This is a genomic window from Roseimarinus sediminis, assembly GCF_050433125.1.
In the GTDB taxonomy this organism is placed as follows: Bacteria; Bacteroidota; Bacteroidia; order Bacteroidales; family Prolixibacteraceae; genus Roseimarinus; species Roseimarinus sediminis.
Genome location: NZ_JBNPXV010000007.1, coordinates 227249 through 284919, shown reverse-complemented (window position 1 = coordinate 284919; position 57671 = coordinate 227249). Strand labels below are relative to the sequence as shown.

Here is a 57671-nt window from a genome sequence, read left to right as displayed (position 1 = left end):
AGCTTAATCAAACACGACCAATACTAATCAGTTCTCCGTTGAACCTAAAAAGGAGTTACAATGCTGAAAACATTTAAAATAGGAGGCGTTCACCCTGCTGAAAACAAACTTTCGGCCAATCAGGCTGTTGAACAACTTCCCTTACCAAAAACCGCAATCATTATGGTCGCCCAGCATATCGGGGCACCTTCGAAAGTAATTGTTAAACGTGGCGATGAGGTTAAAGTCGGCCAGGTGATTGCCCAGAGTGCCGGCTTTGTTTCAACCAACATTCACAGTTCGGTATCGGGTAAAGTACTAAAAATTGACCGCAGCGTCGACAGTTCTGGTTATAAAAAGGATGCCATCATTATTAACGTTGAAGGCGATGAATGGGACGAAAGCATAGACCGTTCAACCGACCTGATTACATCGACCGACCTGGATGCAAAGACCATTACGGATAAAATTTTGGCCGGCGGCATTGTGGGACTCGGTGGAGCCACCTTCCCTACCCATGTAAAACTTTCACCACCTCCTGGAATGAAGGCCGAAATTCTGCTGATCAACGGAGTTGAATGTGAACCCTACCTGACAGCCGACCACCGTCTGATGCTCGAAAAAGGTGACGAACTCATGGTGGGTATTCAGTTGCTGATGAAAGCACTCAATGTGAACAAGGCAGTGATTGGGATCGAAAAAAACAAGCCCGATGCCATTGAACACCTCACTGTTCTTGCAGAAAAATACGCCGGCATCGAAGTTTGTCCGCTCAAGGTAAAATATCCCCAGGGTGGTGAAAAACAGCTGATCAAAGCGGTAACCGGACGCGAAGTCCCCTCGGGTGCACTTCCCATTGCGGTGGGTGCAGTGGTCAACAATGTAGGAACTGCTTTTGCCGTTTACGAAGCCGTGCATAAAAACAAACCCCTCGTCGAACGCATTGTTACGGTCACCGGAAAATCGCTTGCCAAACCATCCAATTTTCTGGTTCGCATGGGCACACCCGTTTCGCAATTGATAGAAGCTGCAGGCGGCCTACCCGACGACACGGCCAAAGTGATCAGCGGTGGCCCCATGATGGGAAAAGCAGTCACCAACATTGATATTCCTGTCAGCAAAGGAACCTCAGGGGTGCTCATCATCAACGAAAAAGAAGGACACCGAAAAACGGCCATGAACTGCATTCGCTGCGGACGTTGTGTATCGGTTTGCCCAATGGGACTTGAACCCTACATCCTGATGACCCTTTCGGAAAATAAAATGTGGGAGAAAAGTGAAGAACTGCAGATTATGGATTGTATCGAATGCGGTTCATGCAGCTTTACCTGCCCTGCCAGCCGGCCTCTGCTCGATCACATACGCTACGGGAAACTAAGCGTTGGAGGAATTATCAGAAACAGAAAATAAACACAAAGCCACTGGCTTTAACTATAAAAACCAACAATGAACAAGTTTTTAACCATAACTCCGTCGCCGCACATACACCAGGGTGATTCGGTAAACAAAATCATGTACAGTGTTATTTTTGCACTGGCACCTGCATTGATCTGGTCGTTTATTACTTTCGGGTTACCAGCCGTATTGGTAACACTCGTGTCGGTTGTGGCCTGTGTTATTTTTGAATGGCTGATACAAAAGTTCCTGATGAAGGGAGAAGCAACCATTGCCGATGGATCAGCCATTTTGACTGGTATTTTACTGGCAATGAACGTTCCTGCATCGTTGCCGGTCTGGATCACCATCATCGGAGCCCTGGTAGCCATTGGCGTTGGAAAAATGTCGTTTGGCGGCCTCGGACAAAATCCCTTTAACCCTGCTTTGGTAGGAAGGGTTTTCCTTTTAATATCCTTTCCAGTACAAATGACCAGCTGGCCTAATATCACAGCCGGAGTGGATGCCACTACCCAGGCTACCCCGCTGGCCCTGATCAAGGAAGGAATTAAAAACGGAACACCGCTTTCAGAACTGATGCCAACTGTTCCGGGCTATTCCGAATTACTGATGGGCAATATGAGTGGTTCACTGGGTGAAGTGTCGGCCATTTTATTGCTTCTCGGACTTGTGTACATGCTTTTCAAAAAAGTAGTGACCTGGCACATTCCCTTCACCATCATTGCAACCATCGCTGTGTTTACCGGCATACTGTGGATGAGCAATCCTGAACAATATGCCGATCCTTTGTTTCATCTGCTAACCGGAGGTGTAATGCTTGGTGCCCTGTTTATGGCCACCGACATGGTGACCTCTCCCATGACACCCAAAGGACAAATCATTTATGCAATAGGAATTGGCCTTATAACAGTGGCCATCCGTACCTGGGGAGCCTATCCCGAAGGCATTTCATTTGCCATCCTGATCATGAATGCCTTTACTCCATTAATCAACAATTACATCAAACCTAAACGTTTCGGGGAGAAAAAGTAATGGCTAAACTCACTTCATCATTCAAAAATATGGTTATCGCCCTTTTTGGGGTAACCCTGATTGCCTCGGCATCACTGGGACTGGTTAACGATGTTACCAAAGCACCCATTGCCAAAGCCGAACTGGAAAAACAAACCAAAGCCATCGCAGCTGTATTGCCCGAATTTGAGCAATTGGGCACCGCCTACAAAGTGCTGCCGGGCGACGGAAAAGACAGCATTGAAATTTTTCCTGCCTTCGACAGCAACGGTCAACTCATTGCCAGTGCTGTAAAAACCTATACTTACGACGGCTTTAGTGGCTACATCGAAGTCATGGTAGGAATCGACCACAGTGGCATGCTTTCAGGATTCAGAGTGCTGAAACATGCCGAAACCCCTGGCTTGGGATCAAAAATGGACAGCTGGTTCAGCAACGCCGAAAAACCCGGACAAAATGTAGTGGGACGTTCGTTAAACGAAGGAGCACTGAGTGTTTCAAACGACGGAGGTAGTGTCGACGCAATTACGGCTGCCACCATCACTTCGCGTGCCTTCCTGTCGGCAGTGAACAGAGCCTACGAAGCATTAAATTCCGAAAAATCAGTCCAAAACAAATTAGGAGGAGAAGCATTATGAACCAATGGAAAAACTTTACAAAAGGATTTATAAAGGAAAACCCGGTATTTGTTCTGCTGCTGGGTATGTGCCCTACACTGGGTACAACCGGTTCAGCCATTAACGGACTGGGAATGGGACTTGCTACCACTTTTGTGCTGGTCATGTCGAACATTGTCGTTTCACTTATCAAAAACCTGATACCCGATAAAGTACGTATTCCTGCTTTCATTGTGGTAATTGCCACTTTTGTAACCATTGTTCAAATGGTAATGCAGGCCTACCTCCCATCGCTGTTTGAGAGCCTTGGTATTTTTATTCCACTGATTGTAGTAAACTGCATCGTGCTGGGACGCGCCGAAGCTTTTGCATCGAAAAACTCAGTCGGTTCTTCAGCAGTCGACGGGCTTGGAATCGGGCTTGGATTCTCCTTCGCACTCACCATTCTTGGAGGGGTGCGTGAGTTACTGGGCAGCGGAAAACTATTTGATATTACCATCTATCCCGAACAATACGGCATGCTTGCTTTTATTCTGGCACCAGGTGCCTTCATTGCACTGGGCTATATCATTTCGTTGATCAATCGTCTAAACAAGAGCAAGGCCTAAGATTATAAACTGAATAAATAAGTTGTTATGGAATACATCATTATTATCATAAGCGCCATACTGGTTAACAACATTGTACTTAGCCAGTTTCTGGGAGTTTGTCCCTTTCTGGGTGTTTCTAAAAAAATTGAAACAGCAGTAGGCATGACCGGTGCTGTTACCTTCGTGATGGTACTGGCTACCATCGTTACCTTTCTGATTCAGCATTATATCTTAAATCCACTGGGCATTGGTTATCTGCAGACCATTTCATTTATTCTTGTTATTGCATCGCTGGTGCAACTGGTCGAGATTGTGCTTAAAAAAGTAAGCCCTGCACTGTACCAGGCCCTGGGAGTTTTTCTGCCGCTCATCACCACCAACTGTGCCATTTTGGGTGTGGCCATTCTGGTAATTCAAAAAGACTTTAACCTGATGGAAGGAGTCGTTTATGCGATTGCCAATGCGATCGGTTTCGGACTTGCACTGGTAATTTTTGCCGGGATGCGCGAACACCTCGATTTACAGACTGTTCCCAAAGGACTCAAAGGAGTTCCGATTGCTTTAATAACTGCCGGCATACTGGCCATGGCCTTTATGGGATTCTCTGGAATTGTATAAACCATCGCGTTAATAGCTACCTAAAAAATACTTCACGAACCGGCACACAGCCGGTTTTTTTTTGCTGGAAGTCAGGCCAATACTCCTCAAAACAATCAGCAAAGCTGATCTTCAATTTCGAATGGTATCGCAGTTTCCAGATGCAAAATCAGAAAGCAAAAAAAAACCGTCCGAGGGGATCGGACGGTGAATTGGGAGTTATAAAAAAAGGGGGTGGGAGAACTATTACAGGGGCCAAAAGTCACGATAAAAACAGGATGCACCAAAAAAATGAACAAGAACAGTCAATTCATTTAACCAAGCCCCAAAAAACGGCAACGAACTGACAAATTCAGCCGACCAGTCACACTGTTTACCACATCAAATATTTTAGTAATTTTGGCATGTAACCCAAAATTAAAACCATTGGAACTTCATACGAATATACCGAACCCGCTTCTATATGCCGCACTTTTGCTATTGGGTGCAGCAGGCCTTGTTGCCGCCATCTATTTTTTCAGAAAAAGAGACGACGAATTATTACCATGGCAAAGCTATTTACTGGGAGGCATTAAATTAAGCTACTTATTGCTCATTGGTTATTTGCTTTTTTCTCCCATGGTGACCCTGATTCAGCAAAAAATTGAAAAACCGCTACTGCTTATAGGTGTCGATAATTCAGAATCGATGATCAGCAATCAGGACATGGCCGACAGCATTGCCGTGTTTATCGAAAAACTGAAACAAAAGGGCGGAGATAAGTTTGAAGTCGAAACATTACTTTTTGGAGAAAGAATAATTAAAACTGATTCATTACAGTTCAATGGCAAGCGATCAAATTATGCCAACTTCTTCACCGACATCGAACAACGTTACTTTAACCTGAATCTGGGCGCAGTGGTCATGCTGGGGGATGGTATTTACAACGAAGGAAGAAATCCGGAACAGCTTTCAAGCAATATCGATGCCCCCGTATACACCCTTGGTATTGGAGATACACTTTCGCGTACCGACCAGGCCATAGTAGCCGTCAATCATAATCCAAATGTTTTTAAAGGCAATAATTTTCAGTTGGAAACCGAAATTTCCTTCAAAGCCTTTCCACATAAGTCGAGTCGCTTAATGATTTATCAGGCAGGCAAACTGGTTGTTTCGGAACAGATTGAAGTCTTGCAGTCCGACTATTTTTTCAGTAAAAACTATTCATTAACAGCCGACGAGGTAGGCCTGCAAAACATCAGTGTGCTGATCAGCCCCGTAACGAGTGAACTAAACAAGCTCAACAACCGCTACAATTTCACCATCGAGGTGCACGACAACCGCAAGGACGTGCTTTTTCTCTCTCAGGGCCCGCATCCCGACATTGGGGCATTCACCCAAACCCTGAACCAACAAGCGAACTTCAATATTGAATTCAGGGAAATCAGTGCTTTTACAGGCTCGGTGAACGATTATGATTTAATCGTACTCAACCAGCTCCCGTCGCTCATGACCCAACAGTCCGATATTTATACGCAGCTTACTGCCTCCGAAGTGCCTTTACTGGTTCTTACAGGCCCAAAAACATCCATCGCCGCACTCAATAACATGCAACTTGGGTTTCAAATTGAGCCTTCGGCAATCAATGAAGAAAGTGCTCCTTTTTTTAACGAGGCCTTTTCGTTGTTCAGCCTACCTGAAAACATCGGAGAAGTGGAAAATATATATCCGCCACTGCTTACCCGTTACACCAAATACAGCTTTGATGCAGCCTATTCCGTTCTGGCATATCAGCGGGTAAAGGGAATCGAAATGAATTATCCTTTAATCAGTGCCGGTGAAGTCAAAGGACGAAAAACAGCGGTAATTCTGGGTGAAGGAATATGGCGCTGGAGAATGCGTGAATACCAGTACTATGACAAGCAACAAGCCTTTAACCAACTCACTGTTAACTTATTCAATTATTTAAGTGTCGAAAACACCAAAGATCAGTTTAAAATCGATTATGAGCGGATCACTCCTGAAACTTCGCCGCTTATTATCAAGGCCCAGGTTTTCAATAAAATATTCGAGCCTGTTGAACAGGCCAACATCTCGCTGGTGCTTACCGACTCGCTGAATAATGAACTCAGTTATCTGTTCGATGCAGGGAATGCGGGCTACGAACTTAACCTGGGGCTGATGAATGCCGGAAATTATTCTTTTGAAGCAAGCACCACACTGGGCGATGAAACGTTTAAACGCAGCGGAAGTTTCAGTGTTCAGGAAGTTAACATAGAACAACAGGAATTGCAGGCTGATTTTGGCTTAATGCACCGGCTTGCAATACAAAACAATGGTCGTTTCTTCACCTTCGACCAGCAGGACCTGTTGCTCGAACAAGTGATGAACAACAGCAGCATTCAGGCGAAAACGCACAATGAAAAAAACAGCCTCGAACTCATCGGATTGAAGTGGTACCTGCTGCTTATTCTTTTACTTTTTGGATTGGAATGGTTTTTGAGAAAATACTGGGGTACATACTAAGCCATCATTTGCAACACAATTTTAGTCATCAAACATGCTTGTTGTTTTTATCAAAAGGTTGATATTTGAAACTTGTGACTTTTCATAAAAAACAAATTACTAGCTGCAAAAAATGGCTGAATAGTTTAAAAAACACAGACATCTAACGAATTGAAACTTATGAAAAAGCTGATATTTATTTTTATTTCATCCCTGTTTTTTTTAACGGCTCCTGCACAGCTGAAAAAATTTACCGTCGATGTTCCTTACGCTCCCCTTTATGAAATCAGCGATTCAATTCAAAGTATCACCATCATGAACCGAAGTATGACTTCCGGCTTTCAGGATTATGATGAAAAACAACTTCAAATTTCATTTTACAGAAAAAATTTTGAAGGCAATACGGTATTGCTTGACAGTACTGCTGCCGACACCACCATTAAAGTTATGGGTGATTTGTTGTACAATTCCTTACGCTACGATGTGGTCATTCCGGTTGAACGAAATATTTATCGCTTACTCGATTACACCGAGACACCGGCTCCGCTTGCCTGGGACTATGTGCGCTCGCTATGCGAATTGTATCAAACCGATGCCCTGCTTGTGCTCGAAAACCAGGCACTTCGGGCAGTAACCAATTACCAGTCGGGAGTCGATTACACCAACTATGGGGCACAAAAATACCACTACGCTTCGATCGACTTTTACGGTCGCTCACATTGGCGACTATACGATCCGCGCTCAGAAAAAATTGTTTCGGATGTGGTCATGAACCAGGATACCATTTTCTGGGATCATTACGATTATGATCTGACTGATCTGTTTGCCACCTTGCCCACCATCAAGCAGGCAACCATCGATGCAGCGATTAAGTCGGCGCTCGATTACAGCGAACTGATTGCCCCCCGCTGGAAATCAGAAACACGATACTACTATCTGATGAAGCAGGCGCTGATCGATCGGTCGGTTAAACTGGCAGCCGATGGAAACTGGCAGGAAGCACTCGACAACTGGTTACTCTATATCGATCAGGGCAGTAAGTCGAAACGCAGTAAGATCATGCTGAATGTTGCTCTGGCCTATGAAATGACAGGAAGGCTTGATAAAGCCATTGAAATGATTAAATTATCGCAGAAAACCTACTACCGGCAGGTAAGTAACCACTACCTGAAAACATTGCTAAAAAGGCAAATTGCCCTAAAGAATTAAAGTTTTCAGCGTTTAAGTAAGCATTTTTCTTATTTTTACAGCTCAATTTGAGGAAACGTAAAAATGATTCATCCGGTATGCATTCACGTCTGTTGCTGATATTCGTTTTTTCTTTATTATACAGTTGTTCACTGTTAAAACCTGCAGTCACTGAACCTGAAATATTGATTGATCAGGCTCAACTCAATACGGCAGTTGAGCTTTCGGTCGATGAAATCATTAAGGGTGAATGGCTTTCCGCATTCATGGTTAAAAACAATGAACGACCGGTAGTGATTTGTTCAACCATTGATCTGCCTCCGCATGTTTCATTTCCAATCGATTCTCTTTATAATATGATCGACCTGCACCTTATCAAAACAGGACAGGTACGGGTAATCAAATCAAACACAATTCAGCGCACCACAGCACCTGTTGATCTTGCCAAAGGTGAAAGCATCGATTTTGTGCTTACTGCCGCCATTGAAAAAGCGGTTCAGCAATCCTCGTCAAATCCGGTATTGGTTCTGGCGCTTTGGAATGAAAACTCCGAAACACCAATTACCACTGCTAAAAATATGATAGAATAATACACTGAATGGAAAAATTCAAACCAACCAACTACAAACTGGAATCGCTTTGTTGCGGTACCATCTTTGAGGATACCAACTGGGATTTAAACTGCCCGCACAACGAAAAGCCTGCACTTATCAGGGCCCAATACGAGAACAAGCAACTCACGATACACGAAGAGCTTCCGGGGCTCTACCAATTCGCCGAATGGCTGCCCATCGACCGTGTATTGAAAGGTTCGGGAGCACCTGTGACCTATCGCAGCGAAGGCTTAGCCAAAGTGCTGGGACTCGAAAATCTATACATTACTTTTAACGGCTACTGGCCCGAAAAAGGAGCGCATATTCAAACCGGGACCTTTAAAGAATTTGAAGCCTATTCGGTTTGTGCCCGAAAAAATTCACAACACGACAAGGTTATGGTGGTTGCATCGGCAGGTAATACTGCACGGGCATTCGCCAGAGTATGTTCCGAAAATAAAATACCGCTGCTATTGTGTATTCCCAAAGACAATCTTTCGGCGCTTTGGTTTGATAAACCACTTGATCCTTGCGTTAAGGTTGTTGCATCGGAAAGTGGTGCCGATTATTTCGATGCCATTCATCTGTCAAACATTGCTGCCGAAATGGACCAGTTTTATCCCGAAGGAGGCGCCAAAAACGTTGCACGTCGCGATGGAATGGCACTTGCAGTAGTTTCGGCAGTAACTACCATTGGACATATTCCCCATTATTATTTTCAGGCTGTAGGCAGCGGAACAGGTGCAATTGCAGCGTGGGAAGCCAATCTTCGTTTCATCGAAGACGGTCGCTTTGGTCAAAATAAAATGAAACTGATGGTTTCGCAGAATGCTCCCTTTTTACCCATCAAGGATGCATGGGATGCCCGTTCGAGAGCCATGCTGCCCCTCGACGATCAACTGGCCCGTAAACAGGTTGAAATCATTAATGCGAAGGTACTTTCCAACCGGCGCCCACCCTATTCGCTCATTGGCGGCTTGTTTGATGCGCTGATGGACAGCAACGGTGAAGTTTTGGCCGCAACAAATGAAGAAGCTGACGAAGCAGCCCGTATTTTTCTCGAGAGTGAAGGAAATGATGTTAGTCCTGCAGCTGCTGTGGCCGTAGCCTCATTAATACAACAGGTTAAGGAAGGAAATATCGATCAGAAAGCTACTGTGATGCTGAATATTACAGGTGGTGGAATCGAGAAATTTAAAAAAGAACACGAGTTGGTGTATGTACAGCCACAGATGATTTTCCCCATCGACCCCGATCCGGAGATGGTCAAAGCAAAATTGCCGGAATTGTTTCGATAGCCGGATAAAGGTTGAGACAGGAAAAAGGAAACAGGAAAAAGTCATTAAGTCAAAAATTGAGCAGTTTGGCAAGCAGCCTGAAGCCAGCGATTTCTAAGTTACACGCTTAGGAACTCAGGAACTTTAAAATTGCGACTGTCCGAACTGCGTCCCATTTTTCCATTTCTCATTTTTTCCAACTGCTTCCAATTTCCTTCAATTGCTTTCAACCGCTTCCAATTGCTTTCAATTCCTTTCAATAGCCTTCCTTTTAAGGTTAAGGTTGAGGTTGAGGTTGAGGCTGAGGTTGAGGCTGAGAATTGAAAATTGTATTCCCCTCCCTTCAATCCCTTAAGATTTCTTGCTATTTCAAAATAAATTTCTACTTTTACAAACCAAACGGTCGGTTTATGAATTCAACACGTGAACACATTCTTAAAGTTTCGCTTACTCTCTTTTTTCAAAAAAGCTATAAAGAGGTAACAATGAAAGAAATAGTAGAAAAGACAGGACTTTCAAAGGGAGCCTTCTATCATTATTTCAACAGCAAAGAAGATCTGTTCCACGAAATAGTAAACATATTCTTTAGTTTGGGAGCCATGGATTTTACTTCTTTTCCCCAAGACTCATTAAAAGGCTTTTATGAACATTACCTGGCTTTCAAAGGAGAATCGTTCAAACAGCTTGGACACTTTATGAACACCGAAAGTGATGGCAACAGTAATTTCAATCTCATGCTATTGTTGTTCGATGCTTTACAGCGCTTCCCCGAATACCTCGCCATTGAAAAAGCTCAGTACGAAAAAGAAGTGAAGGTGTGGGAGGAAGTAATCGAAACTGCCAGACAAAAAGGAGAAATTAACAGTGAAGCAGCAAACCGTCAACTCGCCGATTTGTTCCTCTACTGCACCGACGGTGTATTTGTAAGATTAGCCAATGGTACTGACTTTCCTGATTTTGAAACTGGACTGAAACAAGCTTTCGACACCATTTATGAAGGATTAAAACCTTAAAAAATTTATATACATACAAACCGGACGGTCGGTTTTAACACAAGAAATACAATGATAAGCAGCCAAAATCTTACAAAAAAATACGGTGATCTGTATGCCGCTTCGAGCATTGACCTTCACGTTAAGAAAGGTGAAATATATGGATTCCTGGGCTTAAACGGTGCCGGAAAGACAAGCGTCATCCGAATGTTGCTCGGACTGATAAAGCCCACCAGTGGAAGTGCAAGCATCGATGGCATCAAGGTCAGTCCGCAAGCTAAGCATCTGTGGGAAAAGGTTGGCTATTTGGTTGAAACCCCCTGCTCCTACTCCAACCTTACGGTACGTGAAAACCTTGAAATGGTTCGCAGGCTGCGTTTAATCAACCACAGGAATGCAGTTGACCGCATCATGGATGAATTGGAACTGAAACCTTATGAGAAGGTAAAAGCCGGCCATTTGTCATTGGGAAATGCCCAGCGTTTGGGTCTGGCACGAGCCATGATTCATCAGCCCCAAATTTTAATTCTTGATGAACCGACCAATGGATTCGATCCTGCCGGGATTTATAAAGTACGCCACATGCTCAAACAACTGGCTGACGAGCGGGGGGTAACCATCTTCATATCGAGTCACATTTTGGGGGAAATTTCCCGTTTTTGCACTCGCATTGGAATCATTCATCAGGGAAAGTTGTTAAAGGAACTTAACACCAGTGAGCTGAAGGATCTGTGTCAGCTTTACCTGGTACTAAAAACGGCTTCACTCGAAAAAGCAAGCTCGGTATTGAATATGCACGGTTTTAAGGAATTGAAACAGGAGGAGAATACACTCCGCATTTACGATCAAAAAGCCCTTGAAGCACCCGAGTTAATTGCTGACCTGCTCGTAAGGGCTGACTGTCCCCCATCGCACCTGGCGCTTGAACAGGAAGACCTTGAAGCATTTTTTCTACGAACCATTCACTCAAAAACAAAGCACAATGCAAACATTGAAAGCAGCGCTGTATGCTGAATTATTAAAGCTGAAGCGATCGTACATGCTAAGTGCAACTGCACTTTTTTTCATCTTCATTTCGGCAATGATGGGTTTGTTGGCTTTTGTAGCTTCACAACCCGAACTTGCTGCCAAATTAGGCATCGTTGGAACCAAAGCGAAGCTCTTTGGCGAAAACGATTGGAACGGCTTTTTGAGCATGTTCAACCAATTACTTGCCACTGTCGGTTTTATTGGCTTCGGCTTTGTAACATCGTGGGTTTTTGGACGGGAGTATGCTTCGCACACCATTACGAATTTGCTTTCACTGCCGGTATCAAGGCAGGCAGTGGTTCTCAGCAAATTCCTTGTTATTCTACTATGGTGCATTGGCTTAAGCCTGTTATTGCTGGCTGCAGGAATACTGGCGGGTGTGCTGATAGATTTACCCGGTTGGTCGACCACGGTATTGAATGATCATTTAATACGTTTTGTAAGAATTTCTCTTTTAACCATCCTGCTTTGTCCTCCGCTGGCCCTGGCAGCCGGTATTGGCCGTGGTTTGATTGCACCTCTCGCACTATGCATTTTCCTATTAATTATGGCACAATTCGTTGCAATTGTCGGATGGGGAAAATACTTTCCCTGGGCGGTTCCGGGACTGTTAAGTATTTCAGAAGGAACTCCGGGGATGGAAGTGCTTCCTTTGAGTTATGTTTTGGTTTTACTAACTGCCATAGCGGGTATTTTAGGAACCCAGCTCTGGTGGCGAAATGCCGACCACCATTAAAAAAAACCGAAGCTGCACAGGAGTACAACTTCGGTTGAATTATTTTCAATAAATGAATTATTCCTGTTCGCTCAGGAAACGCTCAGCATCCATGGCTGCCTTACAACCCGATCCGGCTGCTGTTACTGCCTGACGATACTGTGAATCCATCACATCGCCACAGGCAAACACCCCGGGAACATTGGTTTTCGATGTATTACCAACGGTCTGAATGTATCCCACTTCATCACGGTTAAGATAGTCTTTGAAAATATCGGAGTTGGGTGTATGTCCGATGGCCAGAAAGAATCCGTCAATTTTGATTTTGACCAGCTCCTCATTGGCTTCTCCTTTATTCTTATACAGCTCGGCGCCTTCGACCACTCCATCGCCAAAGAGACCTTTGGTTTGGTGCTTCCAAAGCACTTCGATATTGCTTGTTTTAAACACTCGCTCCTGCATTACCTTAGAGGCACGCAGTTCATCACGGCGAACAATCAGGTAGACTTTGTTGCATAAACCAGCCAGATACAAAGCCTCCTCGGCCGCTGTATCGCCTCCCCCAACAACCGCTACATCCTTTCCACGGTAGAAAAAGCCATCGCAGGTAGCACAGGCTGAAACACCGCCTCCTGCATATTTTTTCTCATCTTCGAGTCCAAGGTATTTGGCCGTAGCACCGGTGGCAATAATCAAGGTTTCGGCTTCAAGCAACTTCTTATTGTCGATGGTCACCTTAAACGGGCGTTTCGACAGATCGGCTGCGGTAGCCATGCCCCAACGCACATCGGTTCCAAAACGCTGCGCCTGTTTTTTCAGGTCTTCCATCATTACAGGCCCTGTTACCCCCTCGGGGTAACCCGGGTAATTTTCAACTTCGGTGGTAGTTGTCAACTGACCGCCTGGTTGCAGGCCTTCATACATTACGGGTGAAAGATTGGCACGGGCCGCATAAATGGCCGCCGTATATCCGGCTGGACCTGATCCTATGATTAAACACTTTACTTTTTCAGCATCTCCCTGAATCTCTTTTTTGTCCTGATTTTCAGATAAGTTTAATGATCCAAACATTGTAACTATTTTTTTAGATATTTTTCTTATTAAAATTGATTCAAAATTAATTGATATTACAACAGCACTGCGTGATTTTTGTTACAAATTGAGTATCAAAATTAACAATAATATTTAAGTCCTCCTTTCTACCACCAATAAAGAAAGATGAAATTTTTAATCACCAGGAATGCTTGCATAATTGGGGGCAGTATGTTATTTTTGCATCCGCATTGATAACGATGAGGCTTTTGTTCTCAATTAAGGTGAATGCATTTATTGAAAAGAAGTATTCTTCAATAAAGAAAATGAATCGGGATGTGGCGCAGTCTGGTAGCGTACTCGTCTGGGGGGCGAGGGGTCGCAAGTTCAAATCTTGTCATCCCGACAAAGCAATAACCTTTCATGCATAGCATGGGAGGTTTTTTGTTTTACAGAGCTTATGCGAAGCATAAAAGCGAAGTAAAACCAAAAAACCGCTAAGCGAGCGAAGCGAGTAAGGTTATTGCTTTGAATCCCTCCCCTTTTAGATTCATAGCAAGATAAATCTTGTCATCCCGACAAAGCAATAACCTTTCATGCATAGCATGGGAGGTTTTTTGTTTTACAGAGCTTATGGATCAAGCCAATTTTCTGGGGATTTACGATTTTCAAGCATAAATTTTAGCTAATCTATAAAGAAAGAAGGGGATGTTTCTTACCCCTCTGAACTGAGATCTAAATGCTTTAATTTTAGCATTAAAAGATTCTGCCGATGCATTTGTGATTCGGTTTATAAAGTAATTGAGTATGGTTGTGTAATTAAGACCAGCTATTTTAAGCATCGCACAATGTGCTCGTGCATCGATGCTTTGCAATTTCAATGGAAAAAGTATCTGCCATAAGAAAAAAACGGGCTGCCTTAACGACAGCCCGTTTTTTCTTATTGGCTATTGCTTTATTACAACAAAAAGCTTAACAGGATACCAGCACCTACTGCCGAACCAATTACACCCGACACGTTGGGTGCCATGGCATGCATCAGCAGGTGATTGTTTGGATCATTCTTCTGACCTTCGACCTGTACCACCCGGGCACTGTCGGGAACAGCCGATACACCTGCTGCTCCAATCATTGGGTTGATTTTATTATCCCCCCGCAGGAACAGGTTCATGATACGGGCAAAAATCAATCCGCCGGCAGTAGCTACCATAAACGACAATGCTCCCAGACCGAATATCTTCAGCGAATCGACAGTAAGGAACACATCGGCCTGTGTTGATGCACCTACGGTTACCCCCAGCAGGATGGTAACGATATTGATTAAGGCATTGCGAGCCGTATCGGCCAAACGTTCGGTTACACCCGATTCTTTCAAAATATTTCCGAAGAAAAGCATTCCCAGCAATGGCAAGGCTGTTGGAGCAATAAACAAGGTCAACAACAGTCCGATAATCGGGAACAGTATTTTCTCCACTTTTGAGACCGCGCGCGGAGGTTTCATCCTGATCTTACGTTCCTTTTTGGGAATAATCAGTCGAATAATCGGAGGCTGAATTACCGGTACCAGGGCCATGTACGAGTAGGCTGCAATGGCAATGGCCCCCATAAGGTGTGGCGCCAGCATGGCTGAAAGGAAAATGGCCGTAGGACCATCGGCTCCGCCAATAATACCAATTGCACCAGCTTCGGCCGGAGAAAATCCCAGTGCTGAAGCCCCCAGGAAGGTGGCAAAAATTCCCAACTGTGCAGCAGCACCCAGTAACATTAGTTTTGGATTCGAAATCAACGACGAGAAGTCGGTCATTGCCCCGATCCCCAAAAAGATTAAGGGTGGATAAATACCCTGCTTCACCCCAAAATAGAGGTAACTCATTACCGAACCATCTTCGTAAATACCCACATTGTATCCCGGCACAAAAGGAATGTTACCTAAAAGAATACCGGTTCCTATGGGAATCAAAAGCAATGGTTCGTAATCGTATTTGATGGCCAAAAAGATAAAAAACAGGCCAACAACGATCATCACCAGATTTGAAATATGGAAATTTGCAAAACCTGTAAAACTCCAGAACGATTTCAATCCGTTAAGCGCTCCGCCCTCGGCACCCGTTGAGGCAACAGCCCCGGGCGCTTCGGCAGCCCATGCATCTACCCAGCCAAAAACAGCCTGGAGCGTCAGCAAAAGAACTACAGCGGCCAGCGCAACAATACTTTTTCTATACTTGTTTTCCATACTGTTTACATTTCAATCAGCAAATCGCCCTGCAAAACGGCATCGCCTACTTTTACTTTAATTGAACTTACCACTCCGTCTTTTTCGGCCAAAATATTGTTCTCCATTTTCATGGCCTCCATGATCAAGAGGTTATCCCCTTTTTTAATCGTGTCGCCTTCTTTAACCAATATTTTGAAAATGTTGCCCGGCAGCGGTGCTTCCACTTTGATGTTGCCACCGGCCGACTTTGCAATGGTACCTTCACCAGGCTTGTTAGCCACCGGCTTACGTACCAAACGCGGCGTTTTTACCTGTTTTACTTCGTGATGAATCTCGACATTGTATTCTGTGCCGTTCACTTCAATTTGAGCAATCTTATCTTCGAAGTCTTTGATCTTAACTTCGTATTCATTGCCCTTTATGGTAAATTTAAATTTCTTCATCTCAGCTAGTTAATTGTGAAAATTTCTTACTCCATAAATTTTTGAACTCCACGGTGAATAACGTCTTTCGATACGTTTAATGGTAATGACGTTACTTTCTTCATCGTGCTGTTCTTCAAAGTACATATGAAGGGCCATGGCAATAGCAGCTGTTTCGTCGCCGCTGATGTATTTTTCACCGCTGGCTTCAGTCTGTATTTTTTGCGACTTATCCGCTTTATCACGCTTGAAATTCATTTTCAACAACTTGGGCACATTGTTAAAAACAAAGATCAAAAGGACCAGGGCAAAAAATACGACGCTCCATCCCACAAGGGTAATGATCCAGGTTTGTGCGCTAACTTCTAATATAATCATAGTACATCTTTCTATAATGGTATATTACTGTGCTTTTTCATCGGGTTGGTCAAACGTTTGGTTTGCAAGCTTTGCAGCGCCCTGATGATACGGAAACGCGTATTGCGTGGTTCAATTACATCGTCGATGTAACCATAAGAAGCTGCCTGATACGGATTGGCAAAAGCTTCTTCGTATTCATCTGTTTTTTTCAGGATGTACTCCAGGCGTTCTTCTTCATTTTCAATTTTCGCTACATTGCGTCCTTCCAACACCTCGATGGCACCTTTGGCACCCATTACTGCAATTTGTGCATTGGGCCAGGCATAGTTAAAATCGCCTCTCAACTGCTTACAGCTCATTACGTCGTGTGCTCCGCCATACGATTTTCGTAAGGTAACCGTAACTTTGGGAACAGTAGCTTCGCCATAGGCAAACATCAGTTTTGCACCTTCGTTAATGATTCCTGCATATTCCTGTCCTGAACCAGGGAGGAAGCCGGGCACATCAACCAGTGTAAGCACGGGAATATTGAATGCATCGCAGAAACGAACAAAGCGAGCAGCTTTTTTCGATGCGGCACAATCGAGCACTCCGGCGAGGTAGTTGGGCTGGTTGGCAATTACACCAACACTCATGCCATCCATACGGCAGAATCCAACAACAATGTTTTTGGCGTAATTGCGATGTACTTCAAGAAATTCACTGTCGTCTACAATCAGGTGAATTACATCCTTCACATCGTAAGGAAGGTTGGGATTATCGGGAACCAGTTCATTCAACGAATCTTCCATCCGATCGATGGGATCGTCGGTTTTTAACAGTGGCGGTTCTTCCATATTGTTTTGAGGCAGATAACTCAAAAGTTTGCGAATCAGCAAGATTCCCTCTTCTTCATTTTCCACCTTAAAATGAGCCACACCCGATTTGGATGCATGCACATTGGCACCGCCAAGATCTTCGACCGATATGTTTTCGCCGGTAACGGTTTTTACCACTTTAGGACCGGTAACAAACATGTAGGAAGTATTTTCGGTCATCATCACAAAATCGGTGAGTGCTGGTGAATATACAGCACCGCCGGCACAGGGACCAAAAATGGCTGATATTTGCGGAATGACTCCTGAGGCGAGAATGTTACGTTCAAAAATTTCGGCGTATCCGGCCAGTGAGGTAACCCCTTCCTGAATACGGGCACCCCCCGAGTCGTTCACTCCAATAACGGGAGCTCCTACCTTCATGGCCATGTCCATCACCTTACAGATTTTTTGAGCCATGGTTTCCGAAAGAGAACCACCCCAAACGGTAAAGTCCTGTGCAAAAACGTACACGATGCGTCCATCGATTGTTCCGTGGCCTGTCACCACACCATCGCCCTTGTATTTGGTTTTTTCGAGTCCGAAGTTGCTACAACGGTGGGTTACAAACATGTCGAGTTCTTCGAAACTACCATCATCCAATAAGGTATCGATCCTTTCGCGGGCCGTTAATTTACCCTGAGCGTGTTGTTTTTCGATCCGATCCTGGCCACCCCCTAAACGGGCCTCGTTGCGCAGTTCGATCAGCTTTTTAATTTTACTTTGATTGTCCATTGTTGATTATTGGTCTAGTTAGTTTTTTACTCTTCTCCACAAAATTCGGTCAATACACCCAGGGTCGATTTGGGATGCAAAAAGGCAATATTCAGGCCTTCGGCTCCTTTGCGTTTTTGCTTATCGATGAGCTGGATGCCTCCGGCTTCTGCTTCGGCCAGCGACTGGTCGACATTATCGACAGCAAAAGCCAGGTGGTGTACTCCGGGACCTTTTTTCTCAATAAATTTACCAATTGGTCCTTCAGGATCGGTAGATTCAAGTAGTTCGATTTTAGTGTCACCCACCTTGAAAAAGGCGGTTTTCACTTTTTGATCAACAACTTCTTCAACAGCGTAACATTTCAATCCAAGTTTACCTTCATAATAGGCGATGGCCTCGTCGAGATTACGTACTGCAATTCCAATGTGTTCGATATGTGAAATATTCATCTAAATAAGTTTTAAATAATTATGATGCGGTACACAATCGGAAGGAGGGAACCATCAAATAACCAGGCTCCTGCAAGGTTCCCGGTTGTGTATCTTTGATTTTCAAAAAGCAATGATCAAATGTAAGCGATCAAAATCAGTAAAAGACTGAATTTTAACAGTCGGTTGAAAAAAAGGCAGGGATCGCCCTGCCTTTTCTTAACTATTTATGAGCGGACGAAACGGTAATGAGAACCGAAGCGTTCGAATGCTGCTTTATCAAGCGTTTCTTTATGATCGGGGTGGGCAATTGAAATGAGCAAACGGGCTCTCTCCTGCAAAGTTTTACCGTACAGATTCACTGCACCAAACTCAGTTACTACCCAGTGTATGTTGGCGCGTGTACTCACCACCCCTGAACCTTCGATAAGGGTTGGAGAGATTTTCGACATGCCTTTATTCGTCACCGATGGCAAAGCAATAATGGGTTTACCGCCTTTTGAATGACCGGCACCACGTATGAAATCGATCTGACCGCCTACACCTGAATAATGGCGTATTCCGATTGAATCGGCACAAACCTGGCCGGTAAGATCAATGGCAAGGGCAGAATTAATGGCAGTCACCTTGGTATTTTTGCGTATCATGTGCACATTATTGGTGTGTGCAACATCCATCATAGCAACCATCGGGTTGTCGTCGATGAAGTCGTAAAGTTTTTGAGAACCCATAAGGAAAGAAGCTACCATTTTTCCCTGGTCGATCTTCTTTTTCCGTCCGGTTACCACTCCTTTTTCAACCAAAGGCAAGATACCATCGGCAAACATTTCGGTGTGAACACCGAGGTCCTTGTGATTACCCAACTGCGCCAAAACTGCATTGGGGATTCCGCCAATACCCATCTGCAGGCAGGCACCATCTTCGACCAAAGCAGCTACATTGGTACCAATCGCAACATCGGTTTCCGACAGTTCGCCCATATCGTGGGTGTAAAGCGGTGTGTCGTCTTCCACAAAAAAGTCGATCATGTCGGTCGAAATGATGGCATCGCCCCATGCACGAGGCACATTCGGGTTCACTGCGGCAATCACCACATCGGCATTTTGAACTGCCGCAAGGGTTGAATCGACCGATGTTCCCAAAGAAACGAAACCGTGCTTATCGGGAACCGAACACATGATCATGGCCACATTCACTTTCAGATAACCTTCTCTGATCAGCTTCTGCGTTTCACTTAAAAAAACCGGAATATAATCGGCATATCCTGCCTGGGTTTGCTTTCGCAGGTTACCCCCTACAAAAAATTGTTCCGAATGAAAAGTACCTTCAAATTCGGGATTGGCAAAATCGACCTGGCCTTCGATGTGAATGTGCTGAATGGTTACATTCTTAAATTCCCCTCTCCGACCCCGCTCAACCATCGGCTTAATGAGTGCGTGGGGCGTAACGGCCACACCGCTTAGATGCACTCTGTCGCCCGACTTGATCACTTTAACTGCTTCTTCGGGGGAAACAAAATTGATTGCTTTCATAAGTAACTGGTTTCTCTATTTGGTATAACAGCCCGCAAAAATACGATTCGGGGAATGGTGGCAAAATGTAATTTCAAATTATTAGCGCAAATATTCGAACCTTCAAATTAACTTAACAAATGCAGGTTTTTACATATCTTCATTTGACTGGAAATTAATTCTTTATCTGGTTTAAATAAGGACAAGGAAAGGTGCTATTTCTCAGTTGAGAAACCATCAAAGCGCCTGCTGGTTTTTATCAAGCTGATGACAGCAATGATGGCAAAAAGCAGCATTTTTCTGGTCGATGTCTTCAACATAAGTACTCGAACGCATCACACAGTCGGGTGTCAAACAATGAAGCAAACCATAGGCATGACCCAGTTCATGAAGTATTTCCTTTTTAAAGCGTTCAACAGCCAGTTTTTGATTGGGCGGCATACCGTAACGATCGTTTTTTAAGCGGTAGATTGAAGCAATAGCTACGGCTCCGTTTAATCTGGCCTGTCCAAAAATATAGGTAAGAATTGGTATGAAAAGGTCCACATTGAAAAGGCCAATCGTTTTTTCATCCTCAGGTGAGATTAGCGTTTCAATTTTTTTCAGCAGTAAATCGCCATTGTACTGACGTCGGGATGGCTCATAATAGGCTATCAGATCGATGTATCCGTCTCTGATGGTCACACGCCGGTTAAGCTCATGAGCAACAATACGGGCCAATTCATCGAGTAATGATTTTTCAAAATTGCCCAATGAATAGAGGGTGATATTTTGCTTCTGATCCAAAGGCAGCTTCCTTATTTTTGAGTATTTTTCAAAGCGTATTTCTTGATTTTATTGTAGAGTGTCACCCTGTCAATTTTTAATGCTTTGGCTGCTCTTGAAATGTTCCAGTGATATTTATCGAGGATCTGGGCCACATGTTTTTTCTCATTATCATCGAGGCTTTCAACATGCGTACCCGGTACTTCACGCCCCAGTGGCAGGTCTTTCACCCTGATTTCGCTGCCATTTCCAACCACAATGGCGCGTTCAATCATATTTTCAAGTTCACGCACATTGCCCGGGAATTCAAATTGTTCGAGCCTTTGCAAGGCTGCTTTATCAATGCTTACCAGGTCGCGGCTCATCGATGTGCAGTACTTTTTTATAAAATGATCCACCAGAAGCGGAATGTCTTCCGTCCGTTCGCGCAGAGGAGGAATGCAAATATTCACAACATTCAGGCGGTAATAAAGATCTTCACGGAAAATTCCCATCTCAACCATTTTTTTCAAATCGCGGTTGGTAGCACAAATCACCCTGAAATCGGATTCGATCTCTTTGTTGCCACCCACTCTCATAAACTTCTTACTTTCGAGCACCCGCAATAACTCAATTTGCATTTTTATGGGAATGGTACCAATTTCGTCCAGGAAGATGGTTCCGTTATCGGCCATTTCAAAACGTCCCTTTCGATTGTACATGGCACCGGTAAATGCCCCCTTTTCATGACCAAATAATTCACTCTCGAGCAGCGATTCCGACAAGGCACCGCAATGAACACTCACCAGCGGAAAATATTTTCGGGCCGAGTTAAAATGTATGGCCCTTGCAATGAGCTCCTTCCCTGTCCCGCTTTCACCAGTAAGAATGACCGATGAATTCGACTGAGCCACCTGTTCTACTTCTTTTAATACTTTTTGCATGGCCTCGCTGTTGCCAATCAGGTCTTCGACATTTTCGAGGCTTACCACCCTTTCTTTCAACGAGGCATTTTCTTCACTCAGCATAATTTGTCGTGATGCATTGTGAATCAGGTGCGATAATTCGTCAGGATCGAAAGGTTTGGTAACATAATCGTAGGCTCCATCTTTCAATGCCTGTACTGCTGTATTTACCGTGGCAAATGCAGTCATCATAATTACAATGGTCGCTTCATTGAGTGTTTTTATTCGCCGCAGCATCTCCAGTCCGTCCATTCCCGGCATTTTGATATCGGCCAGCACAATGTCATACAACTTCGATTCCAGCATGGACAAGGCGGTTTTGGCATCTTCGGCACAGGCTACTTCGTAGCCATCTTCGATGAACCAGTTTAACAATGAGTCGCGTACCGACTCCTCGTCATCGACGATCAGTATTGAAATTTTTTGGGCCATATTATGTCGTTTTTAATCCAGCTAAAGGCAGCGAGATGCTCATGGTGGTACCCTGCCCAACTTTTGAGTTGACTTCTATTTTACCGTTGTGATTCTGTATGATACCGTGTACAATTGCCAAGCCCAGACCGATGCCACTGGTTTGGTGTTTGGTTGAGAAAAAAGGTTCGAAAATATGGGGAAGATCATTTTCATCAATTCCGCTTCCTGTATCGCTCAATGAAACAAGCAAGGAGTTGGAATCGGGGTTACTTGTACTCAGCATCATCTCACCATTGTTACCAATGGCTTCGATGGCATTGACCAGCAGGGCCACAAAGGCTTGTTTGATTTGCCCCTGATTGCAGGAAATCAAATCATTCCCGGCTTTAAAATCGCTTACAAAGGCAATGTTGGCTATTTTTACTGAGTGAGCCACAATCTTATAGGTTTCCTTCAAAATTATGTGGATATGATCTTCTTCAAAACTATCCTGTTCTTTGCGTGAAAAATCAAGGAGGCCTTTTACAATATCACCACATCGTTTGGTTTCGTTTTCAATGAACTTCAGATTTCGCAGTATGGACTCCCGTTTTGGATGTGGCACCTCACTATTTACGAATTGTTTGGAAATAAGTTTGGCGTATACCAGGATCCCTGAAAGCGGGTTGTTCAGCTCATGAGCTACCGAAGCCGATAATTTACCCAGCGAAGCAATCCTTTCGATATGTATCAGTTCGTTTTGTGCTGCACTCAATTCTTCTGATTTTTTCTGCACCTTGTACTCCAGCTGCTGCGACCAGTTTTCCAATTCGATATTGGCAGCCTGCAATTTATCGAGCATGTTATTAAAAGCCGAAGAAACCATTTGAATATCTGACAGCTCATTATTCTTAATCTTCATTCGCTGGGTATGATCACCATTGGCCACCGCCACGCTGGCATCGATCAGTTTACTAAGTGGTTGCTGAATGTTTCGACGGGTAAAATAGATCAGTAAACCTGTTAACAAGCCCGTAATTAAAATGGCCAGTATAAAAAACTCAGACGATGATCGACTGACTGCATTGTCGAGATCATCGAGCGGAGCCTTGATAATGAGTGCACCCAGCACTTTTTCGTCGGCACTGTGATAATGACAACTGCTTGTATAACACGATGGCTGGTTGAATACAGGAGAATGAATCAACAACTGCCGATGATCGGTATCACTCAAATTCATATCGCATCCACTTTTCATGTCAATAATGCGGTACGATTTTTCGACACCAGGAAACATTTCGGCCAGGTTAGCATGACAGCTGATACAGTCGGGATCGCTGTGTCCGGCATTTTCGGGCGAAAAAGATGTATAAACCAGCTGGTTGTTATGATCATAAAGATTCACCTCGTCGATTCCTGACATGGTATTGATAATATCGAGTGTATTTTGCAATTCACTCTTATCATTTTCGAGCATGGAGTGATACAATGCTCCTTCAACAATCGAACCTACATTGTTTCCATTTTGCCTTATCACCGTTCGAAGGTATTCACCATACACCGAACGAAAAATAGCACCAAATGAAAGAAACATAATAACCGACATGGCAGCTATAATGAAAACAACCCGGCCGTACACCGACGACCGGATTTTTATGTACCTGTTTAAAGCAGGTAGAATGATTTTTCGTTTGATGCGTTGTATCATAAATTCAACTTAGGCACAATTTATATTGTTCAAATTTTGCAAAAAAAGCCGACATCTGCCTTACTTTTATTCAAAACAAACTAAACTGTTTCAAAGAATCAATAAAAATAGTGCGTTAGCTGGTCTTTGCCTGCTGTTACACTTCATTCATAAATTGCTTCTGAAACTCATTCCAGGTTGGTTCAGGCAAAGCATCGAGGGCCTGAGCAATCACTTCTCCCCCATCCTGCATTACCATCTGAAACTCGGGATCGGCAAACTGCTTTGAAGAAGTGATCATGAAGGTTCTGATTCTTTCCAACTCGCTGCTTACCCACTTTACTGCCTTTGATCCAAATATAAGCTGCTGTGTTTCAGCCTGCCAGTCAGATGGCTCAAGCTCTGTCAACCAGCCTTTTCCATAAGGATCGCTTTGCAACACCTGCGTTTCCTTTTCGATTTCAAGATTGTTCTGCTTAACAATACCGGAAACTGGTGCCAAAATATTAAGTTTTCTTTTCCCGTTGACAATGGTTGCCATCAGGTCGCCACGCGATAGGTTATCACCGGCAGCAGCACTGAAAATGACTTCTGTTTGGCCGGTTAAATTCATCAGCAGATGGTTGATACCAATACGTGCATTTCCTGTTTTTTCAAGAAAGGCCCAGGTGTGATTTCGGCCAAAAAAGAGTCCTTTTGGTAAATGTGATAAAATGGTATCACCCAAAAAACTTTCGGCTGCTACAAGTTGCTCTCTTATTGCTACTTTCCGGTTCAGAAGTATTCCAAACGGAATGAGCAGGAGGAAAAAAAAGATGGTAATGATGTATTCGATCCCCTTGGTTTCGAATAAATTATGATAATAGAACTGATCCATAATTATTTGTTTTATTGTTTTATTTACTGGTTTTTTGATTTACGCAGAACTGGCATTCGGCGTACGATCCAGCGGAATACCCAAATTTCGATAAAGATGATGGTGAGCGTAACTACTATTTCCTGCCAGGTAGGCACATAACGAACTGCTGCATCCCACTTGTAAGCAATCATTGACACATTGAGTCTGTTCATCAATATTCCCAACAAGGTAAGTATGGCTGCAATTTTAACCAGCAGGGTACTTTGCCTGCGATAGCTGACAAAAAACAGCACCATAGGAAATACCACAAAACCAGCAACTTCGAGAAGAAACCACAGACCATAGCCCGTATTTAAATAAACCCAGTTTTGTTGATGAACAAATACAATGATGGTCATGAACAGGTATACAAACATAGTGCCTGCCGCAATGCGAGCCAGTCCCAGCAATATTTCCCGATAAGCGTGATGATCGCTGACTTCCAGCTGATCGGAGAACACACGATGGCTGATCGATCCCTCAAAGATAATCAGAGAAAAGCCTGCAAAAACGCTTGAAACCACAAACATAATCGGCAGATAAGGATTATACCACAAAGGATGGATTTTTTCGCTGGCCATTAAAAACAAGGCGCCAATACCGCTTTGGTGAAGTACCGAAAGTGTTATTCCAAAAATAACAGCCCCCAGTGTCAATGAAGACAATACTTTTCTTAGTTTTTTGGCATTGAGCCATTCGGCAATGGCCGGTGAAAATTCAAGAAACAGTGCCAACATATAAAGTAGAAAATGCCAGCCAACAAGAAAGAGGACTGAACTTACACCATAATTATTTCCAATGATCACATTGATAATATTCAATGGACGTCCCAGGTCGAGCAACAAGGCACCTGAATAAAACAAATATGCCAGAAAACCGTTGAGCACGGTTACTCTTACAATGGGTTTGTATTTTTTTAGATTCAGAATATGAACCATAAAAACCAGCACATAGGCTCCTCCGGCAAAGGCCACACCGGTAACCACATCAAAGGCGATCCACAAGCCCCATGGAACATCCTGGCTTAGATTGGTCACCGAACCAATACCCTGTGTAAACCTTATATAAATAACATACAGGCCCAAAAGGATGATCGGTACACTGATGATGTTAAAGGGAGTGAATATTTTTCCCTTAGGCTTGAGCTCATTCAGGAAAAATTTCCATCGTCCGACAGGTTTTTCCTCTTGAATTACAGTATCATGGGTAGTTAAATTGATCATGGTTTATTCCTCCTTGTTTTGGTTTTTTATTTTGGTAGCTCCGTGTAAACCCAGCAAAAGCGCAGGCAACATGATATCAACAGGAGCAATCGACGAGATAAAGCCTTTGGTCAGGGCGGGATATGAACTTTGCCTTATGTTGACAGGCAGACCCAGTTCTTCGAATGGCACAGGAGAAAGATACAGCCAGCCGGTACCTCCTGCTTCGTCTTCTCCGTAGATATGATTCACATACAGATCGGGATTTTCAGCAATACGGCGATGTGCTTCAGCCAAAAGTTCTCTTCGTGTTCCATATTGAAGCGCTTCGTTTGGACAGTTAAATACACAGTTGGGCAATTCGCCTTCCTGAGTAAGTTCAAAACACATGTTGCACTTTTCAATTTTTGGATTGGTGCTGTGGTATTCAAATTTAGGCATATCGAAAGGACAGGAAACCATACAGTAACGACATCCCATGCACTTATCCTCACGCCAAATTACTGGTCCTTCAATGGTTTTATGCATGGCTTCGGTCAGGCAGGCAGCGCCGCAGGCGGGGTCGTTACAGTTCATACATTGTGTTTTCATGTAAACGGTTCCCTTCGATGTTTCGAATGCATTGACCACCGTTCGCTGTGCTTCATTCGTTTTGCGCACGGTTCCAACTTCGGCATAATCTTCGGGATAAGGCAGTCCGTGCGCATCGGCACAATCAATTTCACAGCCGCAACACCCCTTGCATCGTGCTGCATCGTATAAAATTCCATGAAACTCCTTATCGGGCAAAGTGCGTTTATTTTCAGCTTTTAGCTGACTGCCGGTTGCAAGTGCCACACCGGTAACGCCCAGCATTTTAAAAAAACTTCTGCGTTTGATATCCATAACTTCAGGTTTAAATGGTAATTCGGTTTTAGTTACTTAGCACAATTGATTGAGAAATTGTTCCTGAAAATCTTCCCACACATCGGGCCCCATTTCTCCAAGAGCTCCTTCAACAATTGCCCCACCATCCTGAAGTACTACATAAGCAGGATGCTGATTTCCACGTGCCATGGCTGCAGCCAGCAAATCTTTTAAACGGATCATTTCCTGCTCAATCCACGATTTGTAACGCTCAGCCAATGAAAGTACTCCCAGCTCGCTCAACCAGTTTGCCGGTTCAATCAGATAAATCCAGCCTTCTTCATATGGTGAACGGGTCAAGGCTTCTGCGTCACTAAGCAAACTAACATTTACACCTCTGATAGTCCCTGATACCGGAGCATTAACAGTTAACTTTTTGCCGTCGCGAATGAGTGTGAAGATTGGCTCTCCGCGCCTGATTTGTTCACCTTCATCCTTCATCATAATACGTGTAAACGAACCAGTCACATGGCCCAGAAAATCATCAATTCCCATTCGAACTTCTCCATTCCGTTCCATAAACACCCAGGTATGCGTTTTATCGAAATAGATTCCTTTGGGTACATTCATGGAGCCTGCCTGAATAAGCTCGTTTTCATAAAGTTGATTCGAGTTTTCGCGACTGCTTATTTTTCTCCGACGGCGTAGCAACAATTCAAAAGTCAGAATGGCAACAATACCTCCCGCAATAACTATCAGCCACCATGGGAAAGCGCTTCTTTGATCATTTTGAATTCCGACTGAAGTCAGGGGTGCCAATGCATTCAATTTAGATGGCATTTCGGCATAGGCCAGCTCATTGATGCCTGCATCCAACATCGCAGCTTGCCCTTCGGTTAGCATCCATTTGATTAAGGCAAGCCGGCCTTCATCAACTGGTTTTGAATTAGCAGCCACATAGATGTTTCTTACCAAACCGTGTTGATACTTTCCAATCCATACGCCGCGAATAAAATCGTTGTAGCTGCTGTAAATATTTTCAATTTTCTCAAGTTGTCCATTGTTGTTGGCATCGATGGGCAAGAAGGCAATGCCAGCGGGAAGTTCATGTTGGTCAGCAATAAGATCAGCCAGCTTGCAAAAAACAATCGCTGCTTTCTCCTGCTCCAGTTTGCTTTTAAGTTCCTCAATGCTTTCTACTGTGTTCATTGACAAATGATTCTCAGTCATCCAGTCATGCTCCCCTAATACCTGCATTGTTTCCTCTTGCAGATACACCACGACCGATTTTTTACTTTCATTGCCGAGTAAAGTACCCCAAACCTGCTTTTCAGGATCATTGGCAAGATCAGACAGCCTATTTGCCGGAATTCCGTTTTTTCTAATGCTTTCAAAATACGGATTGCCGGTACTAATTACAGGAACAATGATATCACGACCAATGACCATTTTCCATTCGTGTGAATAACTTCCAGACTGACTATCTGCCATCAGATATACAGCATTCTCCAGATTATCTTCAGAAACATTGGTCGATAATTCAGCACTAAATTCTGAAGATGATTGATTAAAACGATTCAGCACTGCTTGTGCGAAGGATTGCATTTCCGGTGGACTTACCAATATCACTGGTTTCGAAACACTGGCATCCACCTCAGGGCTTTCACTGCTGTACAGTTGCATACAGAGCGTTAGCATCACGGTTAAAAGTACTTTTGTTTTCATTATTTTTGTTTTTTAGGTGTTTTAAATCTTTAAAATTATTTACGCTTGAAACACGGGCATCCAACAACAATGCCAAACTTTATAACAATCTCTTTATGTGAACCATACAATCATTGACTTGAAAATTTAAACACCCCAAAGTGTTGCATTTATAAACACCTACCTTACATACACGGGCTTAATTGCTGTATTTCTTTACTTTACGCGTTTGTTTAATTTTACAACACCTGTTTAATTTTACAACATGCCATTATTATCACACTGATTTTCTTATACTTATACTACCTAAAACAAATCATTCATATTGATAAACAGTAGCGATCAATATTACTTTGCATTGACCACGAACCTGCACGATACAAAAATTTTATATGCTGATTAACCATAAATAATATTTGCATTTAATTTTTTATTAATTTTATACGTCGATAAAACTATTCACCCGAAACATTATGAAAAATAGTATCTTCATAATTGTCTTCTTTTTATCAGGCTTTGCCCTCAAACAAGCTCTTGCTGATGACAATGTCTTCATTAACAACTTTGTAAACAAACTGCAGAAGTCTTTAATGCATGTACTTTCTTTCTCTGCATTATATGCAATGAGCAAGCTGGTAGATGCCGAAAGCATAATGCGCTCTCCTGACTATTCGATTGTTGGTAGTCTTAGTGGTTTCAAATCCAGACTTTCATTTGGTTTTCGTTCTTTGTATCAAAAAAACAGAACCGAAATGATTCTTCAACAATTTGAAACCAATCCATTTTGGAAAATACGTCCTCACGATCCTGCTAAATTAGTGCTCTGTCATTATTGAGAAACTGAAAATCATTGAAGTTAAAAACCAGTGATCCCTTTCCTCAAGTACGAAAAACAAACAAAAACATGTTGAATTACAAACCATGAAACAAGCCATGATCTGCTAACTGATCGATCTCCAATACAATCTATTCTTCGGCCGACTTATGGCTGCGTTTCATTTTATTCCTTAAACTCTAAATGAAATGCGATGAAATTTTTATTAATTCCCCTTCTTTTTCTGTCTTTGCTCTTTGCCGGAATGGCATCGGCGCAAAGCACCATTTGGTCAGAAAATTTTAATGACCCCTCAGATGATGGTATTGGTGCCACAGGCATAAGTGAAGAAAATCCGCCCACCATTACTGCCCCTTCCAGTGGAAAATGGAGTGTCGATGTGAGCAATTGTGAATTGACAGCTACTGACGACTACTTCAAAGTAAAAAATCAGGTTTTTATTGCCCGTGATATTGACGGCAAACAAGGCTCAAATGGCACAGGCCAGGGTGCCGTCTGGACTTCTGAAGCCATTGACATTAGCGCCTACAGCAACGTTTCCATTTCACTGGATGTAGGAAACAAAAAAGGCGGCCTTGAAAGTGCTGATTTCATCAAAGCATCCTATCAAATCGATGGCGGCTCAATTACTACTTTCGGACATGTCTACGATGATTTCAGCAGCCAGGCTTTTTCTGCTTCCGGTCTCGAAGGCAGTTCCCTCATCCTGTTTGTTGAAGTGGATAACAACGCCGAAACTGAAGAAATCTATTTCGACAATGTAAGCGTAAGCGGCAGCTATGCCTTACCAGCCATCTACTGTCCGGTTGGCTTACTCAGTTCGATGGGCTATGTCGAAGGCAGCGGTCCAGGTACCCCGGCTTCGTTTCAGTTTAGTGCTGAAAACCTCACCCAGGCCTTGGTGGTTTCTCCTCCTGCCAATTATGAGATTTCGTCCGACGGCAGCAGTTTTAGCACTGCTTCAATTGAACTTACACCCCTTGACGGACATGTTAATGAAACCACCTTCTATGTACGACTGAAAGCCGGATTAGCAACAGGCAGCTACAGTGAGTCAGTCACACTTTCGTCGCCAGGTGCAACAACACAGGAAATTGAATGCCAAGGAAGTGTAATTACTGCAAGTCCTGTGCTTGTAATCAATGAAGTGGATGCCGACTCCTATAGTTATGACATTGAAGAATTTGTAGAACTCTACGACGGCGGGCGCGGCAACACCCCGCTTGACGGTTATTGTATCGTATTCTATAATGGAGATACAGATGTCTCCTATAGTTCTTTCGATCTTGATACTTATACGACCGATGAAGCCGGTTATTTTGTGTTGGGAAATACTGCAGCAAATAATGTTGATCTGATTTTCAGCAACGGTACACTTCAAAACGGGGCCGATGCAGTAGCGCTGTATCAGGATGATGCGGCCAATTTACCTGTAGGCACACCACTTAGTATTGTTAACCTGACAGATGCCCTTGTTTATGATAACGGGCAGGCCGATGATCCGGGACTGATGGTGCTTCTTAACGAAGGGCAAGCCCAAATCAATGAAAACATGCTGGGAGCAGGTCCTGAACATTCAATCCAACGAATTCCCAATGGAAGTGGCGGACTAAGAAATACAGCTGCTTACTATGCTGCAAGCCCCACCCCCGGCACAAGAAACTTCGATGCAGTGTGGTTGGGAAGCACCGACAACGATTGGAACACTGCATCGAACTGGTATCCTCAAACACCACCATCGAACGGGAAGGTTTACCTGCCGGCCGGATGCGCAAATTATCCCCAGCTCACCACCAACACCGCGCTCACTGAAATGACACTGGAACACGATGCCCAGCTCAACGGGCAGGAGTATCTGCTTGCCTCAACAACACTGGTCCTGCTTCACGACATCACTGCAAGCAGCGATAACGAAACACTGAATCACTGGCAGTATTTTTCAGTTCCATTTCAGGGATGTGTCAGCAGTGATCTTTTAAGTGACAATGCCAGAATTGATTTATGGCTGGCCGAATACAACAACGACCTGAATGCCAACATCGATCTGGCATGGAGCTTTATTTCTTCTCCTGTTCATCAGCTCACATTGGGAAAAGGGTATGCAGTTACGTATACTTACGACAACAGCGAAGAAGGCAACAATGTATCGGGCAACAAATACAAGCTCAGGCTGCAAGGCACTCTGCTTGATGTTTCTTCCCCGCTAACGATTCCCCTGGCGATGCAGCAAAACAATTACAACCTTGTTGGCAATTCCTACCTTTCTGTCATCGACTGGTACGATTACGAGCACATCAACCATGAAATTGTACAGGGGCGTACGGCCTATATTTACGACCCTTCGGATGGCACTTATGCATCGGTTTCGAGCGATGGCACTGGAGGTGGCAACACAGCCAATGGAGCCACCAACAGAATCGCTCCACTTCAGGGTTTCTTTGTAAGTGCATTGAGTGCCGAAGACCTGGTAATACAAAAAGAAGCCAGAAGCAATAACACAAGCACCTTTTTTAAGTCGGAAACACTTGATGCTGTTCTTTCTATTGAAGTAAGACTGGACAGTCTCAGCGACGAAACGCTTCTGGTGTACAACAACAACGCCACTCCTGAATTTGACCCGTTCGATGCCTATAAGCTTCTATCGAACAATACAATAAGTCCTCAGATATACAGCATTACGGATAACATGGAGCGATTGGTTTTCAATCATACCAACATGCCCAACTTGCCTGTTAAGCTGGAAGTAATCACAAACAGACCAGGCAACTATCAAATGTCGATAAAACAATCCGGAGGAATCTTTCAGCAACAATTGGTATTGCTGAGCGACGAGGAAAATAATACCATTGCCCTCAACAATGAAAACTATCGCTTTAGTGCACCATCAGGAAACAAGAAACATTCCTTCATGCTGCACTTTAAAACTACCGGAAGCGGCATTTCACCTGAGCTGAATCAACCTCTTGTTTACCTGTCGGGAAAGCATCTAGGTGTAAAGAATATCGAAAAAAACAGCTGCATAGAGGTTTTTTCGCTGATGGGAAAGAAATTGATGCATGTTAAAACTTCTGATGCAGAAAGCATCCTTGAATTGCCCGGATTTTCTGGCTGGTTGCTTGTACATATCAGTAATGCTCAACAAGTCTCAACGCACAAAATTTTTGTACCCTAATTGAAAACTAAAAAAATATGAAAACAATAATTCTACTCTATATCATTGTGCTAAGCGGATCAATCAATTTCCTCAAGGCACAACCACTGCCACCGTCGAATCCCGACGGGAGTCCGGTACCCTTAGCCGGCATTGGTCTTCTTCTGTTCATTGCAGGTACCTTTTTAATTGGATTTCATAAAAGCAAAAAATCTAAAAAGCAATAAAATGAAACGAATTGTATACATAACAATGGGGCTTCTGCTTGTAATGGTGCCAGTTCGCGCACAAATACTGATTACGGGAGTAATCGACGGCCCACTGTCGGGAGGCACTCCCAAAGCCATTGAACTCTATGTACTCGAAGCCATCCCCGACCTCAGTGCAGTTGGCATTGAATCGGCCAACAATGGTGGAGGCAGCAGCGCCCCTGAAATGCAACTGAGTGGAAGTGCCCAGGCAGGCGACTTTATCTACATTGCCAGTGAGCAGGTTAATTTCAATGCATTTTTTGGTTTCGAGCCACACTTTACCAATAATGTCGCATCGATCAACGGAGATGATACAGTGATTTTATATTTCAACGGCAACATAGTAGATTGCTTTGGTGAAGCCAATACCGATGGCACAGGAGAAATATGGGAATATCTTGATGCCTGGGCTTACCGTAAACCGGGAACAGGTCCCGATTTCGAAATATTTGATCCCGGCAATTGGAATTTCAGCGGAATCAATGTACTCGATGGAGAAATCAGTAATGCAACGGCAACTGTCCCTTTCCCTCTAAAATCCTACACACCGGCAGTACATCCACCTTCAGCCCCAAGCAACCATGTTCTTAATTTTTCAGCATCTGCAGTTGTCATGACGGCCAACTCGATCGAACTGTCATGGGATGAAAATGATGGAGAACAGCCTCCTACCGCCTACCTCATCAAGGCTTCTACAGCCGAGATTGATTTACCTGTCGAAGGCGTGTTGCCAACCGATGATACTGAACTTAGCGATGGAAGTGCTAATGTAAGTGTCGATCATGGCACATCGGCGTACACTTTTACCAGGTGTACACCGGGCACCACCTATAACTTTTCGATTTTTCCTTATTTACAAACATCCGATACCATAATTTATAAAGCCAAAGATGCACCACGGGCAAGTGCAACAACTCAAAACAGTACAGCACCTCCGGTTTTTTCACCCGAAGCTGGTGTTTATGCCGATTCTGTTTTAATAAGTATCAGTAGTACCACAGACGACGCAGTGATCTTCTACACACTCGATGGAAGCATCCCTGATGAACATTCATTTAGCTACAACCCCCCATTAAGAATCCATCAAAGCTGCTGGTTATCTGCCATTGCCGTTGCAGGAAATGATACCAGCGACATGGTGGTGGCATATTACGAGATTACTAACACACCCATCGTCCTGAACCCGGTTATTTCTCCTCCAGGTGGCGAATTTTCCGATTCAATACTAATAAGCATCAGCTGCGAAACACCTGGTGCTGAGATCTATTACACACTCGACCAAAGCCAGCCCGCTGAACAATCGCTACCCTATGCCGGAAGTTTTTACATTAGTGAAACACTGAGCATCAAAGCAATAGCGATAAAAGAGGGCATTTCGAGTGAGGTTCAAAGTGCTGATTTCTATCTGAAAGAAGCGGTAGCTCCCATTGAAGTCAATTCAATTGCTGAACTCAGATCGGGCGATACCGACGGACGTAGCTATCTCTACAGTGGTGTAGCTATAATACTACATGCTGTGCAGTACCACAATCAGAAATACATCAGAGATGAAAGCGCTGCAATACTGATTGACGATCCGGAAGGAAAATTGGGTGATCACTTTGTCGCGAATGATGCGCTTAACAATATCAGCGGATCACTCATCGAGCTATATGGTGTGCTTGCGTTGGTTCCCGACAAAGAAGCCTCCATCATTAAAGATCATCAATTAACTGATGCTCCCCTTGAACTGACAATTGACGAGTTGAAGGATAACCCACTCGATTATGAATCCAACCTGGTGTTGCTAAAAAATGCTGAATTTTCGTCTTCAGGAACCTTTGCTTATAACAATGACTATCCGCTTTTCATCAATGGAGAAGAACTTGTTATGCGTGTTCATTTTGAAGATACAGCGATCGATGGTAGCACTATTCCTGAAGGAAAGGCAGATCTTACAGGCATTGTAATATGGCACAACAATGAGTTAAAACTGGCCCCTCGCAGCACCAATGATATCAAAAATGCAAGTTCGGCTGATCAATTTGGCAATCGTTTCCATATTACGATGCACAACAAGGACATCATTATCAATCATCCCGACCAGCAACAATATCGGCTCAGCCTTGTAAATACCGAAGGTCGGATGCTGCAGCAAATCAATACTAGCGGAACAAGCAGCAACATAGGCATTGAGCAGCCAGGAATCTATTTAGTACTTATTCAGCAAAATGGTAAAAATGTATGGACAAGAAAAATTAGCATCGTCCCCTAAAATAGGAAACGAGGGTTTTGCCTCACTAAGATATGATGAAATTAAAGTATTATTGCTGAATTAATCTTTCGAGTTCTTCCAATTTCGTTTGGGCAACTTCATCATTTGGCTTAATACTTAGCGCCTTGCGGTAGAAAAACTTTGCAACATTGTAATTTTTTGCCGTCAAGGCTTCGTTGGCCTTTTGAATGGCTGTATCGTATTCGCGGTTGGCTACTCTCGAGGCTGTTGATTGTGCAAGTCGCGACACCACCAGCAGACGTTCATTAACATAAACATCGTCGCTTTTAATTTCCTTCGCCTTGCTGTAATAAAAGCGAGCCACCCCAAAATCACCGGTTTCGTATGCCTCATCGGCCTTTTGAATGATTTCCCGAAATTGATTTTCATCAACGCTGCCCCCCCTTATTTTTTGATCGACCAAGGCTATTTTTTCACTGGCAAGCCGATCACCAGAACGCAACGCCAAAGCCCGACGGAAATAAAAACGTGCAATTCCCCACTCCTCGGTTTTCATAAACGATTCCCCCAGGCTCATCGCCTCATTATAGGCAGCTTCACGATCACCGCTACTCAGATTATCAAGATTCGAAAAATCAATTTGATCAAGTGCCGAAGACGTGGCAGTTTCCATGGTTTTACTATAAAGAATCGATTCGATCCGGTCGATCTGTGTCAGGGGATATTTCTGCCCGGGAATAATGAGCAGCGCCTGTTGATAAAGTGAACGTGCTGCTTCGTAGGACTCCTTGTCAAAAGCCTGATCGGCCAGCTCAATGGTATGTTCAAAATCTCGTTTTGACTGAGCAAGCCTTTTCTGCTCGTCCATCTCCCGCGAAAGAATTCCTCTTATTAAAGAAATCTGTTTATTGGGATATTCTTCGCGTGGTTTTATGGTAAGTGCTTCCTGATAAAGCGAGATGGCTGCTTCGTAAGCTTTGGAATCAAGCTGTTGATCTGCCTTGCTGATTAAATCATTATACTTTCGATTGACTGCTTCCTGTTCTTTCTCTGCAGCCAGCAACTCGTCGATGGCTTTAATTTTCATCAAAGCATATTTTTCATCTTTGATCAATTCATGCGCTTCAACATAAAGTGCTCTTGCCGGCTGATAGGCTTCATGATTCATTTGTTCCTGTGCTTGTCGCAGCAGTTTGTTGTATTCTTCACCCCGCAGCTGAAGATCAGCCAGTATCTCATTAATAAGGCGGATTTGGTTTTTGGGATAAAACTCATAATCTTTTACTGTAAGAGCCAGCTCGTAATACTCAATGGCATCGCGATACATGCGCTCATTAAAGAGTCGGTCGGCTTCTTCAACAGCATCATTGTATGCACGGGCACGGGCAGCTCTCAGTCTTTCCATTTCGGCCGCCTGCTTTTCCTTTGCCATTTTCTGCGCCAGACTGTCGTCAGTAAGTAGTTCATTAATTTTCTTTACCATGAGTATGGCCAGACTATTTTCATCAATCTGTGTAGCGGCTTGTGCATAAAACTCCCGGGCGTCGGCCAGATTTTGCTGAAGAAAAGCCTTATCACCCAGCTCGGTGAGTTCTTTGTATTTTGCGCTACGGCTCAAATACACTTCACGTTGATGAGCCACTTCGGCCATGGCCAGATTGTACAGTTTTTCGACTTCCATCGAGGCATTGTATAATTTTGCTTTTAGCTGCTCATCGTTGGGCTTAATGCTTAAAGTCGCATTGTATGCCACCTTGGAAACAGTATACTCTCTTTCTTTAAAACTTTGATCTGCATAATTCAACAATTGGGTGAAATTCTTCTCCGACGGTGCCCCAAAGGCATCAATCAGTTCATCTTCGACCATCTTTTCATACATCTGACTAACCATTTGCCGGGGAGCAGTTTGCCAGGGAAATATCAATAAAGCATCGCGAAAACCATTCATTGCTGCTTCATAATTTTTCTGTTGGTAAGAAGTATTGGCCTTTTTTATCAGTTGTTGATATTGGTCCTGCTTGTTCTGTTTGCTTTGCTTCTCGTAATTTTCGCTTGTCAACTTTACTTCGCTCAGAATTTTTCTAACATCCAACAATTCGGCTTTTGCTTCCTGTAGTTTTACCACATCGAAATTATCAATCCGGGCATTGTAGGCAATCTGACCTGTTTCCTCTGAAAGGGACTGAACACCCGGCACTTTGCGATAAAGCATCACAGTGATTTGATAAGGCGGGAATTCACAGTCTTCCTCACAAATTTCGGGAGGTACATGTGTATTAATTTCGATTTGTTTGGGGTAGAAATCATCCTTCATAAAAGCAAAGCGATAAGCGTGCTGAAGCTCAAGCCCAATTCTGAAATTTCCGGTTCGGTTTACGGCAATAGTATGTAGCAGGCCACCGTCGCGGAAAACCTGAATAGTTGTCCCATCGGTTATCCCCTGCTCTACCTGCACCTTTCCGGTAATATAAAAACGCCCTGTTTGTTGGGCATTAGCATTTACTGAAAAAACGAAGCAAAAAAATATGCCTAGTAACATTCGATACATATCACCTTTAACCAGTTCACTTAGCTCTATAAATTTAGGCTTATAGTGGCCAAAAATCAAACAACATTGTCAAAAGATTTTGTTAACATGTAACAATTCTAAGCAAATTAATTCAACTATCATCATTTTAATTTGATATTTATGAGTGTATTTAACACTTTTACTGTCGCATCATTCAAATGATAATTATGATCAGAAAACCCGGTTTTTTAGTTGCCCTGCTACCCATTCTGCTGTTGATTGTGTTGCTTACTTCAAATGTATTTATTTTCGATGATGTACTGGCAGGTCCTAATCAGATTTCCTTGCTTTTGGCAGCGTCGCTGGGTATCGTAATTGCACATCGACTTGGTTACCAATGGGAAGCCATCAACCACCGGATTATAAAAACCATTGGATCGGCTATGCCATCAATGCTTATTTTGCTTTTGATTGGTTCGCTGGCAGGAACCTGGATGATCAGCGGAGTCGTTCCTGCGCTTGTATACTACGGACTCGACATTATTCACCCTAAGATCTTTCTTGTAACTGCCGTGGTGGTAAGTGCCATTGTTTCGGTGGTTACCGGGAGTTCCTGGTCGACCATTGCAACCATCGGAATTGCCTTGCTTGGAATTGGCAAGGCCATGGGTTTTAACGAAGCTGTTGTTGCTGGTGCCATTATCTCAGGTGCTTATTTTGGTGATAAAATGTCACCACTTTCCGATACAACCAACCTGGCACCTGCCATGGCCGGCACCGATCTGTTTACTCACATCCGCTACATGGCATATACCACAGTGCCTTCTCTTGTTCTCACACTGATCATTTTCATTGTAATGGGCCTGATGTTCGATTATCAATCGAAAGCCATCGACATATCTGCTGTTCAACAGGCCATCGACAATACCTTCAACACTTCATTGTGGTTGTTACTGGTTCCGGCACTATTGTTTACCGTTATTGTTTTGAAGGTTCCTCCGCTGCCATCGTTGATGATTGGCACCTTGTTGGGAGGAATCTTTGCGGTAATATTTCAGCCCGAAATCATCCATCAACTTGGCTCAGGTTCTCAAAATTATCTAAAAGAATCGTATATGGCCGTCATGCAGGCCATGTTTGGTGATGTGAGTTTGAGTACCTCCAACGAAGCAGTTAATGAGCTATTGAGTACCTCGGGCATGAAAGGCATGCTGAACACAGTGTGGCTCATCCTTACGGCCATGGTTTTCGGTGGGGTAATGGAAGCCGCAGGCTTACTCGAACGCATTACGCGCCCCATTGTAGAACGAGCACAATCAACCGGTTCACTGGTTACAGCCACTGTTGTTTCCTGCATATTTTTCAACACAACAGCCTCCGACCAGTACATTTCAATTGTAGTTCCAGGCCGAATGTTTAAGGGCTCGTATGCAAAAAAAGGACTGAAACCAGAAGTGCTTAGTCGCACTCTTGAAGACTCGGGAACCATGACTTCGGTCCTCATTCCGTGGAATACCTGTGGAGCCACTCAGGCAAAAGTATTGGGAGTTCCCACGCTTGCTTATGTACCCTATGCTTTCTTTAACATTATCAGCCCATTAATGACCATCCTTTTTGCCTATCTTAACATTAAAATCAGAAGAATTAAAAATGCGGGAGACAAGGCAGGCAATTGATAACTTGCCTTATCACCTGCATTTTTCTGCAACCTTTGTCTCCGGTCTTTTGTGTCGAAACATCTGCCTTTAGCCTTCTGTTTCGGCTCCTGGTATCAATTGTTACTTAAAATGCAATAAAAGCCTTATTTTTGTGCTTTCTTAATTAAAAACAAAACACAATGTTAAAAGCAGAGATACACACCAGTAAAGGTGTTATGAAAGTAAAATTTTACGAAGAAGATGCTCCGGGAACTGTTCAGAATTTTGTTAAGCTTTCCGAAGATGGTTATTACGATGGCTTAACTTTTCACCGGGTAATTCCCAACTTTGTCATTCAGGGGGGCTGCCCCAAAGGCGATGGAACCGGTGGTCCGGGTTACACCATTCCATGCGAAACCAGTGGCAATAACCAATACCACGATCGCGGAGTACTGTCGATGGCTCATGCCGGACGTAATACCGGAGGTTCACAGTTCTTCATCTGCCACAGCCGTGAAAATACAGCGCACCTCGATCGCAATCACACTTGTTTTGGCAAGGTGTACGAGGGGCTCGAAGTAATCGATGCCATCCGCCAGGGCGACGAAATTGAGAAGGTACTGATTTTTGAAGATTAGTGTCTGCAATACACGGATTAAAAAGAAAGCACATCAAACAAGGATGTGCTTTCTTTTTTAGCAACAACTAAGCATTGCCTTTCAACACCGCAATACTGTTTTCGGTAGAATAAGCCTGGCTATGGCCGTAATTCCCTGCTTATTTGTTTTATATTTGTTAAAACAATGAAGCTTTGTCCTGCAAAAAACTGATACTATGAAAACCAGAAGAATCATTATTGGCGTGCTTGTTCTTGCACTGCTGGGCGCTTATTTCTACATGAGCCCCCTGCTGCCCATCATCACCGGTTATTCGGCGAAAAACCTCTCATCGGGGGTATTTGTAGCCAATCGCACACAGGAAGCAATGGAGCAAACCGACCTGAATTTTTCCTTCATCAAGATGAATAAAAACAAAGTTGATGAAGATGTGAAAGAAGTCAGCAGCCGCTTTTTGTGGCATCGGTCGACTTCGGTTTACATCGATGGCTATGGATGCACCCTGGTAAACGATTACAGTAAAGACGAGATACTAAAACGCAATTACCCAAAAGCACCCGTTCTTCCTGAAAATGCTGATACCATCGACTGGCCCATGGGCAACCGGATGGCCGACAGTATTCCTCCGGGTGTAGACATGGATGCATTGAACACAACCCTCGGTCAGGCTTTTGCCGATACCCTCCCATACAAGGGAACTTTTGCCGTTATGGTGGTATACAAAGGACAGCCACTTGCCGAACGCTATGCCCCGGGACTAAGTGCCGATAATAAGTTTCTCAGCTGGTCGATGGCCAAGAGCTTTACCAATGCACTCACCGGCATGCTTGTAAAAGACGGCCGTCTGGATATCAATGAACCAATTGCACTTGAAGCATGGCAAAACGACGAGCGCCGTAAGATCACCATCAATCATCTGATGCACATGAATAGCGGACTTGAATGGAACGAAAACTACGGCAACAGTTCCGATGTAAACAACATGCTGCACAAGGAAGGCGACATGGCCCGTTTTGCCTACGAAAAACCTGCCGAATTCACTCCCGATTCTGTCTGGGAGTATTCATCGGGAAGTACCAACATTGTAAGTTATCTGCTCAGAAAAACAATCGGCAACGATGCCCTCTACCATGCCTTTCCCCGGGAACGGCTGTTCAACAAAATTGGCATGACCAGTGCCGTTTTCGAGCTGGATGCTTCAGGAACCTTTGTAGGTTCATCGTACCTGTACGCCACCATGCGCGATTATGCCCGCTTTGGACTGCTTTACCTGAACAATGGGAACTGGCTGGGTGAGCAACTTCTGCCTGACAACTGGGTTGACTATACCACCACCGTTGCCAATGGTTCCGATGGTCAGTACGGTGCTTTCTTTTGGTTAAATCAGTCGGGAAACGATTATCCCGATGTGCCCCGCGACATGTATTGTTGCCGCGGGCATGACGGCCAGTACATTTACATCATTCCCTCGAAAGAGCTGGTGGTGGTACGTACCGGTTTTTCCAAAAAAGGGGAATTCGATTACAACAGTTTTCTTTCGGGAATCGTAAATGCAGTAGAATAAAACAAAAAATAATTTAGCAAGAAAAAAAGAGCATGAAAATCATTTGTATTGGTCGTAACTACGTCGACCACATCAAGGAATTGCAGAATGAGAAACCTTCAGAACCAGTTATCTTTCTGAAGCCCGACTCAGCCATATTACGCAAGAACAGACCATTTTTTATCCCTTCGTTTTCTGAAGACCTGCACCACGAAGTGGAACTGGTAATAAAAATCGACCGTCTGGGAAAAAATATTGAGCGTCGTTTTGCACCCCGCTATTACAGTTCGGTGGGGCTTGGCATAGACTTTACAGCCCGCGATTTACAGGCAAAACTAAAAGCCAAGGGGCTGCCGTGGGAGAAGGCCAAAGCCTTTGACTTTTCAGCAGCCATCAGCGATGAGTTTATTCCGATTGATGAGCTGAAAAAAGAAGACATCCCTTTCCGGCTCGACATCAACGGCAGCACGCGGCAACAGGGCAGTTCGGCCCAGATGATTTTTCCCTTTGATGAATTAATCGAACACATCTCGAAGTACTTTACGCTGAAAACCGGCGATCTGATTTACACGGGAACACCCGCTGGAGTGAGTGCAGTTGCCATTAACGACCGGCTTGAAGGCTACATTGGAGAGAAAAAACTGCTCGACTTTCTGATTAAGTAGTTCAGAATAAAAACAATCGTAGAAGCGTACAAAAAGCTTTTTACTTTTTTTGCAATGCTGCTTTGGCAGAAACAAGAATTCGCTTATATTTGCAGCGCTGTTAAGCAAAACACGGGTGTAGCTCAGTTGGTAGAGCACTGGTCTCCAAAACCAGGTGTCGGGCGTTCGAGTCGCTCCTCCCGTGCAAGATAAACCTTGTCGTTTCCGACAGGGTTTTTTTGTATTATTTACCTGGCCCCCATCCCATCGTGTTTGTTTTTTGCGAAGTAAAACGAATTAGCCAGTTAATTTCCTGAAGGTAAATTAATCTGAGACGGATTTTCTCCAAATTCATCTTTAAAACATCTGGTAAAATAACTAGGGCTACTAAAACCGGTTTGATAGGCTGCCTCGGAAGCTCGCAGCCCGTCCTCCTTTATCAGTTTGTATGCCATTCCTAAACGTATCGATTTGATTAAGTTATTTGGTGTGGTATCGCTTAATGCTTTTATCTTGCGATGCAGCTGGGCAATGCTTAAAGCATGCTGCTCGGCAAGCGACTCAACATTGAGCGTTGGATCCATGATGTTTTCCTCTATGAAACTTCTCAGATTATTAATAAAATCGATGTCTTTTTGTGGTAATGTTGCTTCTGCATCCAAAACAGGTTCAATTCCTTTAAATTTTTTTCTGAGCACCTTTCTGTTTTCCAGCATTGTATGAATTTGAACATCGAGTAAATTAATATCAAATGGTTTTGTGATGTATAAGTCAGCCCCGTACGATAAGCCTTCTATTTGTTGCTCAATCGTATTATTTGCCGTTAACAGGATAACAGGAATATGCGAAATTTCAAAGTTCTGCCGTATTGCCTTACAAAACTCGTAGCCATTCATGTTTGGCATTTGAACATCACTTATTATTATGTCAGGGCTTTTTTCTTTGGCTAATTCTAAACCCGTCAAACCGTCTTCAGCTGTATATATCTTATAATGCTTTTCGAAATGTTTGGCTAAATAGTGGCGTAATTCATGGTTGTCTTCAACAATTAATAAGTTTTGTAAATTGTAACGCACATTTTGTCGAGCGACCGAAAAAGACTTATTATCAATATCATAAGTTAATTCTTGATTGAGTACTTCCTCCGCAATTTCCATCTCATCATAAATTCTTTTGTCAATTGGAATGTAAATTGTGAAGCTTGTTCCCTGCCATAATTCAGATGCTATTTCTATTTTACCTTTATGAAATTCTATCAGTTCTTTTACGATTGAGAGTCCTATACCCGTGCCTTCCTTGTTTTCACTATTCGTGTTTTGAACTTGATAAAAGCGGTCGAAAACCTTGCTTTGCTCCTCTTTTGCTATTCCAATACCAGTGTCCCTGATAATAAGTTGCAGGTACCGTATTTCGTCAATGAGGCAGTCTTTAGCCTGAATTGAAACACAAGCGTCGGCAGAAGTAAATTTCAATGCATTGGAAAGCAGATTCCATAATACTTTCTCCAGTTTTTGTGCATCGATATAACCAATCAGTTTTTCTTTGATTTCACGCTTCAGCTGAATCGATTTGTTTTTGCATTCTTCATTAAATGTATCAGCAATTTCTGCAATCAGATGGTTGATATTGGTTTCATTGATTCTAAGTATCGATTGTTTTTGGGCAATTACCCTGAAATCAAGCAAATCGGTAATTAACTTGTAAAGCCTCTTTGAATTCCGTTGAATCATGTTAAGTTTTTCGATGGCTTCCTGATCCAGGTTTTTACTATTTAATAAATCAGTCAGTGGCGCATCAATGAGGCTTAAAGGTGTTTTCAAATCGTGGGAAATGTTGGTAAAAAATGCCAGCTTCTTTTCAGTAAGCTCATGTTCCTGTTGAATTTTTATTTTGCCGATCTCTTTTTCTTTCAACAATTCAAATCGCTTAAGAAAGGCATAAATTGACAAGTATAGAATAATAAAAAATAGGACTATATAAAAAAGATAGGCATACCAGCTAAAGTACCAGGGTGGGGCAATGTTAAGCTTTAGTCTTGTAGTAATTCCCTGTTGGTTTTTATTGGTGTTTTTGATCTCAAAAACATATTCACCCGGCGATAAATTGGTGTAGGTGGTGTAGTTTGTTTCGCCCTGAAATGACCAATTTTCTTCTAAGCCAAGCAGGCGGTATTCGTAATTTTGGTACTTTGAGAAGTTTTTGTTCTTTGTAAAATAATGAATTGAAAACGAATTTTTATTGTAAGGGAGTGTAATTTCTTTTGTTGCTTCCAATGGCTGAGTTAATATTTGTTCCCCATCGGCTTGTCTGATACTTTGGTTTTGAAAGGTAATGTCGGAAATGACTACTTCGGGTTGAAAAGTATCTTGTTCAACTTTCGAAGGGTCGATAATGGTAAAACCGGCCAGTGAGCCGAATATGATCCGCCCGTCGTCGATGCTAGTAGAAACCATATCATGAAATTCATTGGCAGGCAGCCCATCCCGGTTGTTAAAATTCAAAACTTCCTGGGTTTTTGTGTCGAAACGGCAGATTCCCGATACGGTGCTGATCCATAGGTAGCGGTCGTCGGTCGATTCAATCCGGATTAATTTATTCGAGGGTAGTCCATCTTTTTCAGACCACTTACGCACAATTTCTCCATCGGGACTGGCAAAAATTAACCCATCAGTTGAAGAAGTTATCCAGTAATTTCCACTGTTGTCGTTATAGAAATCGGTGATGTAACATTGAAGCCTGGAATTCATTTCTGAAAGCCTGTTTTCAAGCACCTTATCGCCCCAGTTTACATGAAATAATCCCATATCGGTAATAACAGCCAAAAGCTCGCCCTTTTGGTTCATCCTCAATGAATTCGACAGGCAATACGTATAGTTGCTACCTTTCTGAAATAGTTCAAAAACCTCGGTTTGCCCGCTTGACTTATTAAAATTCAATAAGATTTGGGAGTGGAACTGGGTTAGAATTGCTAAATTATCCTTATTAAATTCCTTAATCCCAATGATGCGCTGCATTTCGTCAGGAAACCGACTACATGGATGATAGGACCGGATTAACTTTAAATCGGAGGTGTAATGGCCAAGCAATCCATCATAAGTTCCAACCCATACTGTATGATCACGGTCGACGTAAATGGCTGTCACTTTTGTCCCGTTTAATTCTTTTTGCAAGCTTTTACTCGTCAAATTCAGAAATTGATTCTGACTTTCATCCCACTTTGATAAACCATAATTTGTGCCGAAATAAACATAGGGTTCTTTAACCAATACGGCAACACCATCGTTAGCAACCAGGGAATTTTGATTCCCATTTTCGGGAAGTATATTTTGAAACAGCTGATTATCTGGTAAAATGCAGGTTAATCCGGCCCCATAATTTGCCAGCCATATTTCATCATTATCTCCAATCAGAATATCGTAAATACTATTGGTACTTATTGAAGAAGGTGAACCCTCATTTCTGTCCAGTTTCTTGATCTTTTTTAAGTTCTGATCAAGTATGAAAATGCCATTTCCATCTGTCGCGATCCATATTTGGTTTCTAACTTTTTGACAAGCTGCAATATAATAGTGGTTATTGAGTTCAATTTTTTGGATTTCATAATCGTTTGCTAACTTGAATAATTGACCATCAAACATGCCAACAAAAAGCTCATTGTCGATCATGTTTAACCGGGCTACCTTGAAATTTTTAAGTAGCGATGCCTTAACATGACTAAAATTGCTTTCTCTATCGAAAAGTGTAATGCCATCACTGTTTTTGCTAATCCAAAGTCCGTCGTCAGAAAAACACAAACTGGTGATGTTCTCAACATGCATTAGTGTTTCAATTCCTGTTTCGCTTATTCGGTATATATCCGACATCATTAAGAAATAAACGTCATTATTGTCTTCGTTTAGTTCGGATATAAATCCGCTCATTACCAATTCAAAAAAATCGCTTACAGGATTATATTTGTAAAGACCATGAGATGTTCCGACCCATAAGTTATGCTTGCAGTCATACAATAGCGCGTTGATTGCACAATTTTCCAAATCGCTATAAACCTTGAATTCTTTACCATCAAAACGTACAATACTATTGTTGGTTCCAATCCAAATATAGCCATACTGGTCTTTGGCCAAACAAGTGGTAATGTTTCGTGGAAAGCCTTCAGCTTCGGTAAAATGCAAAAACCTTTCATGATTGGAAGGAAAACACATGAAGGCTTGAAGAAACAAAATTCCAAACAACAGGTATCTTAAAAAAAGCTTACTGCTACCCATTGTTGCATTTATTTAATTATCAGAATTATTTCAGGAAAATACATGAAGCAAATTTAGTAAAGTTCTGCAAATGCAACTTACTTAAATGTTGAGGCTTTGTTGACATTCAAGTACCCTTCAATATATAATGATAGGATTTGGATAATTTTTGAAATTTTTTTGACAGCCAGCATATTCTCCTTCCTGTAGTTTTGAAAAGAGAGAAAGTCAAAGACAATGAAACCAGGCATGACGAGCATTTTGCTTTTGTATAATAAATAATTAAATACATCATGATTCAAAAAAAAATAATTCTATGTATTGCCCTTGCGATCTTCTTTATAGGATGCCAGAACAATGTGGACGCACAGACGAATGCAAATAAACCAAAGGTGCAGAACGAAAACCTGACGGAAAAATTCGCCAAAGTTTCGCCCAAGCTGACCTCGAACAACGCGAATCCCTTATTGGACTTTATGTTTACGGCCGACCCAACAGCGGTGGAATATGAAGGACGAATCTATGTGTATGCCACCAACGACCATCAACAGTATGAGCAGCTTGGAAAGGATGGCAAAAACTCATACGAGCGCATCCGCTCACTGGTAATGATGTCTTCCGACGACATGGTCAACTGGACGTATCATGGCCTCATTAATACTGCCGAACTGGCCCCATGGAGCAAGAATTCATGGGCACCTTCCATTACATCGCGGGTGGAAGCAGATGGCAAAACGCATTTCTATTTATATTACTCCAACAGCGGCATTGGCTCAGCGGTACTTACCGCCACCTCGCCTGTTGGCCCTTGGAAAGACCCATTGGGAAAGAACCTGGTCGATCGTTCGGTACCAAGTGTCAACGATGTTGAAGCTCCCTTCGACCCGGGAGTTGTAATTGACGACCAGGGTACAGGCTGGCTGGCTTTTGGGGGCGGAACACCAAAGACGCAATACATGCCGGATAATTCCAGAATCGTCAAATTAGGAGCCGATATGATCAGCCTGGCGAGTGATGCTGCCAGAATACCTGCTCCCTATTTTTTTGAGGCAAGCGAACTTAACTACTTCAATGGAACCTGGGTTTATACCTACAATACAAGCTGGGTCGAACGCACCGAATGGCCTTATGAAAACATCGACAAACCAACCCAATGCTGCATGTCGTACATGACGAGCAAAACACCGTTAGATCCGAATAGTTGGATCTATCGCAACAATTACTTTAAGAATGCAGGCGACGTTCAGGTGGGGCCACATACAAACAATCACACGCATCTATTCAACTATAAGGGGAAATATTATCTGGCTTACCATGCCATGTATTTACAGGATTATTTTGGCACAAAAGGTGGTTTTCGGAATGTGGGTATCGAAGAAATCCAGGTAGACGAAGAGCATGTGAATATCAGCATGAGCAAAGCAAGCTACGAAGGTACATCGCAGCTTAAGCCATTAAATCCATATATTCTTCAACAAGCAGAAACCACCGCAGGCACTTCGGGGCAAGTTCAGTTTGAAGCGCTAGGCCAACCGGGCAATATGGTTGCCAAAGGAAAAGCCGACAAACAATGTCTCATGGTACGGGGAGCCGATTTTAGCCAACAAAATCCTGGCAAATTCGAAGCCAGGGTGAAAGGAAAAGGACAAATTGATATTTATGTAAATCATCTTGAAGGCACTCCTCTAGTTTCACTTAAATGCGACGAAAAAGAATGGACGACGCTTTCAAAGAAAATAAGACAGAAAATGGATCGAGGAGTCGGAAACATCTATTTCGTGTTTAGTGGAGAAGAATTGAGCTTTGATGAATGGAAATTCATTGATTAGTCCATTATCCAACTACAAGGAATGACAATGAATAAAATGATTCAGAAAAATACGACCCTAATTATTGGGTTTTTCATCGGTTTAATTGTTTGGACTGGTTGCACGCCCGGCCAACTGAGTAACAAACAAGTGGCTCAATTGCTGAGTCCCGATAAATCGATAAAAGTAAATGTTTACCTGTCCGATTCAGGTGAAATTCAATACGAAGTGCTCAAATCGAACGAACGCATTATCCAGCCTTCTGCTTTGGGCGTTTTGATGGATGGGCACGATTTTACCCTTGGATTGAAATTGCATGCCGTATCAAAACCGGAAATGGTGACAGATCGCTATGAAATTCAGAATGCGAAAAAAAGCAGCATCCTTTATGAAGCCAATCAAGTGGTGGCTTCTTTTGTGAATGAAAAAGATAAAAAAATGGATGTCATTTTCCAGATTTCCAACGATGGTGTGGCCTTCAGGTATTCGTTTCCATGGGTCACCAACAACGAAACCATTCGAAGCGAATCGACCTCGTTTACATTCGACGCAAGCACAAAGGCCTGGCTTCAGCCCATGAGCGAGGCCAAAACCGGATGGAACCAGTGCCATCCGTCGTATGAAGAACATTATTTCCAAAATATACCGGTGGGTACGGTTTCGCCCTTGAAATCGGGTTGGGTGTACCCTGCCTTGTTTAAAACAAACGACACATGGGTGTTGATAACCGAAGCAGCGCTCGATGGAACTTATTGTGGCACAAGGCTTGTCAACGAATCGGCGTCATCTGTTTATTCAATTGGCTTTGCCGATCCGAGGGAAGTTTTTACTGGCGGAGGCTATCTGCCCATAAACAATAAACCCTGGCTCACACCGTGGCGCATCGTGACGATTGGAAGTCTGAAAACCATTGTTGAATCAACGCTGGGAACTGACCTGGCACCAAAGGCAATCGATCTTGATCCTTCGTTCCTCCAATTTGGAAAAGCTTCCTGGAGCTGGATCAACAGCAAAGAAGACAGGGTTGTTTACGATGAACAGAAAAAATACATCGACTTTGCCGCTGAAATGAACTGGCAATATTGCCTGGTTGATGCCAATTGGGATACGCAAATTGGGTACGAAAAGATAGCCGAACTGGCCTTGTATGCCGCACAAAAAAATGTGGGCTTGCTCATGTGGTACAACTCAGCCGGCGACTGGAACACAATTACCCACTATCATCCCAGGGACATGATGCTGACAAAAGAAAGTCGGGAGAAAGAATTCAGTCGCCTGCATGATATGGGCATCAAAGGAGTGAAGATTGACTTCTTTGGTGGCGATGGTCAAAGCATGATCCAATACTACATCGACATTTTGAACGATGCGGCAAAATATCAACTGCTTGTCAATTTTCATGGCTGCACTTTGCCGCGAGGTTGGCACAGAACTTATCCTCACCTGGTAACAGCCGAAGCCATTTATGGCATGGAGATGGTTACCTTTGATCAAAATGCAGCCGATAAGCAAGCCAACCATTGCACCATGTTGCCGTTCACAAGAAATGCCTTCGATCCCATGGATTTTACCCCCATGAACCTCACTGGGCTAACACATTCAAATTGCATCAGAAAAACCACACCGGCCTTTGAATTGGCTCTTTCGGTGATGTTCTTGTCAGGAATACAGCACTATGCCCAATCGCCCGAAGGAATGGCGCAAGTTTCGGATGATGTAAAGGAATTCTTGAAGACCCTTCCCGACAATTGGGACGATGTAGAATTCATAGATGGTTTTCCAGGGAAATATGTCGTCATAGCCCGTCGAAGTGGCGATCGCTGGTACATCTCAGGGATTAATGGCGAAAACGAAGTGAAAACAATCAGCCTCGATTTAATTTCCTTCAAAAAGGATCATGCAATGCTATTTACCGACGGAGAAGATGGCCAGCTGTTTTCAAAGACAAAATTGGATGCGAATAATCAGGATAAATACAAGCTTACAATGAATGCCAAAGGAGGATTCGTAATGGTACTTGACTGATTTTGTGAATAATACTATTCTAATTAAACCTTTAAATAAAATGAAATTTATACTTAAAAGTACACTAACATGGGGGCTTGCTGTTGTTTTTGCAACATCGGTATTTGCGCAAAACACAAACTGCTTTTTAGAGGATTTTGAACCCAAAAATGCTGTCATCCCAATTTCAACAGCGGCAAACAAAACAGTCAATGAGCCAACTGTAACTGTCACCCTGGCTGCCGATACGCTTGGCCAAATAGCGAAATACGTTTTTGGAAACGCCATCGCTGTTTGGTGTGGAAATGTAACAGGTGAAGCAAAATTTGTGGAAAACACCAGGTTGTTAAATCCTTCGTTGATTCGTTTCCCGGGAGGGAGTTGGTCCAATATATTTTTCTGGAATGGAGCTCCTTCCGATGTACCTGACTCTGCCTACGATTCATCGGGTGCGCGAGAGAAATTTTACGCTATTTCAGGAAAAAATGACTGGCCTACTACAACGGATAACTATTACAAATTACGCCAGCAAACCGGTTCGCAGGGACTTATAACAGTCAATTATGGTTATGCCCGTTACGGGTTGAGCGAGAATCCCGTTGCGCAGGCAGCCCATTTGGCAGCTCAATGGGTGCGTTACGACAAAGGGCGGACAAAATTTTGGGAGATAGGCAACGAAAACGCTGGTCCATGGGAAGCCGGTTGGAAGATCGATACCAGTGCCAACAAGGATGGACAACCAGAAATTATTACCGGTCAGCTTTACGGCCAGCATTTTAGAGTCTTTGCCGATTCGATGAGAGCCGCTGCAACTGAAGTAGGTGCAACAATATATATTGGTGCCCAGGTGCTGCATTATGATGGTACCAATAGCTGGAATTCGGTGGATAGGACCTGGAATAAAGGAGTTTTTTCCGAAATTGGCGATTTGGCTGATTTTTATGTCATGCATAACTATTTTGGAAAAGATGCAAACGCTGAGAATTTATTATCAGTTGCAGCGTCTGAGCCAAAGAAAAATATCAGTTTTATTCGACAGGACATTGCTAACAAAAATGCTTTCCAAAAACCTGTAGCTATTACTGAGTATAATATGAACTACAATTCGGCCAATCCAACCATGGGGCGTTCATTCATCAATGGCATGCAGGCAACAGTGCTGTTTAATGAATTAATTAAGAATAATTTTGGATTAGGCGCAAGATGGTTACTTGCCACTGGTGAGGATGGAATGTTTTATTTTGGAGATAACAACAGTTTGAGGTGGCAACCACGTCCTGATTTTTATTATGCTTATTATCAGCAAAAGTTTACCGGAGACCATGCCATTGCTGCGAACTCATCCAACACCAATATATTAGCATATGCTTCCAGATTTGACTCTGGTGAAACAGGGCTTGTGATTGTAAATAAAGGAAAATCAGCTCAGCTTGTAAAAATAGACCCATTGGATATTGGTGTCGGAGATCAATTCTATACCTACTCACTGACCGGCGGTAGCGATAATGGGGATTTTTCCCATTATGTATCTGTTAATGGCGAGGAAGCAACAGGTACCCAGTGGGGCCCGCGTGAAAACCTTGAAACGATTCCGGCAAATGCATATTCCGTTGATCAGGCTATTCAATTGGACGTGCCTGCCATGTCGGTTCAGTTTATTATGATTGAAGCAGGTAACAAGCTTCTGTATCCCACTTCACTTGCCCAAATTGAGGAAAACAAACTGGGTTTAATGAATTATCCCAACCCATTTACTGCCAGGACAACCATACAATTCCAAACTAAATCAACAGCTTCGGTTGTTTTGGATGTATACGACCAAACAGGAAGGAAAGTCTCCACCCTTATCAATGGTGAATTGTCTTCGGGCTCACATCAGGTTGAATTCAATGGAAGTACATGGCCTGAGGGATTGTACTTTTATCAATTGAAGGTGGGCACTAGTATAACAACGAGAAAAATGGTACTTAAAAAATAAATTATGAAATTCAGCCATCCTTTTATATCATTCGTAATGATGATTCTTATGACAGTTTCCTATACGAATGTTATCGGTCAAAGAACCTATAAAAACCCGATCATAAGCGGAATGAATCCCGACCCAAGCATCTGCCGTGTGGGCGATGATTTTTACCTGGTTACTTCTACGTTCGAGTTTTATCCAGGCTTGCCCGTCTATCACAGCAAGGATTTGGTTAACTGGAAAATGATAGGCTATGCTTTGGATCGGCCAAGCTCCTGCCCGATGGAAGGTGCCGGTTCGTCAGGTGGAAATTATGCGCCTGCACTCCGTTACCACAAGGGCACGTACTACATCTCGTGCACCAATTACGGCGGCAAGGGTACTCAAGGCGTGTTCTACGTAACGGCCACCAATCCGGCAGGTCCGTGGTCCGAACCAGTTTGGGTGGGTAATTGGTATGTCGATCCGTCGATGACCTTTGCCAACGACAGCATGTATTGGGTAAGCCCTGACAACAATGGTAGCTTCATGGTGGGCACATTCGATCCGCTTAGGAAACAATTCGTAAAACCACTGCAAAAAGTTGCAGCAGGCCTGGGGGGATCATCACCCGAGGGGCCGCATATGTATAAAATTGGCGAATATTATTACCTGATGTCGGCCGAGGGAGGCACAGGTTACGAACATCGGGAAGTGATACAGCGTAGCAAATCGCCCTATGGACCTTACGACGCCAGCCCGTACAACCCGGTTATCTCGAATATGCACAAGCCCGAGAGTCCGCTCCACGCCATTGGCCATGCCGATTTGGTGCAACTGCAGGATGGCTCGTGGTGGTTGGTGTGTTTGGGAATCCGACCCAAAGGCGGAAGGTTTCAACATTTAGGGCGCGAAACCTTTTTAGCCCCTGTTCGCTGGACCGAAGACGGCTGGCCAATTGCTGGCGACAATGGTGTTATGCTCGAAGAATTCCCCGCACCTAAGCTTCCCGAACACCTTTGGGAGAAAGATCCCGTGCGCGACGATTTCAACAATCAAAAACTTGGTTTGCAATGGAATTTCCTACGCAATCCGAACGATACCGATTGGTCGCTTACCCAAAAGCCTGGCTACTTGAGGTTGAATGGCTCAAAAGTAAGCATCAGGGAAAAAGATTCGCCTGCTTTTATAGGACGCCGCCAACCCGATTTTAACATGAGCGCTTCAACCCAATTAAGCTTTATGCCAGTAGCTGATAACGAAGAGGCTGGCCTGGTGGTGCGCGGAAACGATGCCAACCATTTCAGCTTGGTAATTACGCAGCGCGAAGGGAAACAGGTAGTACTTTTCAGAAAATACCTTCAGGATAAAGTTGAAAAAGAAACATACAAAGTGATTCCCAAAGGCGATGTGGTGCTGAAAATCAGCGCTACAGAATTGGAATACAAATTTTGGGCACACCCTCAGGGTAAAAAGGCCATTCTTTTGGGAAGCGCTGACACCAAGGACATTTCCAACGAAAGGATTGGTGGATTTATTGGGGCCTTTATTGGCATGTACGCCTCGGGCAACGGAAAATACAACACCAACCCTGCCGACTTCGACTGGTTCGATTACGAGGGGAAAGATTGAAATGAATTATTCGAAAAGATTGCTTCGCGTTGCTCTCTATGACGACAAAACTGATTATAAATAGCTTAGGATGGTCGGCGGCTTCGCCGCCGACCATCCTAACCAACTACACGTTAAGCTACCCGTCATTGCGACCGTGAGGAACAGCCTGCCCCGCAAACGGCGGGGAAGCGGGAAGCAATCTCTTGAAATACACGAATAGTTTATATAGCATAAAACTATGAAAATAAACCAACTAATACTCTTAATTTTCACCCTTTTCCTATTGGGAGTTGTTGCAAAAGCACAAGTTCTTTACGTTGGGGCCAACTACCATCCGCACGACGACAAGAACACCGACAAAATAAAAACCGACATCCGTTTGATGCAGGAAGCCGGACTGAATGTGGTTCGCCTGGGTCATTTGGCATGGGACAGTTACGAACCCGCCGAAGGGCAATTCGACTTTGAATGGTTTGATGAAGTGATGGACGAGCTGAACAAGGCTGAAATTAAGGTAATACTAGACATTGCCATTCGCCCGGCGCCCATCTGGTTGCACCAAAAATTTCCTTCCATCGATGTAGTCGATGCCAACGGAAATGTGCAATATCCCAACCATCGTTACATGGACGATGTGGGCGATCCCAACTACCAAAAATACGCCCTTCGCTTTACCGATACTATCTCGAAACGCTATGCCGAACACCCGGCATTGCTGGCTTTTGGCATCGACAACGAATCGGGCGATGGTCCTATCTCCTACTCCGAAACCGTTCGTCAACGTTTTATCGATTGGTTGAAAAACCGCTATGGTACGCTCGATAAACTGAACGACGCCTGGGCAACCCACCGTTGGTCGCGCCGGCTGAACAGCTTCGACGAAGTGGGTTTGCCCACAGCAGGCTCAAAGAACGGCGCACCCGAAAAAATCCTCGATTTCCGCCGTTTCATTTCCGATGAAGTGAACGGAATTTTGTTCAAAGTGCTCGATGTGGTTCATGCCAATGCTCCGAACGTTCACACCAACACCAACGCCTGGTACTACAGTTGGATGAAGTATTTCGATTATTCAAAGATTGCCTATTCGGGTAAAATGACCCGCCAGGGTTGCGGTTTTTATCCTGGAAACTCACTCAAAACCATTTGGGGCGACATGAACGCGGCCTTTGGAATTCAGCGCATTCAGTTCGAAAGCAAGGAGCCTTTTTGGTGCAACGAGTTCAACACCATGGCCTCGGTGCCCAATTCCATTCGCAAATCGGCCTATGTTACCCTGATGTACGGCAACCAAATGGTGTGCGGCTGGACCTGGCAAAGCATGTGGGCCGGCGAAGAACAATATTTGCAGGGCATGATCGACTGGGACGGGCTTCCCAACCGTAAATACGATGAGTACAAGCAAATAGCCTCTGAATTCAGAAAGATCGAAAAGCATTTTCCCTACCAAGCTAAGGCTGAAGTGGGATTAGCTTTTTCGTTCCCCAGCCAAATTGCAGGTGGTTCGTTTCCCGTTCAACATGAAAACCAGGTACAAGCTTGCTGGGATATGTTTTTCTGGCGCAACATGGATTGCAAAATGCTGGAACTTTCTCAAAGCAAGCTCGATTACAAACTTCTTTTCGTACCCGGCGTAACCGTGATGGACAGGGTTTCAGCACAAAAAATACGCGACTATGTGCAAAACGGTGGAACGGTGATTATGACCGCCAACTCAGCCATGGTGGATACCACCGGACAGGTATTCCGAAGTACCCTTCCAGGTATGTTGAGCGATGTGTTTGGCATTCGTGTTGGAGGCTTTGAAGAAACCGAACCCATGAACGAGTTATCGCGCAAAGGCTACAAAGGCAAAAAGCTCGAATTCACTTACAAAGGAAAGGCTGTTAATGTGGAAGCTGCAAGGTTCGACATCGTTCAAGCCAAAGGTTCCGAAGTGATTGGCCAACTGACCAGTCTGGACAAGGATTATCCGATTATGACCATCAACCACTACGGAAAAGGAAAGGCCATTTACCTGGGTTTGCCCGCCAACGGCACAATACTTGGCGGGATAGTCGATGAGTTGATCAATGAGCTGGGTATCCCAAAAGGCCCCAATGTTCCATCAGGAGTTATGGCCCGGAAAATCGACGAAAAACATTTTCTATATTTGAACACAAGCGGCGGACCCAAGGAGATCAAAATGAACAGAAAGTCGCGCAGTATCCTTTTCGACAAAGAATATTCAGGTAACTTTACCATTGCTCCTTTTGAGCCGGAATTTATTGAAATAAGATAAAATGAATAATCCAATATGGTTCACCATCGTTGTTGCAGCGGGTTTTATCTTGTCGGCTTGCAACCCAAGCAAGGCTCCCGAAGCATGTGGCCCAATCCCAAGTGAAAACCAACTGCGCTGGCAGGAAATGGAATATTATGCGTTCATTCATTTTTCACTGAACACCTACACCGACCAGTCGTGGGGCTTTGGCAACGAAGACGTAAACCTCTTCAATCCCGACATTCTGGACACACGGCAATGGGCACGCATTTGCAAGGAAGCGGGTATGATGGGCATCATCATCACGGCCAAGCACCACTGCGGCTTCTGCTTATGGCCCACCGAAACCACCGGGTATTCGGTTAAAAACGCCCCGTGGAAAGGCGGCAAGGGCGACGTGCTGCGCGAAATGGCCGATGCCTGCAAGGAGTATGGGTTGAAACTGGGCATTTACGTTTCGCCCTGGGACCGCAACCATCCCGACTACGGAAAACCAGAATACATCACCGTTTTCAGAAAGCAAATCGAAGAAGTGCTGACCAATTACGGCGAGGTTTTCGAAATCTGGTTCGACGGTGCCAACGGGGGCGACGGCTACTACGGCGGTGCCAACGAAATCCGTAAAATAGACCGCACCACTTACTACGACTGGCAGCCCACCTACAAAATGATACGCGAACTGCAACCCAACATTGTGATTTGGAACGATGGTGGCGACCGTGCCGACCTGCGCTGGGTGGGGACCGAGGAAGGCTATGTGGGCGAAACCAACTGGAGTTTACTGAATGCCACCGGCGATGTTCCCTGGGGAATGCTGCATTTCGGTGTTGAAGATGGCGACTCGTGGGTGCCAGCCGAGGTGAACACTTCCATTCGTCCTGAGTGGTTTTATCACCCCAGCGAGGACGACAAAGTGAAAACCGTTCCCAAGCTGATGGAAACCTATTACAACTCCATCGGTCATAACGGTACCTTGTTGCTCAACTTCCCAATTATGCCCAACGGCCGGATTCACCCAAGTGACGAAAAAAGGGCCATCGAATTTGGAAAAGCAATCAAGGAATCGTTTGCCCTGAACCTGGCCGAAAAAGCAAAAGCCGAAGCATCGAACGTTCGTGGAAATTCCAGCAAATTCAAAGCATCAAAGGCAATTGATGGCAACACCGAAACTTATTGGGCATGCGACGACAGCGTGACTTCAGCATCACTGACCATCGATTTGGTCCAGCCAACCCTCATCAATCGTTTTATGGCGCAGGAATACATCCGTTTGGGGCAGCGCGTAAAGGCCTTTACAGTTGAAGCCTATGCCGATGGCGAATGGAAAGAAGTTGCCAAAGGAACCACTGTGGGCTACAAGCGCATTGTGCGTTTCCCAAGTGTGAATGCGTCGAAAGTGCGCTTCACAATTTCAGATTCGAAAGCGTGTCCGCTCATTTCCAACATTGGAATTTACAATGCGCCCGTCTTTCTGAACGCTCCATCGATAGCGCGCAACCAAAAGGGTGAAGTTTCAATTACCACCAACGACATAGGTCCCATTTTCTACTACACCCTCGATGGCAGCGAACCAACAAGCAAATCGAATGTGTATAGCGCACCCTTCCTGGCCGATGGGATAATTGAGGTGAAAGCCATTGCCACCGAGCCCGCTACAGGAAAAAGCAGTCCCATTGGCTCCGAAAAATTCGATATTTCAAAAAAAGAGTGGAAAGCAATCGGAATCGATGATGACGAGGTGAGCAGAATCTTCGACGGAAACCCTTCGACCACCTGGCACAAACGCGGAGAAAAGGTGATGCCCTACGACTTGGTGGTTGACCTTGGCAGCAACCAAAAGTTGAACGGATTCAAATACTTGCCCGACCAAAACCGATGGAGTTCGGGAATTATCTCGAACTACCAATTCTATGTTTCAACCGACAAAGTAAAGTGGAACTTGGTAAGCGAAG

The 57671-nt window shown here is 43.8% G+C and carries 45 protein-coding genes and 2 tRNA genes (2 of these 47 running past the window's edge); 29 read left to right on the top strand and 18 right to left on the bottom strand.

Features of this window, described 5'->3' with window-relative positions; genetic code table 11:
• From FHS86_RS11400 to FHS86_RS11355, 10 genes are all read left to right on the top strand, one after another.
• Window positions 1-7 carry the 3' portion of a Fe-S cluster domain-containing protein gene (locus FHS86_RS11400; protein WP_429413402.1) on the top strand. Its footprint begins 857 nt before the window's first position, so the window shows 7 of its 864 coding nt (coding positions 858-864); the start codon falls outside the window, past its left edge; its stop codon occupies window positions 5-7.
• 53 nt (window positions 8-60) lie between these two features.
• A complete protein-coding gene (gene rsxC, locus FHS86_RS11395; protein ID WP_429413400.1) occupies window positions 61-1389 on the top strand; it encodes an electron transport complex subunit RsxC in 1329 nt (442 codons plus the stop codon).
• Between the two features lie 36 nt (window positions 1390-1425).
• Window positions 1426-2406, top strand: a complete 981-nt coding sequence (locus FHS86_RS11390) for an RnfABCDGE type electron transport complex subunit D (protein ID WP_429413398.1) — start codon at window positions 1426-1428, stop codon at window positions 2404-2406.
• A complete protein-coding gene (locus FHS86_RS11385) occupies window positions 2406-3023 on the top strand; it encodes an RnfABCDGE type electron transport complex subunit G (RefSeq protein WP_429413396.1) in 618 nt (205 codons plus the stop codon). The genes FHS86_RS11390 and FHS86_RS11385 overlap by 1 nt, the downstream gene beginning before the upstream one ends.
• Window positions 3020-3610, top strand: a complete 591-nt coding sequence (locus FHS86_RS11380; RefSeq protein ID WP_429413394.1) for an RnfABCDGE type electron transport complex subunit E — start codon at window positions 3020-3022, stop codon at window positions 3608-3610. The genes FHS86_RS11385 and FHS86_RS11380 overlap by 4 nt, the downstream gene beginning before the upstream one ends.
• 27 nt (window positions 3611-3637) lie before the next feature.
• A complete protein-coding gene (gene rsxA, locus FHS86_RS11375) occupies window positions 3638-4210 on the top strand; it encodes an electron transport complex subunit RsxA (RefSeq protein WP_429413392.1) in 573 nt (190 codons plus the stop codon).
• Between the two features lie 405 nt (window positions 4211-4615).
• Window positions 4616-6694, top strand: coding sequence for a hypothetical protein (locus tag FHS86_RS11370; protein ID WP_429413390.1), 2079 nt, complete (start codon window positions 4616-4618; stop codon window positions 6692-6694).
• A gap of 159 nt (window positions 6695-6853) precedes the next feature.
• Window positions 6854-7882 (top strand): DUF6340 family protein, encoded by a 1029-nt coding sequence (locus FHS86_RS11365; RefSeq protein WP_429413388.1) that lies wholly within the window; start codon window positions 6854-6856, stop codon window positions 7880-7882.
• A gap of 164 nt (window positions 7883-8046) precedes the next feature.
• Window positions 8047-8451, top strand: coding sequence for a hypothetical protein (locus FHS86_RS11360; protein ID WP_429413386.1), 405 nt, complete (start codon window positions 8047-8049; stop codon window positions 8449-8451).
• Between the two features lie 8 nt (window positions 8452-8459).
• Window positions 8460-9752, top strand: coding sequence for a cysteate synthase (locus tag FHS86_RS11355; RefSeq protein WP_429413384.1), 1293 nt, complete (start codon window positions 8460-8462; stop codon window positions 9750-9752).
• Window positions 9753-9850: 98 nt separating this feature from the next.
• Here FHS86_RS11355 and FHS86_RS11350 read toward each other — a convergent pair whose 3' ends face one another.
• Entirely contained in the window at window positions 9851-9991 is a 141-nt protein-coding gene (locus FHS86_RS11350; RefSeq protein ID WP_429413383.1) for a hypothetical protein, read from the bottom strand.
• A 150-nt stretch (window positions 9992-10141) separates the two neighbouring features.
• Here FHS86_RS11350 and FHS86_RS11345 point away from each other — a divergent pair, with 150 nt between their 5' ends.
• The 3 genes from FHS86_RS11345 to FHS86_RS11335 are packed head-to-tail and all read left to right on the top strand — an operon-like array spanning window position 10142 to window position 12488.
• Window positions 10142-10744: a TetR/AcrR family transcriptional regulator gene (locus tag FHS86_RS11345; protein ID WP_429413381.1), complete on the top strand. Its 603-nt coding sequence runs from the start codon at window positions 10142-10144 to the stop codon at window positions 10742-10744.
• A gap of 51 nt (window positions 10745-10795) precedes the next feature.
• The gene (locus tag FHS86_RS11340) at window positions 10796-11737 is read left to right on the top strand and encodes an ABC transporter ATP-binding protein (protein WP_429413379.1); all 942 of its coding nucleotides are present in this window, start codon (window positions 10796-10798) and stop codon (window positions 11735-11737) included.
• The gene (locus tag FHS86_RS11335) at window positions 11706-12488 is read left to right on the top strand and encodes an ABC transporter permease (protein WP_429413377.1); all 783 of its coding nucleotides are present in this window, start codon (window positions 11706-11708) and stop codon (window positions 12486-12488) included. Before FHS86_RS11340 ends, FHS86_RS11335 begins: the two co-directional genes overlap by 32 nt.
• 57 nt (window positions 12489-12545) lie before the next feature.
• Here FHS86_RS11335 and trxB read toward each other — a convergent pair whose 3' ends face one another.
• Window positions 12546-13538, bottom strand: a complete 993-nt coding sequence (gene trxB, locus FHS86_RS11330) for a thioredoxin-disulfide reductase (protein ID WP_429413375.1) — start codon at window positions 13536-13538, stop codon at window positions 12546-12548.
• Between the two features lie 293 nt (window positions 13539-13831).
• Between trxB and FHS86_RS11325 the strand changes: the two genes are divergently transcribed.
• Window positions 13832-13905: transfer RNA gene (locus FHS86_RS11325), tRNA-Pro, on the top strand.
• Between the two features lie 262 nt (window positions 13906-14167).
• Here the strand turns inward: FHS86_RS11325 and FHS86_RS11320 are convergent.
• From FHS86_RS11320 to FHS86_RS11255, 14 genes are all read right to left on the bottom strand, one after another.
• Window positions 14168-14341, bottom strand: a complete 174-nt coding sequence (locus FHS86_RS11320; protein ID WP_429413466.1) for a transposase — start codon at window positions 14339-14341, stop codon at window positions 14168-14170.
• A gap of 116 nt (window positions 14342-14457) precedes the next feature.
• Window positions 14458-15732 (bottom strand): sodium ion-translocating decarboxylase subunit beta, encoded by a 1275-nt coding sequence (locus FHS86_RS11315; RefSeq protein ID WP_429413373.1) that lies wholly within the window; start codon window positions 15730-15732, stop codon window positions 14458-14460.
• Between the two features lie 5 nt (window positions 15733-15737).
• Window positions 15738-16157: a biotin/lipoyl-containing protein gene (locus FHS86_RS11310; RefSeq protein ID WP_429413371.1), complete on the bottom strand. Its 420-nt coding sequence runs from the start codon at window positions 16155-16157 to the stop codon at window positions 15738-15740.
• A gap of 9 nt (window positions 16158-16166) precedes the next feature.
• Window positions 16167-16514 (bottom strand): OadG family protein, encoded by a 348-nt coding sequence (locus FHS86_RS11305; RefSeq protein WP_429413369.1) that lies wholly within the window; start codon window positions 16512-16514, stop codon window positions 16167-16169.
• Between the two features lie 11 nt (window positions 16515-16525).
• On the bottom strand, window positions 16526-18085 hold the full coding sequence (locus tag FHS86_RS11300; protein ID WP_429413367.1) for an acyl-CoA carboxylase subunit beta: 1560 nt from the start codon (window positions 18083-18085) through the stop codon (window positions 16526-16528).
• Between the two features lie 26 nt (window positions 18086-18111).
• A complete protein-coding gene (gene mce, locus FHS86_RS11295) occupies window positions 18112-18516 on the bottom strand; it encodes a methylmalonyl-CoA epimerase (protein WP_429413365.1) in 405 nt (134 codons plus the stop codon).
• 206 nt (window positions 18517-18722) lie between these two features.
• The gene (locus tag FHS86_RS11290) at window positions 18723-20027 is read right to left on the bottom strand and encodes an acetyl-CoA hydrolase/transferase family protein (protein ID WP_429413363.1); all 1305 of its coding nucleotides are present in this window, start codon (window positions 20025-20027) and stop codon (window positions 18723-18725) included.
• 216 nt (window positions 20028-20243) lie between these two features.
• Entirely contained in the window at window positions 20244-20792 is a 549-nt protein-coding gene (locus FHS86_RS11285; RefSeq protein ID WP_429413361.1) for an archaemetzincin family Zn-dependent metalloprotease, read from the bottom strand.
• Between the two features lie 11 nt (window positions 20793-20803).
• The gene (locus FHS86_RS11280) at window positions 20804-22147 is read right to left on the bottom strand and encodes a sigma-54-dependent transcriptional regulator (RefSeq protein ID WP_429413359.1); all 1344 of its coding nucleotides are present in this window, start codon (window positions 22145-22147) and stop codon (window positions 20804-20806) included.
• 1 nt (window position 22148) lies between these two features.
• On the bottom strand, window positions 22149-23816 hold the full coding sequence (locus FHS86_RS11275) for an ATP-binding protein (RefSeq protein WP_429413357.1): 1668 nt from the start codon (window positions 23814-23816) through the stop codon (window positions 22149-22151).
• 136 nt (window positions 23817-23952) lie between these two features.
• Window positions 23953-24672, bottom strand: coding sequence for a glycine cleavage system protein H (locus tag FHS86_RS11270; protein WP_429413355.1), 720 nt, complete (start codon window positions 24670-24672; stop codon window positions 23953-23955).
• Between the two features lie 23 nt (window positions 24673-24695).
• Entirely contained in the window at window positions 24696-25916 is a 1221-nt protein-coding gene (gene nrfD / locus FHS86_RS11265; RefSeq protein WP_429413353.1) for an NrfD/PsrC family molybdoenzyme membrane anchor subunit, read from the bottom strand.
• Between the two features lie 3 nt (window positions 25917-25919).
• Window positions 25920-26780 carry a 4Fe-4S dicluster domain-containing protein gene (locus tag FHS86_RS11260; RefSeq protein ID WP_429413351.1) on the bottom strand — a complete coding sequence of 287 codons (861 nt, stop codon included), beginning with the start codon at window positions 26778-26780 and terminating at the stop codon, window positions 25920-25922.
• 36 nt (window positions 26781-26816) lie between these two features.
• Window positions 26817-28466, bottom strand: coding sequence for a glycine cleavage system protein H (locus FHS86_RS11255; protein WP_429413349.1), 1650 nt, complete (start codon window positions 28464-28466; stop codon window positions 26817-26819).
• Between the two features lie 452 nt (window positions 28467-28918).
• On the opposite strand from FHS86_RS11255, the gene FHS86_RS11250 reads away from it, so the two are divergent.
• The 4 genes from FHS86_RS11250 to FHS86_RS11235 all read left to right on the top strand — a co-directional run bounded on the left by FHS86_RS11250 (window position 28919) and on the right by FHS86_RS11235 (window position 34936).
• Window positions 28919-29281, top strand: a complete 363-nt coding sequence (locus FHS86_RS11250) for a hypothetical protein (protein ID WP_429413347.1) — start codon at window positions 28919-28921, stop codon at window positions 29279-29281.
• A gap of 192 nt (window positions 29282-29473) precedes the next feature.
• Entirely contained in the window at window positions 29474-32452 is a 2979-nt protein-coding gene (locus FHS86_RS11245) for a lamin tail domain-containing protein (RefSeq protein ID WP_429413345.1), read from the top strand.
• Window positions 32453-32469: 17 nt separating this feature from the next.
• Window positions 32470-32658 (top strand): hypothetical protein, encoded by a 189-nt coding sequence (locus FHS86_RS11240; protein ID WP_429413343.1) that lies wholly within the window; start codon window positions 32470-32472, stop codon window positions 32656-32658.
• 1 nt (window position 32659) lies between these two features.
• Window positions 32660-34936: a chitobiase/beta-hexosaminidase C-terminal domain-containing protein gene (locus FHS86_RS11235; protein ID WP_429413341.1), complete on the top strand. Its 2277-nt coding sequence runs from the start codon at window positions 32660-32662 to the stop codon at window positions 34934-34936.
• Between the two features lie 49 nt (window positions 34937-34985).
• Here FHS86_RS11235 and FHS86_RS11230 read toward each other — a convergent pair whose 3' ends face one another.
• Complete coding sequence (locus tag FHS86_RS11230; RefSeq protein WP_429413339.1) at window positions 34986-37436, bottom strand: hypothetical protein; 2451 nt, start codon at window positions 37434-37436, stop codon at window positions 34986-34988.
• A gap of 197 nt (window positions 37437-37633) precedes the next feature.
• Between FHS86_RS11230 and nhaC the strand changes: the two genes are divergently transcribed.
• From nhaC to FHS86_RS11205, 5 genes are all read left to right on the top strand, one after another.
• A complete protein-coding gene (gene nhaC, locus FHS86_RS11225) occupies window positions 37634-39082 on the top strand; it encodes a Na+/H+ antiporter NhaC (protein WP_429413337.1) in 1449 nt (482 codons plus the stop codon).
• 161 nt (window positions 39083-39243) lie between these two features.
• Window positions 39244-39681, top strand: coding sequence for a peptidylprolyl isomerase (locus tag FHS86_RS11220; protein ID WP_429413335.1), 438 nt, complete (start codon window positions 39244-39246; stop codon window positions 39679-39681).
• Between the two features lie 196 nt (window positions 39682-39877).
• A complete protein-coding gene (locus tag FHS86_RS11215) occupies window positions 39878-41224 on the top strand; it encodes a serine hydrolase domain-containing protein (RefSeq protein WP_429413333.1) in 1347 nt (448 codons plus the stop codon).
• A 32-nt stretch (window positions 41225-41256) separates the two neighbouring features.
• On the top strand, window positions 41257-41868 hold the full coding sequence (locus FHS86_RS11210) for a fumarylacetoacetate hydrolase family protein (RefSeq protein WP_429413331.1): 612 nt from the start codon (window positions 41257-41259) through the stop codon (window positions 41866-41868).
• 111 nt (window positions 41869-41979) lie between these two features.
• A tRNA-Trp gene (locus FHS86_RS11205) sits at window positions 41980-42052 on the top strand.
• Between the two features lie 100 nt (window positions 42053-42152).
• On the opposite strand, the gene FHS86_RS11200 is transcribed toward FHS86_RS11205, so the two are convergent.
• Complete coding sequence (locus FHS86_RS11200; RefSeq protein ID WP_429413329.1) at window positions 42153-46019, bottom strand: hybrid sensor histidine kinase/response regulator; 3867 nt, start codon at window positions 46017-46019, stop codon at window positions 42153-42155.
• Window positions 46020-46483: 464 nt separating this feature from the next.
• Here FHS86_RS11200 and FHS86_RS11195 point away from each other — a divergent pair, with 464 nt between their 5' ends.
• The 6 genes from FHS86_RS11195 to FHS86_RS11170 all read left to right on the top strand — a co-directional run.
• Window positions 46484-47920, top strand: a complete 1437-nt coding sequence (locus FHS86_RS11195; RefSeq protein WP_429413327.1) for a glycoside hydrolase family 43 protein — start codon at window positions 46484-46486, stop codon at window positions 47918-47920.
• A 27-nt stretch (window positions 47921-47947) separates the two neighbouring features.
• The gene (locus tag FHS86_RS11190) at window positions 47948-49924 is read left to right on the top strand and encodes a glycoside hydrolase family 97 protein (protein WP_429413325.1); all 1977 of its coding nucleotides are present in this window, start codon (window positions 47948-47950) and stop codon (window positions 49922-49924) included.
• Window positions 49925-49964: 40 nt separating this feature from the next.
• The gene (locus FHS86_RS11185; protein WP_429413323.1) at window positions 49965-51881 is read left to right on the top strand and encodes a T9SS type A sorting domain-containing protein; all 1917 of its coding nucleotides are present in this window, start codon (window positions 49965-49967) and stop codon (window positions 51879-51881) included.
• Between the two features lie 3 nt (window positions 51882-51884).
• A complete protein-coding gene (locus FHS86_RS11180) occupies window positions 51885-53477 on the top strand; it encodes a glycoside hydrolase family 43 protein (RefSeq protein ID WP_429413321.1) in 1593 nt (530 codons plus the stop codon).
• 220 nt (window positions 53478-53697) lie between these two features.
• Window positions 53698-55737 (top strand): beta-galactosidase, encoded by a 2040-nt coding sequence (locus FHS86_RS11175; protein WP_429413319.1) that lies wholly within the window; start codon window positions 53698-53700, stop codon window positions 55735-55737.
• A gap of 1 nt (window position 55738) precedes the next feature.
• Window positions 55739-57671: the 5' portion of a discoidin domain-containing protein gene (locus FHS86_RS11170; RefSeq protein WP_429413317.1), read on the top strand. It continues 149 nt past the right edge of the window; only the first 1933 of its 2082 coding nucleotides appear in the window; it begins with the start codon at window positions 55739-55741; its stop codon lies beyond the right edge, outside the window.

Coding starts and splice junctions, on each gene's coding strand:
- FHS86_RS11380 (WP_429413394.1), top strand. CDS start 3,020: ATGAACCAATGGAAAAACTTTACAAAAGGATTTATAAAGGAAAACCCG.
- FHS86_RS11240 (WP_429413343.1), top strand. CDS start 32,470: ATGAAAACAATAATTCTACTCTATATCATTGTGCTAAGCGGATCAATC.
- rsxC (WP_429413400.1), top strand. CDS start 61: ATGCTGAAAACATTTAAAATAGGAGGCGTTCACCCTGCTGAAAACAAA.
- FHS86_RS11235 (WP_429413341.1), top strand. CDS start 32,660: ATGAAACGAATTGTATACATAACAATGGGGCTTCTGCTTGTAATGGTG.
- FHS86_RS11385 (WP_429413396.1), top strand. CDS start 2,406: ATGGCTAAACTCACTTCATCATTCAAAAATATGGTTATCGCCCTTTTT.
- FHS86_RS11365 (WP_429413388.1), top strand. CDS start 6,854: ATGAAAAAGCTGATATTTATTTTTATTTCATCCCTGTTTTTTTTAACG.
- FHS86_RS11210 (WP_429413331.1), top strand. CDS start 41,257: ATGAAAATCATTTGTATTGGTCGTAACTACGTCGACCACATCAAGGAA.
- FHS86_RS11355 (WP_429413384.1), top strand. CDS start 8,460: ATGGAAAAATTCAAACCAACCAACTACAAACTGGAATCGCTTTGTTGC.
- FHS86_RS11305 (WP_429413369.1), bottom strand. CDS start 16,514: ATGATTATATTAGAAGTTAGCGCACAAACCTGGATCATTACCCTTGTG.
- FHS86_RS11180 (WP_429413321.1), top strand. CDS start 51,885: ATGAAATTCAGCCATCCTTTTATATCATTCGTAATGATGATTCTTATG.
- FHS86_RS11320 (WP_429413466.1), bottom strand. CDS start 14,341: ATGCTTAAAATAGCTGGTCTTAATTACACAACCATACTCAATTACTTT.
- FHS86_RS11250 (WP_429413347.1), top strand. CDS start 28,919: ATGAAAAATAGTATCTTCATAATTGTCTTCTTTTTATCAGGCTTTGCC.
- FHS86_RS11280 (WP_429413359.1), bottom strand. CDS start 22,147: ATGGCCCAAAAAATTTCAATACTGATCGTCGATGACGAGGAGTCGGTA.
- FHS86_RS11255 (WP_429413349.1), bottom strand. CDS start 28,466: ATGAAAACAAAAGTACTTTTAACCGTGATGCTAACGCTCTGTATGCAA.
- FHS86_RS11215 (WP_429413333.1), top strand. CDS start 39,878: ATGAAAACCAGAAGAATCATTATTGGCGTGCTTGTTCTTGCACTGCTG.
- FHS86_RS11310 (WP_429413371.1), bottom strand. CDS start 16,157: ATGAAGAAATTTAAATTTACCATAAAGGGCAATGAATACGAAGTTAAG.
- FHS86_RS11290 (WP_429413363.1), bottom strand. CDS start 20,027: ATGAAAGCAATCAATTTTGTTTCCCCCGAAGAAGCAGTTAAAGTGATC.
- rsxA (WP_429413392.1), top strand. CDS start 3,638: ATGGAATACATCATTATTATCATAAGCGCCATACTGGTTAACAACATT.
- FHS86_RS11270 (WP_429413355.1), bottom strand. CDS start 24,672: ATGGATCAGTTCTATTATCATAATTTATTCGAAACCAAGGGGATCGAA.
- FHS86_RS11315 (WP_429413373.1), bottom strand. CDS start 15,732: ATGGAAAACAAGTATAGAAAAAGTATTGTTGCGCTGGCCGCTGTAGTT.
- FHS86_RS11190 (WP_429413325.1), top strand. CDS start 47,948: ATGAATAAAATGATTCAGAAAAATACGACCCTAATTATTGGGTTTTTC.
- trxB (WP_429413375.1), bottom strand. CDS start 13,538: ATGTTTGGATCATTAAACTTATCTGAAAATCAGGACAAAAAAGAGATT.
- FHS86_RS11340 (WP_429413379.1), top strand. CDS start 10,796: ATGATAAGCAGCCAAAATCTTACAAAAAAATACGGTGATCTGTATGCC.
- FHS86_RS11230 (WP_429413339.1), bottom strand. CDS start 37,436: ATGTTACTAGGCATATTTTTTTGCTTCGTTTTTTCAGTAAATGCTAAT.
- mce (WP_429413365.1), bottom strand. CDS start 18,516: ATGAATATTTCACATATCGAACACATTGGAATTGCAGTACGTAATCTC.
- FHS86_RS11245 (WP_429413345.1), top strand. CDS start 29,474: ATGAAATTTTTATTAATTCCCCTTCTTTTTCTGTCTTTGCTCTTTGCC.
- FHS86_RS11300 (WP_429413367.1), bottom strand. CDS start 18,085: ATGGACAATCAAAGTAAAATTAAAAAGCTGATCGAACTGCGCAACGAG.
- FHS86_RS11260 (WP_429413351.1), bottom strand. CDS start 26,780: ATGGATATCAAACGCAGAAGTTTTTTTAAAATGCTGGGCGTTACCGGT.
- FHS86_RS11345 (WP_429413381.1), top strand. CDS start 10,142: ATGAATTCAACACGTGAACACATTCTTAAAGTTTCGCTTACTCTCTTT.
- nrfD (WP_429413353.1), bottom strand. CDS start 25,916: ATGATCAATTTAACTACCCATGATACTGTAATTCAAGAGGAAAAACCT.
- FHS86_RS11185 (WP_429413323.1), top strand. CDS start 49,965: ATGAAATTTATACTTAAAAGTACACTAACATGGGGGCTTGCTGTTGTT.
- FHS86_RS11175 (WP_429413319.1), top strand. CDS start 53,698: ATGAAAATAAACCAACTAATACTCTTAATTTTCACCCTTTTCCTATTG.
- FHS86_RS11390 (WP_429413398.1), top strand. CDS start 1,426: ATGAACAAGTTTTTAACCATAACTCCGTCGCCGCACATACACCAGGGT.
- FHS86_RS11275 (WP_429413357.1), bottom strand. CDS start 23,816: ATGATACAACGCATCAAACGAAAAATCATTCTACCTGCTTTAAACAGG.
- nhaC (WP_429413337.1), top strand. CDS start 37,634: ATGATCAGAAAACCCGGTTTTTTAGTTGCCCTGCTACCCATTCTGCTG.
- FHS86_RS11335 (WP_429413377.1), top strand. CDS start 11,706: ATGCAAACATTGAAAGCAGCGCTGTATGCTGAATTATTAAAGCTGAAG.
- FHS86_RS11220 (WP_429413335.1), top strand. CDS start 39,244: ATGTTAAAAGCAGAGATACACACCAGTAAAGGTGTTATGAAAGTAAAA.